This is a genomic window from Allobosea sp. OK403 (assembly GCF_900113835.1).
Classification (GTDB): Bacteria; Pseudomonadota; Alphaproteobacteria; order Rhizobiales; family Beijerinckiaceae; genus Allobosea.
Genome location: NZ_FOQV01000002.1, coordinates 224229 through 278756, shown reverse-complemented (window position 1 = coordinate 278756; position 54528 = coordinate 224229). Strand labels below are relative to the sequence as shown.

Below are 54528 nucleotides of genomic sequence, written 5' to 3'. Positions count from 1 at the left end.
CGCTTCCGCATGCACAATCCGCTCGGGCTCGCCGGCAAGAAGGTCAAGCACCACTACGATATCCCGACCGAGTTCTATAAGCTCTGGCTCGACGAGACGATGACCTATTCCTGCGGGTATTGGCACAGTCCCGAGGTCGGGCTGGAAGCTGCGCAGAAGGCCAAGCTCCGCCATCTCGCGGCCAAGCTGAAGATCGAGCCGGGCATGACCGTGCTCGATATCGGCTCGGGCTGGGGCGAGCTCGCGATCTACCTCGCCAAGGCCTGCGGCGCGAAAGTGACTGGGCTCAACGTCTCACCCGACCAGATGGCCGCCGCGCAGAAGCGTGCCGAGGCAGCGGGCGTCGGCGACGCCGTCACCTTCATCAACAAGGATTATCGCGAGCTCAAGGGCAGCTTCGACCGTGTCGTCTCGGTCGGCATGATGGAGCATGTCGGCGTCGCGCATTACCTCGAATATTTCGAGGCCATTCGTGACTTGCTGACGCCGGACGGCATCGCGCTGGTGCACTGCATCGGCCGCGTCGGGCCGCCCGGCTTCACCGGGCCGTTCTTCGACAAATACATCTTCCCGGGCGGCTACGCGCCGGCGATGTCGGAGGTCTTCGCCGCGGTCGAGCAGACTGGCCTGTGGTCGTCGGATTGCGAGTTCTGGCGGCGGCACTACCACTGGACGCTCCATGCCTGGCGCGAGCGCTTCATGGCGCATCGGCCGGAGGTCGTGGCGATGATGGGCGAGCGCTTCGCGCGGATGTGGGAGTTCTACCTCTCGGCCTGCGAGATCTCCTTCGATATCGGTGGCGACATGGTCTTCCAGCTCCTGCTCGGCCCGCATAAGAGCGCCGTGCCGGTGGTGCGCGACTACATCACGGATGCCGAGAAGGCGCTGGAAGCGCGGGGATTCTGAAGAAGCTGATGTCTGGGCGCATCGACCCATCCTGGCTCGTCTTCGACAGTGTCGAGAACGTCGAGCATGATCGTTGCGTCGATTGCTTCTCGCTGCCGGACGGCAGCTTCGGCTTCGAGGAATTCCGGCGCGACGTTGAGGATGGCGGCGCCTGGACGCTAGAGCCGGATGACTTCAGGTGGAGTCACAAAGTGACTCCACCTGAAGTCTGAATCCGTCTCCCATCAAGGAGTTAGAGCAGGATTGCTGCGAAAAACCGGTTCCCACTTTTTCGCATCCTGCTCTAGTGCAGCACTATTCCGGCCTGCGCTACAAGACGAAGGACGAGGCCCTGATCGCGGGGCGCAAGGCCGTGATCTGGCTTGCCGAAGCGCTGGAGCGTCGATCGCGCTGATCGAAGTGATGGCCGCGTTCCTCAGCCGCGTTCGGCCTCCGAAAAATCCAGCGCCAGCAGCGCCTCGTCGAAAAACGCGCCGTCGATGCGCAGTGCCTTCGATTCGATGCCATAGGGCCTGAAGCCGAGGCGTTCATAGAGCCGCAGCGCGACGCTGTTGGTCGTCACAGCGCGCGCCTGCAGCACCAGCACATGCTGCGCCGCATGTTGAACCACCGCCTCGACCAGCGCACGGGCGACGCCGCGTCCGCGCCAGGCTGGCGCGAGATAGACGCCCCAGAGCGTGCCGCGATGCCGGCTCTTCTCGGAGATCCCAGTGAGGAAACCCGCCACGCCGACCAGCTCCGTATCTGCGAAGGCCCCGAAGACCAGGCTCGGCGGAGCAGGCGTGATGCGCTCAATGAAGGCTGCGAGCGGGCGCGCCGCTTCCTCGGCATAGCTCGCGCCAAAGGCCTCGGGCGCCTGAAGCAGCGCCTGGAGGCGCAAGGCCCGATAGGCTTGTGCATCGGCGGCGTCGAGCGGCCTGATCGCGACGTTGTCTTCGATCTCAGCCATGGGCAGCGACCTCCTGGGCCAGCGCCGCGAGCTTCGTCAGCGTCGTCCAGTTTCGGGCGGTGCCCTGCACGCCGAGATGCCTTTCGATCACGGCATTGGTCAGCTTCGAGCGGCCGATGCCCTCGCTGTAGTGTAGATAGAGGTCACGCCCGCGCAGGCCGATCTCCTCGGGCCCCTTATGCCAGGCGCGCAGACGGTCGATTGCGCCATCAGTTGGGACCGCGTCGAGCGGCATCACCAGAAGCCAATTCGGTTGGCGCTCGGCGGCCGGCAGCGGAGAATGCGTCAGGATATCCTGCAGCTCTACCTGGCTGCGGGCAATCACGCGCGGGCGCATCGGATGCGTGGCAGCGATCGCCTCTTCCAGCTTCAGGGCGATTGTCTCGCGCGCTTCGCTGTCATGGGAGGCGACGAGATTGCCGCTCTGCAGCAGGGTCGCGGCATGGCGAAGGCCCAGCGGCGGGCAGAGCGCGCGCAGGGCCTCCATCTTGATGGTGCTGGCGCCACCGACATTGACGGCGCGCAGGAGGAAGATCGTCACAGGCATGGCCGGCCAGTATCGCAGCCCCGCCGCCGGGTTGGAAGTGCTGCGTCAGCGCTTCAGATTGACGATGACGACGCCGCCCAGCGCCATCGTGCCGCCGAGGATGCCGAGGAGGCTCGGCACCTCGCCGAGCCAGAGATAGCTGATCAGGAGCGAGACCGGCGGGGCGGCATAGAGCAGGTTCGAGGCGCGGCCCGCCGGCAGGCGCGAGAGCAGCGTCGTCCAGGTCGCATAGGTGATCAGGCTCGGCACGATGGCGAGATAGAACATGGCGTAGAGGCTGGCGGTCGCGGCTGTCTGCGCCTGGGCGATGCCGCTCGGCAGGAAGGGCGAGAGCAGGAGGCCACCGACCACCATGTTCCAGGCCGTGACCGTCAGCGGCTTGTGCTGGGCAAAAAGAGGCTTCTGTACAATGGTAGTGAGCGAGTTGCACAAGGCCGCGCCGAGCACCAGCAGCACGCCGATGCCGAGGTCGAGCGCCGCGCCGTTCTGCCCGAAGGCGATCACCCCGACGCCGGCGAGCGAGATCGCGCTGCCGAGCCATTGGCTGCCGGTGAAACGCTCGCCCAGCACCAGCATGGCGAGCGCTGCCGTGATGATTGGGTTGATGTTGATGATGAAGCTTGCCGCACCGGCCGAGACCGTCTGCTGGCCGAGATTGAGCAGCACGGTATAGCCCGCGACGAAGACGAGCCCGCCGAAGCCGAAGCGCCAGGCGTCGCGCCATTCCGGCAGCTTTGGCCGGGTGACGGCAAGGAACAGCGCGGCCGGCACGGCGGCGATGGCGAAGCGCACCGCGCCGAGTTCGAGCGCGCCGAAGCCGCCGAGCGCGGCGCGGATCGCGGGGAAGGCCGAGGCCCAGGCGATGATGGTGAAGATCGCCAGCCCCAGCGTCGTCGAGTCGAAGGCGGACTTGGTGGGGATTGGCGCTGCGGCACTGGCGGCGGTCATGGCGAACCTCATCGGGGAGAGAGCATGACCCGCCATAGATACCTGCCCCAGCTGATTGACAAACGATGAATTCGAGGGTGAGCTGTGAGAATGGATCACAGCTCGAACCTTCCGCCGCTCGACACATTGCGTGCTTTCGAAACGGCGGCGCGCACCGGCAGCTTCTCAGCCGCGGCCGAGGCGCTGAACCTGACCCATGGTGCGGTCAGCCGGCAAGTGGCGAAGCTCGAGCATTGGCTGGGCCTGCGCGTCTTCGAGCGGCAGGCGCGCGGCGTGGCGCTGACGCCGGAGGGCCAGCGCCTGCTCCAGCGCACGCAGGAGGCGTTTTCGCTGATTGCCGATACCTCGGACCGCTGGACCGAGGCGCGGGGCGCAGCCGTGGTGCGCTTCAGCGCGACGCCTTCCGTCTGCAGCCTCTGGCTGATGCCGCGCATGCACCAGCTCGAAAGCGGCAATCCTGCCCTGCGCATCGTGCTGCAGGTCGACCACCGTCGCGTGGATCTCGATGACGAGGGCATCGACCTCGCCATTCGCTGCGGGCGCGGCGGCGCGCCCGGTCGCATCTCGGTGCAGCTCTTCGAGGAATGGTGCTATCCGATCGCCTCGCCGGAGCTCGCTCGGGCGATCGGGCAGGGCCGGCCGGAACGCCTGCTGGCATATCCGCTGATCCATGATTCGGATGCCGCGGGCTGGCGTGCCTGGTTCGCGAGCCATGGGCTGGATTATCGCCCACGCCCGCAGGATCGAAGGTTCGAGGACTATAATCTCGTGCTCGACGCTGCCGCCTGCGGGCTTGGGCTGGCTCTCGCGCGCCCGCCTCTGGCGCATGCCCAGGTCGAGATGGGCCGGGTCGCGATGGTCGACCCTCGCACCGCGCTGAATCCGGTCTCCTACTGGCTCGACCGCCCACTCGGCCAGCTGCGCCCAGCCGCGCTGGCACTGGCGCTGCGGATTGCGAAGGAGGCGGAGCTGCCTGCCGGCAAGCTCGCAGGGTTCTTGAAGATCGAGGCGAAAGCGGCGTGAGAGACTGTTCGATGATAGCAAAGGCCTCATCCCGAGAGGCTGGCCGGAAAAGCATGCGGCGGCATCAAAGGTTTGGAGATTTCAACCAAAACACCGTCAGTCACCGAAGAGACGAGATCCCAAGGAAAACGCAATGTCCTTGAGCTGTATCAGTGGCGGTGGAGCAGTGATGTCAGCGGGCTTGTCCGCTTGGCTTCCCGCGCTGACGAGGCGCGCTATCCAGATCTCGCCATCGGAATAATAGGGATCCCCTTCACCATTTCGACCGGTCAGTGTTGGGCCAAGGCCGTTCATCTGATCAATGCTGGTCACCATGCGGGCGCTGTTCAGGCCCTCGATCAGCCTGTTGCGCTCTTCATCGACATTGGGCGCGATGCGGTGCGTAACCTGTCCGGTGTCGCGGCTGAGCGTTACCCCGCTGTCAAATGTTGCGGAGCCGAGCCAGACAGGGCGGGCATCGGCTCCGTTCGCAATCACCTGCCAAAGCCGCACATGCTCCCGGCGATTTGCGCTGATGCCTACCGGCTTCTCAAACGCGAAGTCCTCGCGCCTGCCTTCGAAGAAGAGGGGGCTCACCGGCGCGTTTCTATAGGGCCTGTTGAGCAAGACGCTCCCGATGATCTCCAGGCTTGTTCGCAGGGTAACCGGGTCGGCGGGGTACCAGCCGGCAGCATTGAATGCCCGAACGACATCGTCACGTTCTCCAATCAGGCCGATATTGATTGGATCGCCAGCAATACCCTGTGCGTTCGCAGTCACCATTGTCCGCTTCGAAAGCCCCGCCTCGCGCTCGATGCGGGTCCAGATCGCTGGGAGAATGAGATAGCTGACGGCAAGATAAAGCATGAGGATCGCGGCAAGCAGCTTTGCAGCTTGCCGCTTCCTCCCTGTCTGGCTCGTGCCAACTGGGCCAGTCCTGGGGATCACCCGGATCACCTTCGGCTATGGGCTTTGTGCGTATCGTCCAATGATTCATGAGCGGAGGAAAGAGCGATCTCCCGAGGCCCAGATATCGATCGCTGATCTGCGTTTCCATCCCAAGGCGACCGCAGGCTTGGGGAGTGGCGTCCGGTTTCGAATGCCGCCAATCGTCGGGAGTGCCGCCGCCATCACGCAATTTCCGCTTCGATTTCTCTAGCTGCCGGAGGCGGCGTGTCATGCCCGCGCTCCAAGGTCTCGGTCAGCTCCTCAGCATAGCCGAAGAAGCGCTCGCGCACGGCCCGCGCATGCGGGTTGGCGCGTTCGATCGCGAGGAAGACGCCGGGCGCGTCATGGCGCACCATCTCGGTCGCCTGCATCAACAGCTCGAAGCTCTTCGTCGTCATGCGGCGCGGCATCGGCTCCATCCGGACGAGGATCTTTGCCACGAGATGGGTCAGCCCCTGCACCATTGCCATGTCGCGGTCATGCGCATCCGGCGTGGTCAGGATGACGTCGAGCTTCAGGACATGGCGCAGGAAGGCCGCGATCCGGCGAAAGCTGTCGCCGCGGATCGGGCTGAGCGCGATCTTCAGGCCTGCAATGCCGTTGCGCGCGCTCTGCGGCCCGAAGAGCGGGTGGGTGCCGATGATCTCGACATCGTCGGGCAGTTCGGCGAGCAGCAGGCGTGCCGGCTCGATCTTCACCGAGCCGACATCGAGCACGATCGCCCCGGTGCGCAGATGCGGGCGCAGGCTCGCTATGGCTTCCGGCAGCCGGTCGACCGGGACGGCGAGAATGACGATGTCGCAGGCGGCGACCTGCACGATGTCGCCGGGAGCAAGGCCCTTGCCGGAGCCGTCGGCCTCGGGCGCGTGCGCCGGATCGAAGACGACAAGTGGCAGATGCGGCTGGAGGTGCCGCGCTATCAGCCGGCCGAAGGCGCCAAAGCCCATCAGGCCGATCGAGGAGAATGAATGTCGCTGGGTAGGCATCGTCTGGTCCTCTCGGGGGCCGCGATGCCGGGTGACTGCTTCTAGTTCATCCGCCAAACGCAGCGGTTGAACATGAAAATGCGCCCGCTCTTATGAAAAGAGCGCGTAATACTGCTGGGTGCGGAGCAGGGCGGGGCTGGTCATGCGCCGCTTAGATCCCGCGCCGACGGGACTGTCAACCAGCAAACGGCTGGCCTCAGCTCGACAGACCCCGGCTGAGCGCGAAGTCGACGCAGCCCCAGATATGGGCGGACAGGATCTCCTGCGCCCTGGCGGCTTGGCGTTTCAAGGCTGCATCCAGCAAGGCCCGGTGCTCGTCGGCGGCGATTTCTCCGCGGAAGATGACGAAAACCATCTGATAGCGCAGATAACGGTCATAGACGCCCGAATGCAGGGCCAGCAGCGCGCGCGAGCCGCAGGCCGAGACCAGCGCCTGGTGAAACTCCCAGTCATAACGTTTCCAGGGCTCGGCATTGGAGCGGTCGCCGGCGAGCAACTGGGCCTCCATCCGGGCGAGCTTGTGATGGGCGGCGACGACGCGGCCTTCCCATTCCATGTCGCCGGCCTGGAAGGATTGCTCCATCGCGTGGCGTTCGAGCAGGAGGCGCAGCGCGGCGATCTCCTTGAGGTCAGCCGCCGAACAGGGCGCGACCTGGAAACCGCGCTGTCCCTCGGCGACGACCAGGCCTTCCGGCACCAGGCGGTTGAGAATTTCGCGCAAGGTGCTGATGCCGACGCCGTAATCCAGCCGCAGCCGCTCCAGCTTGAGCCGCTGCCCGGGCTGCAGGCGCCCGAAGACGATGTCGGCGCGCAACCGGTCATAGGCTTGCTCGCCGGCTGTTCCGGCGTCGGTCTCATCGCGCAGGATATGGGCGGAAAGATCGTTCATTCACAGTGCTCGCATTCGCAGGCTCGACCCTGGGCCTACCGCACTCCGGCTTAGACCGAGGCTGGAAAGGAGGCCGGCCGGGACGCAACGGCCGATATTGGATCGTTATATCTGATGTTTTGCAGTTCATCAGTTGAAATTAATTTCTGCAGATGAAAGATTGATGCCTGAGCTACCCGCGGCAAGCGGGAGCGAGAGCCGATCACGGCCGCAAAGTGCCGTGCGACCTGTAACCCTGGGGAGGGAACACCGATGTCTAGACCGAAATTTCTGCGACGCGACATTCTGCTGGGAGGCGCTGCGCTTCTTGCCGCGCCGGCAATTGCGACGCGGCCGGCGCTGGCGATCACCCCGGCCGAGATCAAGAGCCGGGGCAAGCTGGTGGTCGGGATTCAAGGCGACAACCCGCCCTGGGGCTTCGTCAACAGCGCCGGCAAGCAGGAGGGGCTGGATGCCGATATCGCCGAGCTCTTCGGCAAGGAGCTTGGCGTTTCCGTCGAGTTCGTGGCGCTGGAGGTCAATAACCGCATCCCGGCGCTGACGACCGGGCGCGTCGACCTGCTCTTCGCCACGATGGCGATGCTGCCGGAGCGGGCCAAGGCCGTGCAGTTCAGCAAGCCTTATGTCGCCAACACCATCGTCCTGATCGGCCCGAAGGCGGAAAGCATCAAGACCAATGCGGATATGGGCCGCTACACCATCGGCGTGGCGAAGGGCGCGGCCCAGGACACGCAAGTGACCAAGAATGCTCCGGCCAACACCACGATCCGCCGCTATGACGGCGATGCGCCCAGTATCCAGGCGCTGGTCTCGGGCCAGGTCCAGGCGCTGGGCGGCAACATCTTCTACCTCCAGCGGATCGAGCAGGCGCGGCCTGGCATCTTCGAGAACAAGCTCGAATTCCAGAACCTTTACAACGGCGCCTGCACGCGGTTGGGAGAGAAGGAGATCAACGCCGCGATCAATGTCTTCATCGACAAGATCAAGGCCAATGGCGAGCTTCAGAAGGTCTACGACAAGTGGATGAAGGTGCCGGTGCATAAGTTTCCGGACAGCATCGAGAACATCCCCTTCACCGTCAGCTGATCGTGGCCTGCCGCGCCGCCATCCCGGTGGCGCGGCAGGCTAGCCAGTTAGCGGCGGTTGCTACGGAGCCTGTCCATGAAGAAGCCGATCTATGTCCTGAACGGACCCAATCTGAACCGCCTTGGCCGCCGCCAGCCCGAGATCTACGGTCATACCACGCTGGCCGAGGTCGAGGCGCTCTGCCGAGCTGCGGTCCCAGAGCGCGAGATCGTCTTCCGCCAGACCAACCGGGAATACGAACTGATCGAATGGATCCACGAGGCGATCGACGAGGGTGCCGGCATCGTCATCAACCCGGCCGGTTTCACCTTCACCTCCGTCGCGATCATGGACGCGCTCAAGATGTTCGAGGGGCCGATCATCGAGTTCCATATCTCGAACGTCCACAAGCGCGAGGCGGTCTATCATAAATCCCTGATCTCGCCGGTCGCGACAGCGGTGATGGCCGGCCTCGGCGCGCGCGGCTACGCTACCGCGCTGGTCGCGATGCGGGACCTGTTGAGCCAGAGCTAACGGCTTTTGCTCAGACAGAAATCATCATCCGGGACGCCTTTCGGGCGCTGGGGATGATGGAGAGGTTCTGAGCGTAAGCCGCGGATTTTGGAAGATCGAATAGCGTTCGCGGCTGGCGCCAGGCTCCCGCAAGCAAGCCTCTCAGCCGGACCGAGGCTTTCATGTGGCGGCGGCCCCCCGTCGGCGTCGTCCAATGCGGGCTCGGTGCCTGCGTTCAAGCGGAAATCGCGCCGGTTGGCGAATAATCCGTCAGCGTCATGATTCGGTCCTCGATCGTGCCGACGAGATTGCCGTATTCGATCGAGGTGACGCGCTTGATCTCGATCCATTCCGGGTCGGCCAGGAAGGTTGTCCAGCGCGCTGTCCGGGTCTCGTTGTCGGGCCAGGCGAGGATATAGGCGAATTCGGTGCGGCCGGCGCTCGCGGTCTCCCACATCGCCACAATCTGGAAGCCGTGCCGCGCCATGATCCGCATCGCGTGATCGCGGAAGCGGGCGTGGAAGGCGGCCTTGTTGCGCTCGAAGATCTCGTAGATGCGCAGTTGGTGGATCATGCCCGGCTCCTTTGTCGATAGTCGCAGCCCTCATCCTGAGGGGCCGCGAAAGCGGCGCCTCACGGGATGGTTGAGAGCGTGCTGGAGCATCCTTCGAGACGCGGGCTTCGTCCACTCCTCGGGACGAGGACTGGATGCCGCGCTCAGGCCGCTGTCTTCAGGCCGCCGTCTTGGCCTTTTCCGCCGCCATCATCTCGACGAAGCGGGCGAACAGGTAGTGGCTGTCCTGCGGGCCCGGCGAGGCCTCGGGGTGGTGCTGCACGCTGAAGGCCGGGCGGTCGGTGAGCGCGATGCCGCTGTTGGAGCCGTCGAAGAGCGAGACATGGGTCTCGACCGCATGCGCCGGCAAAGAGGCTGGATCGACCGCGAAGCCGTGATTCATCGAGACGATCTCGACCTTGCCCGTGGTCTTGTCCTGCACAGGGTGGTTGGCGCCGTGGTGGCCCTGCTTCATCTTCATGGTCTGGCCACCGATGGCGAGCGCCATCATCTGGTGGCCGAGGCAGATGCCGAAGGTCGGGATCTTCTTGTCGAGCAGCGCCTTGATCACCGGCACGGCATATTCGCCGGTGGCGGCCGGGTCGCCTGGTCCGTTCGAGAGGAAGATGCCATCGGGCTGCAGCGCCAGGATGTCCTCGGCGCTGGCGGTCGAGGGCACGACCGTGACCTCGCAGCCGGCCTTGGAGAGCAAGCGCAGGATGTTGCGCTTCACGCCGTAGTCGATCGCGACGACCTTGTGGACAACGCTCTCGCGCTTGCCATAGCCAGCGGGCCAGATCCAGGGCGTCTCGTCCCAGCTATAGCGCTGGGCGGCGGTGACCAGTGGCACAAGGTCGAGTCCGGCCATGTCGGGCAGCGCCGCGGCTTCACGCTTGAGCCGCTCGATGTCGAAGACGCCGTCGGGGCTGTGGGCGATGATTGCGTTGGGCATGCCATTGTCGCGGATCAGGGCGGTCAGCGCGCGGGTGTCGACGCCGCTGATGCCGACGATGTTGCGGGCTTTCAGCCAGGCGTCGAAATGCCGGTTGGCGCGCCAGTTCGAGGGCTCGGTGATCGCGGCATGCAGCACGAGGCCGCGCACGCCCGAGGAGGCGGCGGCGTTGACCGTCTCGACGTCGTCCTCGTTGACGCCGACATTGCCGATATGGGGGAAGGTGAAGGTGATGATCTGCCCGGCATAGGACGGGTCGGTCAGGATCTCCTGATAGCCGGTCATCGCCGTGTTGAAGCAGAGTTCGCCGGGCGCCTGGCCGGTCGCGCCCAGGCCGAAGCCCTCGAGCACCATGCCGTTGGCCAGTACCAGCAGCGCGGTCGCGCGCGGTTCAATCCAGCCGCCGGCGGCGGGGTTTCCTTCGGGAGCGGTCATGTCTATGTCTCGATCCAGGCCGCGAAAGCGCGGCGATGTTTCAGGCGGGACAGCGGTTCTGCGCTTGCGCCCATGTCTGGAGCGCGAGCCTTAAAGGCGCGGTTCCGCCTCGTCAATCGAAGCAGGCGCAAGCCTGCAGCACAAAAAGGGAATACCCACATGACAAGCCTGCGCGAGCGCTTCACGGCCGATCTCAAGGAGGCGATGAAGGCCGGCGAGAAGGGCAAGGTCTCGACCATCCGCCTGATCACCTCGGCGCTGAAGGACAAGGACATCGAGGCGCGCGGCCTGGGCAAGCCTGAGACGACGCCCGACGAAATCCTCGCCTTGCTGCAGAAGATGATCAAGCAGCGCCAGGAATCGATCGCGATCTACGACGCCAATGGCCGCCCTGAGCTCGCTGCAGGCGAGCGCGCCGAGGTCGAGGTCATCAACGCCTATCTGCCCAAGCAGATGTCGGAAGACGAGGTCAAGGCCGTGATCGCGGCGGCCGTGACCGAGAGCGGCGCAGCGTCCGTCAAGGACATGGGCAAGGTCATCGCGATCCTGCGCGCGAAATTCGCCGGCCAGATGGACTTCGCCAAAGCGAGCGGGCTGGTGAAGGCGGCGCTGGGCGGGTGAATAGGGGGCGGGCGCTTTACGCTCGCTCGATATCAGTCAGCGAAAAATCTTCGCCCTTGAACAGCAGCGGCCAGCCGCGCGCTTTGGCGAGCGCGTAGGCGGCGCAATCGCCCATGTTGAGGCGGGCTGCGTGCCGGCCCTTGCCGAAGCGCCGGTACGCGTCGAAGGCGAGGCGCCCCATGTCCTCGTCGAGCGCAACGACTTCTATGTCCCATTTCGTGAGAAGGTCTTCGAGGCGGTCGGCCTCTATTCCTCTGCCGAAGGTGATCACAAGGCGCGCTTCGAGCAGGTTGAGCGCGCTGACGCAGCGGCGCGACGTTGCGGCGAGGCTGTCCAGCAGGGTTTCGGCGTCGTCCTCGCCGCAGATGATGGCCACGAGTGCGGATGCATCGATGGCCAGCATCAAAGCAGGCCGTTTTCATCATAGCCGATGATGTCGTCCATCTCCTGCTTGCTCATGGAGCGGACGGGTCGCTCGACTTCGTATTTCTGGTAGAAATCCGCGAGCCAACGCCGTCCTTCGGCTATCCGCCGTGCTTTCTCCTGCTCCGGCAAGCCGTCGCTCTCGAGTTCGCTTTTTACAGCCTGACGCACCGCTTCCGTCAGGCTGACGCCGCGTCTGCGTGCAAGGGTGCGCACGAAGCGCTCCGTCTCTGGATCCTTGATGTTGAGGGCCATGGTGTCTTCCTTTTGGCGAGTTTTCTTTATCATGGCGCTGTGGATAGTGCCAATAAATCGGACAGCCATGCTGGCTGCGATTGGCTTTCGACAGGGTTGAGCCCACATAGGAAAGCATGAAATTCCCGCCCTCCATCCTGGAAGAGATCAAGGCGCGGCTGCCGGTGTCGGCAGTCGTGGGCAAGCGCGTGCGCCTGGCTAAATCAGGCCGCGAATGGAAGGGCCTGTCGCCCTTCAACGCCGAGAAGACGCCCTCGTTCTTCGTCAACGACCAGAAGGGCTCGTTCTTCGATTTCTCCTCGGGCAAGAACGGCGACATCTTCAAATTCGTGATGGAGACGGAAGGGCTTTCCTTCCCGGAAGCCGTCGAGAAGCTCGCTTCCGAAGCCGGCGTGACACTGCCGAAGATCACGCATGAGGCGCAGGTCCAGGAAGAGAAGCGCAAGGGCCTGCACGAGGTCGTCGAGCTCGCGGCGCGTTTCTTCGAGGCCGAGCTCATGGGCGATCGCGGCTCAGGCGCGCGGCGCTATCTCTCGGGTCGGGGCCTGGAGGGCGAGGCGCGCAAGCTCTTCCGCATCGGCTATGGCCCGCCGGACCGCTTCGCCTTGCGCGATCATCTTGCAGCCAAGGGCGTCGACGCCGCGCTGATGATGGAGACGGGGTTGCTCGTGCATGGCGACGAGATCGCCGTGCCCTATGACCGTTTCCGCGACCGCATCATGTTCCCGATCCATGACGCGCGCGGCCGGGTGATCGCTTTCGGCGGGCGGGCGATGAGCGCCGAGGTCTCGGCGAAATATCTGAACTCGCCGGAGACGCCGCTCTTCCACAAGGGCTCGCTGCTGTTCAACCACCACAATGCTCGCAAGGGCGCGCATGACACCGGCCAGGTGATCGTCGTCGAGGGCTATGTCGACGTGATCGCGATGACGCTGGCGGGCTTTCCGCAGACGGTCGCACCGCTGGGCACGGCGCTGACCGAGGATCAGCTCGGCCTGCTCTGGCGCATGGCCGACGAGCCGGTGATCTGCCTCGACGGCGACAAGGCCGGGCGCAAGGCGGCGAGCCGCGCGATCGACCTCGCGCTACCCATGCTGGAGCCGGGCAAGTCGCTCGCCTTCGCGACTTTGCCCGACGGGCAGGATCCCGACGATCTGGCGCGGTCGGGCGGCAAGATGGCTGTCGCCGAGGTGCTGCAGGCGGCGCGCCCGCTGGTCGACATGCTCTGGACGCGCGAGGTCGAGGCCGGTCCTCTCGACACGCCCGAGCGTCGCGCCGCCTTCGAGCGCCGGCTGAAGGAGCCGCTTGGCCAGATCAAGGACGAGGCGACGCGCCGGCATTACCGCCGCGAGATGGATGAGCGCCTGACCCAGCTTTTCGCCAGCGCGGCCCCCGCGCGGGCCGAGCGTGGCCGCGACGGCGGCTTTCAGCGCGGCCGCCCTCAGGGCGGCGGCGGCGGGCGCGGCGGGTTCCGTCAGGCCGTGGCGCCCTGGGCCGTTGGCCCGCTCAAGGCGAGCAGCCAGTTGACGCAGTCGCGGATGATGGCGGGCCGTCGCGGCGAGGATGTGCGCGAGGCCTTCATTTTGCTGGCGCTGGCGAGCCATCCCGATCTGATCTTGCGCTGCGCCGACGAGATTGCCGAGCTCGCGCTCGATGGTCCCGCCGCCGAGCGCTTCCGCCAGGTGCTGCTCGAGGCGGCCATGGATGACAGCCTCGACGAGAATGCGCTTGCCGATCGCCTGGTCCAACCGCGTGTGCAGGAGGCCCAAAGCGCGCTATTGGCGATCACCGGGCCGGCCGAGCGCCAAAAATTGACGCAAGCGGCTGATCCAGAATCGGTTTTCGACTCAATTCGACAGGCTATCGTCTTGCATCATCGCGCGCGGACGTTACATAGCGAGCTGAAGGCAGCCGAGCGCGCATTGGCTGACGAAGCGACCGAAGCCAATTTTGCCTGGATCAAGGACGTCAAGGCCCGCCTCGAGACGATCGAGGGTACGGAGGCCATGTCTGGAGATTGAGGATACGCTGCTCCGGCTTCCGCGGTCATGCTGTGCGTGCCGATTGCAGGTGGTTTACGATTCATCAACGATGATCGGCGCCATCTGGCCGAAGTGATTTGGGTGGGGTGAGCGCGCCGGACCAGCGGCCGCGCCGCCCTTTTATGCGTCTGCATGTGGCTTGTTCCGAGCCGTGGCGACGCGCGAGTGCGGAGCGCTGATTGATGGCGACAAAAGCGAGCGAACGGGAAAAGACCGACCAGGTCGCGCCGGAAGCCCCCCCGACGTCCGATGGACCGTTGCTCGATCTGACCGATCAGGCCGTAAGGCGGATGATCAAGCTCGCTAAGAAGCGCGGCTATGTCACCTATGACGAACTGAACGAAGTCCTGCCCTCGGAGGAGTTCTCCTCCGAGCAGATCGAGGATGTGCTCGGCCAGCTCAGCGAGCAGGGCATCAACGTTGTCGACAATGAGGACCCCGAAGCCTCGGGCGAGGAGCGCGCGGCTGCGCGCACCGGCACGAATGGCGACGAGGAGGAGAGCGAGGGCGAGCTCGTCGAGACGCAGCGCTCGGCGCTGCCTGTCGAGGTCAAGCGCAATCTCGAGCCGACCGAGCGCACCGACGATCCGGTGCGGATGTATCTGCGCGAGATGGGCTCGGTCGAACTGCTCTCCCGCGAGGGCGAAATCGCCATCGCCAAGCGCATCGAGGCCGGCCGCGAGGCGATGATCGCAGGCCTCTGCGAGAGCCCGCTGACTTTCCAGGCCATCATCATCTGGCGCGACGAGCTCGTCGAAGGCAAGGTGCTGCTGCGCGACATCATCGATCTGGAAGCGACCTATGCCGGCCCCGACGGCAAGAACCCGTCGCAACTGCCCGGCGAAGGCGAGGAGGGCGAGCCCGGCGAAGCTCCCGCGCCCGCCGGCGAGGTGCCGGAAGGCGAATTGCCGTCCGACATGGACGATGACGACATCGAGAACAACGTCTCGCTCTCGGCCATGGAAGCCGAGCTCAAGCCGCGCGTGCTCGAGACCTTCGATTCGATCGCCGACAACTACAAGAAGCTGCGCCGCCTGCAGGACCAGGACATTGCCAACCGGCTGGAGAACACCAAACTCTCGCCGTCGCAGGACCGCAAATACAAGAAGCTGAAAGACGACATCATCACCGCGGTGAAGTCGCTCTCGCTCAACAACAACCGCATCGAGGCGCTGGTCGAGCAGCTCTACGACATCAACAAGCGGCTGATTTCGCACGAGACGCGCCTGCTGCGCCTGGCTGAGAGCTATGGCGTCGGCCGCGAGGACTTCCTCAAGCAGCATGTCGGCGGCGAACTCGACCCGAAATGGGTTCTGCGCGTTTCCAAGCTGGGCTCGCGTGGCTGGCGTGAATTCGTCGGCGCGGAATTGGAGCGGATCAAGCAGCTGCGCGAGGAGATCCATACGCTGGCCTCCGAGACCGGCCTGGAGATCCAGGAGTTCCGCAAGATCGTGCTGATGGTCCAGAAGGGCGAGCGCGAGGCGCGGCAGGCGAAGAAGGAGATGATCGAGGCCAATCTTCGCCTCGTGATCTCGATCGCCAAGAAGTACACGAACCGCGGCCTGCAATTCCTGGATCTGATCCAGGAAGGCAATATCGGCCTGATGAAGGCTGTCGATAAGTTCGAGTACCGCCGCGGCTACAAGTTCTCGACCTACGCGACATGGTGGATCCGCCAGGCGATCACGCGTTCGATCGCCGACCAGGCTCGCACCATCCGCATCCCGGTGCACATGATCGAGACGATCAACAAGATCGTCCGCACCTCGCGCCAGATGCTGCACGAGATCGGCCGCGAGCCGACCCCGGAGGAGCTGGCCGAGAAGCTCGCCATGCCGCTGGAGAAGGTGCGCAAGGTCCTCAAGATCGCCAAGGAGCCGATCTCGCTCGAAACCCCGATCGGCGACGAGGAAGATAGCCATCTCGGCGATTTCATCGAGGACAAGAATGCGATCCTGCCGATCGACGCAGCGATCCAGAGCAATCTGCGCGAGACCACGACCCGCGTCCTGGCCTCGCTGACGCCGCGCGAGGAGCGCGTGCTGCGCATGCGCTTCGGCATCGGCATGAACACCGACCATACGCTGGAAGAGGTCGGCCAGCAGTTCAGCGTCACGCGCGAACGTATCCGCCAGATCGAGGCGAAGGCGCTCAGGAAGTTGAAGCATCCGAGCCGGAGCCGGAAGCTCAGGAGCTTCCTGGACAATTGAGGTGATTGCAAAGGCGGGTCGAGAGACCCGCCTTTTTTCTTGGCTGGGACGGTGCCAAGATGGCGGTTTCAGAGGGGGCAGTTATGACCGACAAGCCTGATCTGGCGGAGATCGAAGCGGCGGTGCAGGCCGCCCAAGCGCAGGCCGACGCGCAGAGGAAACAGCCCGCCGCGGCGAGCGATGCGAGCAGCACGGCCACCGATGGCGTTGGCGACGTCGTCAGCGCCGTCCTCGACGGCACGCTCGACCTTGCAGGCAGCGTGCTCTCCGGCGCCGGAGAGATCGCGGCTTCGGTGATCGGCGGCATCTTCGAAGGTCTGGGCTCTTGATCTGATCTGCCGCTCGCGCGTTTGGACGCTTGGCGCCGTGCCGCATCCGAGCCGGCCACAGCAGCTGTAGAGCTTCCTCGACAGCTGAACCTCAAATAGGTCCGCTGTAAGGGAAGGGCGCGATGGTACGCTTTTTTGCGCGGCGTGAACTATCCTCCGGCACTCTGCGCCGGGTCGATCGGTGCGGTCACGCCGGAGCCCCCATGGTTTCGACAGGCTGGCGATTGATCGCGGCGATCGCGCTGTCGCTCCTCCTTGCGATACCGCTGTTGACGCTGGTGTCGTCCATGGTGATGGCGGCTGACCTCATGCGCAGGCCGCGCGGCGGGGGGCTTGCCGCTTTCGCCTGCGCGCTTGGTCTCGCTGCGTGGGCGAATACCGCCGCTGCGCAGGAGAGCGTCAGTTTCCGTTCGCTCGATAATGAGACCACGCTGACGGCCTATCTCGATCGCCCGGCGACGGAGGAGGCGCGGCCAGCCATCGTCATGATGCATGGCTGCTCGGGGCTGCTCGATCGCAATGGCCGCATCCTGCCGATCTACCATGCCTGGGCGCGCATGCTCGTCGCCAAGGGCTATGTCGTGCTCGTCGTCGACAGCGCGAAATCGCGCGGCTTCGGGCAGAGCTGCACGGCCGGACTGCCGCGGCGCACCATGCTGCGCGACAGGCCGAAGGATGCCTATGCCGCGCTGCAATACCTCCAGGCGCAGCGCTTCGTGCGGGCCGACCGCATCGCGCTGATGGGCTGGTCGCAGGGCGGTGCAACCGTGCTGCTCACCATCAACGAGAAGAGCATCGGGCGGCCGCAGCCGCTTGCCCAGGATTTCAATTCCGCGATCGCGTTTTATCCCGGCTCCTGCAGCGAGACCTTTCAGACCAGGCCCTATACGCAAGTCGAGCCCGGGCGCTGGACGACGCAGACGCCGCTGCTCGTGCTGTTCGGCGAGGCCGATGTCTGGACCCCGTTTGCGCCCTGCGAAGCCTTCGTCAACGCAGCGAAGGCGCGCGGCAATCCGCTCGAACTCAAGAGCTATCCGCGCGCCGTCCACGCCTTCGACGCCCCCAACGCTGACAGGCGTGAGCTGCCGGCCTATCGCAATGGCGATGGCCCGATCCCGCTCATCGGCACGGATGACGAGGCGCGCGCCGACGCGCTGCTGCGAGTCCTGGCCTTTCTGGAACGGCATTTCGCGCAATAGACGTGGCTGTCGCCGGCTTGCGTGAAGCGCGCGCGCCGCTAACTTGCCGCGAATGTCTGTTCAGCCGGAGCCAACGATGTCCCCCGAATTCCTCCTCACTTCGTTGATCATCGTCGCTTCGCCCGGCACGGGCGCGATCTACACCATCGCGGCGGGTCTCACGCGCGGCTCCCGCGCCAGCGTGTTGGCGGCCTTTGCCTGCACGCTCGGCATCGTGCCGCATCTCATCGCCGCGATGATGGGGCTGGCGGCGCTGCTGCATGCGAGCGCGCTGGCCTTCGAGATCGTGAAATATGCCGGCGTCGCCTATCTGCTCTGGATGGCCTGGCAGACCTTGCGCGAGCAAGGCGCGCTCAAGGTCGAGACCAAGGCCGATCCGCGCTCTGGGCTGCGCGTGCTGACCGACGGCATCGCGATCAATGTGCTCAATCCGAAGCTGTCGATCTTCTTCGTCGCCTTCCTGCCGCAGTTCATCGCCGCCAATGAGGCCGCGCCGCTCACGCGTATGCTGGAGCTCTCCGGCGTGTTCATGGCGATGACCTTCGTGGTCTTCGCGCTCTACGGGCTTTTCGCCGCGGCGATGCGCGACAAGGTCGTCAGCCGCCCAGCCGTGATGGCCTGGCTGCGGCGGAGCTTCGCCGCAGCCTTTGTCGCGCTGGGCGCCAAGCTCGCCCTGACCGAGCGCTGAAGGCCCCGGCGGGAATGAGCTCGCAATCGGTCCTCGCCATCGAGACCCAAGGTGCCGGGCTCTATGAGTTCACCGATCGCGTCACGGCCTTCGTCCGCTCTGCCGGCGTCGAAAGCGGGCTGCTGACGCTGTTCCTGCGCCATACCTCCTGCTCGCTGCTGATCCAGGAAAATGCCGATCCCGATGTGCGGCGCGATCTCGACGCGTTCTTCCGTCGTTTGGTGCCACAAGCCGATGATCCGGCGATGGCCTATCTGACGCATCGGGCGGAGGGGCCCGACGACATGCCGGCTCATATCAAGGCGGCATTGACGCCGGTCTCTCTCTCGATCCCAGTCATGGACGGACGCTTGGCGCTGGGAACCTGGCAAGGCATCTATCTGTTCGAGCACCGCCGTCGGCCGCATCGGCGCGAGGTCGTGCTGCATCTGGGCGGGTAGAGGTTGTTAGGGGCTCTGCCCTCAAGCAGGTGGTGCCACGATCAGCGCCATGATCCGCCGCACCAATGGCAGGACCAGAAGCAGCGTCGGGAAGGCGACCAGCCAGGACAGGCCCCAGGAGACAGGCCAAGTGGAGAGGAAGTCCGGGGAGGGGCCGAGCGCCCGCAGCGTCGCTATGGCCGAGACGACGAAGGTCATCACGATCGACAGCAGGAAGGGCAGCACGACAGTGCCGTAGCGCGCCGGAAGCCGGCGCCGGGAAGACAGGTTGGACATGGGACGATAGGCTTTCGTAAGCGGGCGGTGCCGTGGGGCATTGCAAGGCATCTTGGCAAAACATCTTGGCAAGGCATCCTGACGGCGACAGCCGGGTTGGATGCGTTGTCTGACGTGAGACGCTTACGACCGGCCTGGCGGGCCGATGCCGCAATTTAGCGGCTTGCCGAGCCTGTCGCCAAGCCCTTGATTGCGCCAAGCCCCGACGCGCCAAGCCCTTGGTTCAGGCGCCTGTGCCCGTTCATTCGCGCCCGGCGAAGATGTCGGGCTTCGGAACCGGCTCCCAGGCCTCGCCGGCTGCGACGAAGCAGCTCATGCCTTGCGGTGTGGTGGCGATGAGGGTCCAGGAGCCGGACTGGCCGGCGAGGATCTCGAAGAGGAAACCGCCATTGGCGAGGCCGCGGCCGATAACCAGCTCCCCGAAGGTGTTGTGCAATTGCGCGATCAACTGGGTGCGATCGACGCAAGGTGGGCCGCGCGGCGCCTGGGGCTGCGCGGCGCTGGACAGGCTGAGCGCGATCAGGCCGAGCCCCGCGAACGACAGAGATCTTGCGACCGACAGCGATCTGATGAGTCTCATGACCACCTCCCTATTCAGAGGTGGCCGCGGAAGCGGGTTGGGCGTAAAGGGGCCATGCGGTCGCCCTGAACACCACGAATCTGGGGATTCTGCCGCTGTTTTTCAAGTCTTGCGGGTGTTTCCGAGCTCGGGCATCTCGATCGTGGACGAGTGCAAACTGGGCTCCCCTTGGCGTCGATCCTGCCCTATATCAAGTCGCAATGAATGCGGAGGCTCCATGTCGTTTCTGAAATCCCTGTTCGGGCTGGGCGGTAAGGCTAGCGAGACGCCGGCCGGTCCGCTCAAGAGCATCGAGCATAATGGCTTCACCATCCATGCGACGCCCTATCAGGAGGGTGGGCAGCACCAGCTCTGCGGCGTGGTTGAGAAGGAGATCGACGGGGAGCTGCGCCAGCATCGCTTCGTGCGGGCCGACCGCTTTCCCGGCGCCGAGGACGCCGCCGATTTCGCGCTGGTGAAGGGCAAGCAGCTTGTCGATGAGCAGGGCGACGCCCTCTTCAAATAAACCGGCCGCGGCGCTGCTGCTGGGTGACGTGGATTACGTTAAGGCATATCGGCATATTGCTCTGCGGCGCAGAAGATAAATTCTGGATCGTTTCTTGAGTTTTCCAGATTTTCATTTTTTATTGATATCCTTGCTTCATCTTGCAGAGTGAGAGGCAGTCCCGCCGAAGCGGCCCGCTTGGCTGCTGCTTTAAGCATTTGTTGTGATCTCTACGGCTTCTATCGAAAGCGCAGAGTTTCAAGAATGTTCAGCGGATTGCCCCGATGTCCAAGGCTGTCACCAGCCCCGACGTAACTGCCTATCGCCGGTTCTCCGCCGATCGTCAGATCGCGTCGGGCTTCGCGGCGCTGAGGGAAGGTGGTGTCGATCTCTCCCAGATAGCGCCGGCGGCGTCGAAAAACGATAGGCCGACCCACCGCGACGCCTGGTTCGAGGGCGTGCTCGAGCAACTGCCGATTTGCGTCTACATGACCGATGCCGAGGGGCGGATCACCTATGCCAACCGTGCCGCCGGCGCCTTTGTCGGGCGCGAGCCGCGCATCGGCGCGGATCGCTGGTGCATCACGCACAAGCTCTTCACCATTGAGGGAGCGCCGCTCGCACCCCAGGACGACCCGATGGCCGCCGCGCTGCGCGAAAGCCGGCCGGTACGCGGCGTCGAGGCCATGCTCGAACGCCCGGACGGGACGCGGACCCCGATCCTGACCTATCCGACACCGTTGTTCGGGGATGACGGGGCGCTGATCGGCGGCTTCAACCTGCTGGTCGACATCAGCAAGCGCAAGCAGGCCGAGCAGAAGCTGGCGGACACGCTGCGTCATGACAGGCTGACCGGGCTGCACAACCGCCCGGCGCTGAGCGCCCATCTCGACCGGAGGCTGACGCAGGCGCGGCTCGCCGGCGAGGGGCTAGTCGTGATGCGCATGGACCTCGACGGCTTCAAGGCGCTGAACGACGAGCATGGCCATGCCGTGGGCGACGCCATTCTGATCGAGGCGGCTCAGCGTCTGCGGGCCAGCGCCGGTGACGCCTTCCTGGCGCGGATCGGCGGCGACGAGTTCATGCTGGTCTCGGGCGCGCTGCAGACCGAAGGTGAGGCGCGGGCGCAGGCCGAGCGCGTACGCTGTGCCTTCGCGGACGAATTCTTCACGGGCGGCCATTCCTTCAAGGTCAGCGTCAGCGCCGGTTGTGCGCGCTTTCCGGGGGATGGCGAGGATCAGATCCGCCTGATCGCTGCCGCCAACGCCGCCTTGAACCTCGCCAAATCCGAGGGGCCGGGCGCGATGCGCATGTTCGATCTCGCCGAGCAGGCGCGCGAGCAGGAGCGCCTCACCTTCAGCCGGCATCTGCGCCAGGCGATCGAGCGCAACGAGATCCATCCGCATTACCAGCCGCTGTTCCGGGCCGATGGCTCGATCGCAGGCTTCGAGGCGCTGGCACGCTGGAAGGACCCGGTGCGCGGCATCGTCGCACCGGCGAGCTTCATTCCGGCGGCGGAGGAGGGCGGCCTCATCGCCAAGCTCGATGCCTATGTGCTGCGCAGCGCCTGCATCGAGGCGGCGCGCTGGACACAGCCCTTGCGGATTTCCGTCAACATCTCGGCGCTGGAGTTCCAGTCCGGCGACCTGCCCGGCCGTGTCGCGGCAGTGCTGGCCGAGACCGGCCTCGACCCCGAGCGGCTCGAACTCGAGATCACCGAGGGCGTCATGGTCACCGATGCCGACCGCGCCATGGCGACCTTCGGCAAATTGCGCGCGCTCGGCGTGCGCATCGCGCTCGATGATTTCGGCACCGGCTATTCCTCGCTCTCCTATCTGCATCGCTTCCCGCTGACGACGTTGAAGATCGACCGCAGCTTCGTCGCCAAGCTCGGGGTGACGCTGGAATCGGTCGCGATCACGCGCGCCGTCATCCAGCTCGGCCATGCGCTCGGTATCGAGGTGGTGGCCGAGGGTGTCGAGACGCCCGAGCAGCTCGACTTCCTGATCCAGGAAGGCTGCGACCTGACGCAAGGCTTCCTGCTCGGCCGCCCGCTGGACGCCAGCGCCTATGCGCATGTGACGGGCGCCTGAGGGGCTCTGCTCGAAGTCCAGTACGTGCGGGGAGCCCTCTCCCCACCCCAAGTCGGATGTTTCCGACTTGGGCCACTCTAGCTGCCAATCTCGGGCAAGCCCGAGGTTGGTGGGAGAGGGCAGGGTGAGGGGTCGGCCGTTTGACGCTGTGGCCGTAACCTCACCGCTGCTTCGCTGTGGCGTTTCCACTCAACTGGTCCAGGGGCCTACACCTCACCTCTGCCCCTCTCACTGATCTCGGGCCTGCCCGAGATTAGCACTCAAAGTGTCGAAGTCGGGTAGACCCGACTTCGATGCAGGAGAGGGGTTCCCCGCGCCCTTTCCGTCATGGCCAGGTACAACGCCTCCTCCGCCAACGCCGCTCCGCCCTGCGGGGCCTGCGCTTGTCGCGCGTGGCGGCGGCGCCTAATCCTCGCTCCTGGAGCATTTTCGAGCGAAGTGGATATCCGGTTCGCGTGAAGAAAATGCGTTAAAACAAAGATCTAGAGCAATCTCCGATCCGATCGGATCGGAGATTGCTCTAGATAAAGTCGTTCTCTGAAAACGACGGCGCGAGGAAACATGGCTGCCCTGGATGCGCGTTATGCGCCGGATTCCTCCTATGCCTGGCTCAGGCTGGGGATGTCGCTGCTGCTCGGCACGGTCGCCTGCGTCGGCACCTGGTCGGTCGTGGTCGTGCTGCCTTCGGTGCAGGCCGAGTTCGGCACGCTCAGGGCAGGCGCTGCGTTGCCCTATACCTGCGTGATGATCGGCTTCGGCTTCGGCAACATCGCCATGGGCCGCATCGCCGATCGCTACGGCATCGTCGTGCCGGTCGTGATGGGGGCGCTCCTGCTCGGCAGCGGCTACATGCTGGCGGCGCTGGCGCAATCGCTCTGGCAGTTCGCGCTCGTCCATCTCGTCCTGATCGGCATTGGCGGCGGGGCCGGCTTCTCCCCGCTGATCGCCGATCTGTCGCATTGGTTCCGCAAGCATCGCGGGCTTGCCGTGGTGTTCGGCGCATCGGGGAGCTATCTCGCCGGGGTGATCTGGCCGCAGCTCATCACCTGGGGCGTGGCGCATCATGGCTGGCGGGCGACGCATATCGGCATCGGGCTGACGGCGCTCATCATCATGCTGCCGATGTCGCTGTTCTTCCGGCGCCGTCCCTCGGTCGAGCACATGGCGGCCGACGATGCGGCGAGCACCAGCGCGCGCGGCGATCTGGGCCTCTCGGCGAACCAATTGCAATGGCTGCTCGCGGTTGCGGGGTTCTGCTGCTGCGTCGCCATGGCGATGCCCCAGGTCCATATCGTCGCCTATTGCGGCGATCTCGGTTACGGCGTCGCGCGCGGCGCGGAAATGCTCTCGCTGATGCTGCTGCTCGGCATCATCAGCCGCATCGGCTCGGGCTTCGTCGCCGACCGCATCGGCGGAACGGCGACGCTGGCCTTGGGCTCGGCGATGCAGGGCGCGGCGCTGTTCCTCTATCTCTGGTTCGACGGGTTGACCTCACTCTACATCGTCACCGGCATTTTCGGCCTGTTCCAGGGCGGCATCGTGCCGATGTATGCGGTCATCATCCGCGAATACCTGCCGGCCAAGGAGGCGGGCGTGCGCATCGGCATCGTGATGTCGGCGACGGTCTTAGGCATGGCCTTCGGCGGCTATGTCTCGGGCGCGATCTTCGACTATTTCGCCTCCTATCGCGTCGCCTTCCTCAACGGGCTGGCCTGGAACCTCGTCAATCTCGGGTTGGTGTGCTGGCTGATGATGCGGGCGCGGCCGCGGAATTCGCTTGGCAACTCTACGCCGGCGGCCGCCTGACGCGGCTTTCTGCGCGTCCTGTGCTCACGGGCGAAAACTCCGTTCCGGTCCGGCTATGGGGTGAGGAGTTGCGGCCTTATCACAACCGCGCCGTCTTTCCGGACAAGCGGCGAAGCCGCGCCGATCCGGAATCCATCGAAGGGTCAATCCTTTGACGGGTCCGACTCTACGATGGATTCCGGGCCTCCGCTTCGCTGCGCCCGGAATGACGGTGAGGGTATGACGCTGGTTTGCGCTTCAAGCCGGCTTGTCGCCCGGCCGGTACGTCCCAAAGCACCAGATATGCCCTTCCGGATCCTTGCAGATGAAGTCGCGGCTGCCATAGGGCTGGTCGGTCGGTTCCATGCAGATTTCGGCTCCGGCTGCGCGGGCGCGCTCGCAGCGGGCGTCGATGTCGTCGGTGGCGAATATAGGGCGAGGCGGTGGTGCCGCCGAGTTCGGCGGGTCTTGCAACGAGCTTGCCGAATTCATTGTTCTCGGCCGAGCCCAGCATGACGAAGCTCTCGCCCATGCGCAGTTCGCCATGCAGCAAGGTTTTGCCATCCGGCGCGTAGTAGGCGGCGTGTTTCTCGAAGCCCAGGGCGTCGATCAACCAGTCGTATATTTTCGGTGCATCGGCATAGCGCAGCGAGACGCAGATCATGGCGGGGGCTGTGGTCATGGCGTTCCTCCCAGAGCATTTTCGAGCGAAGTGGACACCGGTTCGCGTGAAGAAAATGCGATAAAACAAGGAGCTAGAGCACTTCCGCGTTTCGGAGAAACGCGGAAGTGCTCTAGATATCGTCCACGGTCTTCGCTGCGCGTGATGCAGCATGCCGCGTGTCGAATGTCGGCTCAACCGGCAAGGCTTGCGGCAAGGCGTGAAGGGAGCGGCGATGAAGGGCCTGACGCAGTTCGAGCACCGCAGGCAGAAGCTCATCCCCGTGCGCCGCTTCGCGCTGCGGCTGGGCCGCGCCATCCTGCTCTGGCTGGGAATGGCCATCATCGGCATGGCGATCGGCATGGCCGGCTATATGTCGACCGAGGGGATGAGCGCCATCGACGGCTTCGTCAATGCGGCGATGATCCTGTCGGGCATGGGCCCCGTCGACCAGCTCAAGACCGACGGCGGCAAGCTCTTCGCCGGCGCCTATGCCTTGTTCTCGGGATTATTCGTGGTGATCGCGACCGGTTTCGTACTGGCGCCGGTGCTGCATCGTGTGCTCCATTCCTTCCATGTCGAAGAGGGGAAGAGCAACGATGATTGAGCCGGGCCTGACGCAAGATGAAGCACCGCGCGGCAGTCTCACCGTGCGCATCAACGCCATGCCGGCCGACACCAACGCCAATGGCGACATCTTCGGCGGCTGGGTGATGTCGCGGATGGACGCCGCCGGCGGCATCGCCGGGGTGGACCGGGCGCAAGGGCGCGTCGTCACGATCGCGGTCGATGCGATGACCTTCTTCAGGCCGGTCAAGGTCGGCGACGTGCTCAGCGTCTATACCGAGGTCGAGTCGGTCGGGCGGACCTCGATGAAGATCCATGTCGAGGCCTGGGCGCGCCGCTTCCGCACGACGCTGCACGAGAAGGTCACCGACGCGACCTTCACCTTCGTGGCGATCGACGAGGAGGGCCGGCCAAGACCGGTGCCAAAGCCGCAGGAGGCGTGAGGCTAAGCCTCGCGCCCGCCGCCTCGCTTCCGCCGCACAACCTAACAAATGCTGAAGCGCGGGTGCAGGCAAGTGATTCAGAAGAATCCGCCCGCTTAAACGTTCCTTAAGTGCATCTCCGCGATCTTGATCTTCGGAAGGCCTTGTCCTGCCTTCTGAAATCGGGGCCGTGCACGCATGCGCGATCGTCGCGAGGTTCTCGCTCTACGCGAACCTGCGGCAGGTTGCCGGCGGTGCGGTCTGCCGCTTTCTGTCCTTATTTCCTGATTCTTTCCACGCGTTGCGTCAGCATTTCGGAGAGCAATTCATGACCAAGGCTACGAAGCCCGCGCGCCTGCGCACGCCGCTTCGCATCGGCATCGCTGCGCGCATCTATGCGGCGCTCGGCCTGCTCACGGTGCTGACGATCGTGGCCTCGCTGGTGGCATGGTTCTCCTATGATCGCGTCAACCAGACCGTCACCGCGACGGTCGAGCGCAAGATGCCGACCGTGGAGCTTTCGCTCGAGCTTTCGCAGGCGGCGACGCAATCGACGGCGCTGGCGCCCCGTTTCATGGATGTCACCACGGTGCAGCAGCGCGCGAAGCTGACCGGCGAGCTCGATACAATCGAGGCGCGCCAGTTCGACCTCATCCGCCGCATCGCCGAGCTCGACGCCATCGACATGAAGCCGATCCAGACCGGCGTCGATGAATTGTCGCGCCAGATCAACGACATCAACGACCTGACCGGAGAGCGGCTGCGCAATGCGGCGGCGATGCACGCCTCGCTCGAACAATTGTCGAAGGCGCGCGGCGTTTTCGTCGGGGTGGTCGGGGCCGAGGCAGATGAGGCCCGGTTCAACATCCTGATGGGGATGGAAAGCGTCAAAGGCCTGAGCGGAGACGATCTCAATGCCTCGATCCAGGGGCTGATCGAGCGTGATTTCCAGGCCTTCGACCTGGCGCGGAAGCTGGAGGCGCAGGTCAATGAATTGATCGGCCTGCTGCGTGAGATCGCCCAGATCGACGACAAGGCAAAGCTGAGCGCGGCCCGCGACCGCTTCACCGCCATCGTGGCGCGCATCCGCAAGGATTTGTCGGCGATCGAGAAGGTGGTCCCCAACAAGGTGCGCGTCGGCGCCATCAACACGGTGATCGATGTCGGCGAGGGCAGCGAAGGCGTCCTCAGCGTGCGCCAGCGCGACCTCTCCACGCAGGAGGGGATCAATGCGAGCCTGCGCGGCGTCGGCGATGCGGCCGGGGCGCTGCGTGCGCAGGTCGACAAGCTCGTCAAGAGCGCGCGCGGCGAGGCTCTCGCCTCCAGCGTTTCGACCCGCACGCTGATCGAGCAGAGCAAGCTCTGGCTTGGCGCGGTCGGCATCGGCTCGCTCCTCGTCGCGCTGGCTTTGTCGCTGCTCTATGTCCGCCCGATGATCGTCGGCCGTCTGAACCGGCTCTGGGCCGCGACGCGCGCGATCGCCGACGGCCAGCTCGAGACGGTCGTGCAGACCAAGGGCAATGACGAGATCGCCGACATCTCCAAGAGCGTGCTGCTGTTCCGCGACAATGCGGTCGCGTTGCGCGCGGCGGAAGCGGCGAAGATCGAGGACGAGGCAAAGGCCCAGCAGCAGCGCCGCGAGATGATGGCCGAGCTCGGCGCAGCCTTCGGCGAGGTCGTCGCCGCTGCCGCCGCCGGCGATTTCAACCCGCGTGTCGCCGCGACCTTCGCCGATGCCGAGCTCAACGCACTGGCCGATTCGGTCAATGCGCTGCTCGAGACCGTCCAGACCGGCCTGTCGGAAACCTGCGGCGTGCTGGCCGAGCTCTCGGTCGGTCATCTCTCGACCCGCGTCGAGGGGCGCTATCAGGGCGCCTTCGCCGAACTCAAGAACGGCACCAACAGCCTGGCGGAAGAGTTCGAGAGCACGCTGGCGCGGCTCTCCAACACGGTTGCGGCCGTGCGCAGCGCCACCAGTGAGATCCTCGACGGCGTGACCGACCTCGCCGAGCGCACCAGCGAGGAGAGCAACGCCGTCTCGATGGCGACGAACCAGCTCACCGCCTTCGCCGGCACCGTCAAGAAGACGGCAGCCGAAGCCGCCCAGGCGACCGGCATGGCCGAGGGCGCCGAAAGCCAGGCCCAGCAGGGCGAGAAGGTCGTGGCCTCCGCGCTGGAGGCGATGCACCGCATCCGCTCCTCCTCGAACAAGATCTCCGAGGTCATCGCGATGATCGACGAGATTGCCTTCCAGACCAATCTGCTGGCGCTCAATGCGGCGGTGGAGGCAGCTCGCGCCGGCGATAGCGGGCGCGGCTTCGCCGTCGTCGCGACCGAGGTGCGCAGCCTGGCCAAGCGCTCGGCCGACGCCTCCAACGACGTCAAGAAGCTGGTCGAGGCCGCCCATGGCGACGTCAAGGTCGGCGTCGGCCTGGTCGAGGAGACCTCGGCGATGTTCGAGGCCATCGTCGCCTCGGTCAACGATCTGACCGGGCTGATGAACGGCATCTCGCAGACCGCCAGGAGCCAGGCCACCGATGTCTCTGCGATCAACCACGAGATCGACGGCATCGGCACCATGGCTCATCAGAACGCGGCGCTGGTCGAGGAAACCAATGCGGCGCTGGCCCTGACCGACGAGCAGACCCGCGCGCTGACCGAGCATATCGGCCGCTTCAAGTTCCGCGAGGGCCATATCGCCGACCATGGCGAGGACCTCCGGATCGCGGAAGCCGCCTGAGACCAGCCATCGACCCCCAAGGCGACGCTCTTCACGCCCCGCTGCCGCAAGGCGGCGGGGCATTCGTTTTGCGCTGGAACTTGCGTTTTGTGCTGGAGCGTGACGACCTGATTTTGAACCACCGCCGTCATTCCGGGGCGATCCGAAGGATCGAGCCCGGAACCCAGAGCCGATGTCGGTCCTCCATAATGCGCTCACATGGTGAGCTTCACTGATCGAGCTCATCGGTTCTGGGTTCCGGGCTCAGGCCTGCGGCCTGCCCCGGAATGACGGAGTGGTTCCCGCTTAAATCATCAGACGCCAATCCTTTTGCGCATGTCTTCAAACTGGTCATTGCGCTCAGACCGGCCTTGCTCGAAGCGCAGCTGCGATGTTACGCGGGGTGTGGGCCGGTAGCTCAATGGTTAGAGCTCGCTGCTCATAACAGCGCCGGTGCCGGTTCGAGTCCGGCCCGGCCCACCATCTCCAGCAAGCGCTGCTGATTTTATTGCGTTTTTGCCTGATTTTTCCCACTGCCTGCCATCCTCACGATTCAGGTGCGCCTGACGGGCTTCGCTCCGGAGGCGCCCACGCTGATGGGCGCCATGAACTTCGCGGCGCTCAACATCGCCAACGCCATCGACGCCTGGGCGGGCAACGTGACGATTACGGTCGGCTACGGCCTGCTGTCCGCGGTATGGGCGGGCTTTGGGCTGACGCTCTTGGGCCTTCTCGTCTTCTGGGCCTTCTCGTCTTCGCGCTCACCTTGCCGAAGGCGCCGCAGTTCGCGCCCGCGTGATTGCGGTCAAGCTCCTCATCTGGTCGGATGCTGTCGCGCACGAGAAGTGGCATAGGCCCGATAGGGAGGTCACCCCATGGCAATCGGCGAGGCTCGGCGAGAGCAGATTTTTCCGACACTGTCGGCCCTTCAGATCGCGATGGCGCGTCGCTTCGCGAGCGCTGCACCGCGCCGCTTCGGCCCACGTGAGATCGTCTATGAGATCGGCGCCCGCGACGCCCCCTCTTGGCTGTTTCTCGATGGCTCGGCTGACGCGATCCGACGCGGCGCAGCCGGCCGGTCGTCGCTGGTCACGACCTACGGTCCCGGCCAGTTCACCGGCGAGACCAATCAGCTCTCGGGCCGTCCATCCCTGATGTCGGTCGTGGCGGGTGACGCTGGTGCGGTCGCGATCCCCTTTGATGCGCCGCATCTCCGCGCGCTCGTCATCGGATCGGCGGATGTCGGTGAAACGATCATGCGCGCCTTCATCCTCCGGCGCGTCATGCTGATCGAGGAAGGGCAGACCGGCGGCGCAGGATCGATCCTGGTCGGGCGCCGGGATGATCCGGACATCGTCCGGTTGTCGGGATTCCTGACCCGCAACGGCTACCCCCACACCGTCATTGCTGCGTGCGAGCCGGAGGGGCGCGAACTGGTCGAGCGGCTCGGCGTCGCCCCCGAAGATCTGCCGCTGATGATCTGCCCGAACGGCACAGTGCTCAGAAGCCCGAGCAATGCGGATGCCGCGTCCTGTCTCGGCATCACACCGGATCTCGATCCGAAGACCATCCATGACGTGGCGGTCATCGGGGCCGGGCCGGCCGGGCTTGCCACTGCCGTCTATGGCGCATCCGAAGGGTTGTCCGTCCTGGTCCTGGACAGCCGCGCCTTCGGCGGCCAGGCGGGCGCATCCGCCCGGATCGAAAACTACCTCGGCTTTCCCACAGGCATCTCCGGACAAGCCCTCGCGGGTCGGGCCTTCAATCAGGCGGCGAAGTTCGGCGCCGAGCTCGCCATTCCGCTGACCGTCGAATTACTCCGCTGTCACGGAGCGGATGCGGAAGCCCCGTTCACCCTCGAGCTCAGCAACGGTGGCACTGCACGGTCGCGCACCATCGTGATCGCCTCGGGAGCGCGCTACCGACAGCCCGACATTCCCAACATCGAAGCGCTGGAAGGGGCCGGCGTTTCCTACTGGGCCTCGCCCGTCGAGGCGCGGCTTTGTGCCGGCGAGGATGTCGTCCTGGTCGGCGGAGGCAACTCGGCGGGCCAGGCGGTTGCCTATCTCGCACCGCAGGTCAGGCATCTGCACCTGGTGGTGCGCCGCCCCCTCGAGCAGACCATGTCCCGGTACCTGATCGATCGGATCGCGGCCTTGCCCAATGTCGAACTGCATGTGGACAGCGAGATCGTCGATTTGCACGGCGACCGGGCGACAGGCCTGACCGGGACGAGGTTTCGGGACCGCCGGACGGGTGCGATCCGGGAGTGCACGTCGCGCCACCTCTTCCTGTTCATCGGCGCCGATCCCAATACGCACTGGCTCGACGGCTGCGTGGCGCTCGACGCGACGGGCTTCGTCCTCACCGGGGAGCGCGCCGGTGACGGCGAGCGGCTGCCGCTCGAAACCAGTTGCCCAGGCATCTTTGCCGTTGGGGATGTGCGCGCCGGCTCGACAAAGCGGGTCGCCGCCGCTGTCGGCGAAGGTGCCGCCGTCATCTCACAGATTCATTCCGTCCTGGCACGGGACGTCGGACGCGCATTGAATGCGGTGCGGCAAGCATGAGGAACCTGGCCTCTGCATCGCGTCGGGACCAGCTGCGTTGAGGTGCATGCCCGGTCCAGAGGAGTCATAAAAGCCGCCGAGTGGCGGGATTGAATTGTTCTCGGCGAAGCTCCTCTCGGCATTGCACAGGAGCAATACGCGCAGCGGCTCGCAACCTTGGACGCTTGGGCGGAGGTTTCAAGGCACGCGCAGGGCCGAGGGTGCCATCGCAGTTCATCCAGTCTTCGAAGCCAGTCAATTCAGGCGCGTTGGCGCAGGGCATCCACCACGAGCGAGAATGCCGGCGAGGGTTGGCGGCGGCTCGGATAGTATAGGTGATAGCCCGGTCGTGGTGGGCACCAATCGGCGAGAACGCGTACCAGCCGGCCCTCCTGAATGGCCGTGTCCACCAGGTCTTCCGGCAGATAGGCGAGGCCCAGCCCCTCAAGTGCGGCATGTCGGATCATCGCCACGGCGTTGAAGACGAGCCGCCCCTGGACGCGGACCCTGAGCTCTCGGTCGTCCTTCCTGAAATCCCAAAGGTAGAATCCGCCATGGGTCGGCAGGCGTAGATTGATGCAGGAATGCTCGGTCAGATCCTGCGGCGCAAGGGGCTGTGGCCGAGTCTCGAAGTAGGACGGCGCTGCCACGACCGCCACGCGGAAATCAGGCGCTATGCGCACCGCGATCATATTCTTGTCGACATCGCCGCCGAGCCGCACGCCTGCATCATAGCGCTCGGCTGCGATGTCGATCAGGCTGTAGTCATTGATGATCTCGACGTTGATGTCGGGATATTCCGGCAGGAGCCTTGCCATTGCGGGCCAGAGAATCGTCTCCGCCGCATGCTCGACTGTCGTGATGCGGACCGTTCCCGCCGGCTTGTCGCGCAATGCGTTGAGCGCTGAAATCTCGCTTTCGATCTCGTCGAAGTGCGGCCCGATGCTGTGGAGAAGCCGCTCTCCCGCCTCCGTCAAGGAGACGCTGCGGGTCGTTCGGGTCAACAGCCGAAGGCCTAGCCGCGTCTCCAGGGTGCGGATGGTATAGCTCAGCGCGGACTGGGACACGCCAAGCTTGGCGGCTGCTTTGGTGAAGCTCCGTTCGCGCGCCACCGCGATGAAGCCGAGGAGGTCGTTCACGTTCTCCCGGCGCATTCAGAAAATCCACTTCTAAGCCTATGCGGATTATCCCATCTAATCCGGTGCGGCCGGAAGAGCTAGTTTCGTCCTCATCGAAGCGGGCGTCACGCAAACGCCAAGCCCGGCAGCAGCAAGGCGCGCAAACCGCCAATCAGGCGCCGAGGGGCGAGCAGGTCATCTGATCGCCCGCAGTTTCGACACGACCTGCCATGCCTGGGCGATAACGCGGCACAACCTACGGAGAACCGGCCAGCCATGATTGCGCTCACCATCAACGGCCGTGAGCACGCGGTCGACGCCGACCCCGCCACGCCGATCCTTTGGGCCCTGCGCGACACGCTGGGCATGACCGGCACCAAGTTCGGCTGCGGTGCTGCGCTATGCGGCGCGTGCACGGTGCATCTCGACGGCGAGGCCATCCGCTCCTGCAGCACGCCGATTTCCGAGGCCGTGGGCAAGGCGATCACTACGATCGAGGCCGTGACATCAGGCACCGATCGTGTCGGCGCGGCCGTGCACGCGGCCTGGGTCAAGCATGACGTTGCCCAGTGCGGCTACTGCCAGAGCGGCCAGATCATGAGCGCGACCGCGTTCCTCAAATCGTTGCCTCGCGGCAAGCAACCGAGCCCCGCCGAGATCGACGAGGCCATGACGGGCAATATCTGCCGTTGCGGTACCTATGCCCGCATCCGCGCCGCTGTGGCGGATGCCTCCCGCGCCCTCGTCTGAAGGAGCCGTCATGCTGCACAATATCGACTACAGCGAATTGCCCCGCGTCCTGCAGCGCCTGATCGAGCGGGACCAACCTGCTCCCGCGACATTGCCGCGCCGCAGCTTCCTGAAGCTTGCCGGGGCCAGCGGGCTGGCGCTCGGCGCCTTCCCGCATGTCGCGCTGAGCCAGCCGGTCGGCGCGGCCGCGAGCGCCCTGAAGCCGACGCAGTTGCCTTCCGCCTTCGTGCAGATCGCCGGGAATGGCGAGGTCACGGTCACCATCAACCGGCTGGAATTCGGCCAGGGCGTCAATACCGGCCTGCCGATGATCCTGGCCGAGGAGCTCGACGCCGACTGGAGCCTGGTGCGCAGCCGGCACGGCACCAACGACATGGCCTATGCCGACCCGCTCTTCGGCATCCACCTCACCGGCGGTTCGCACACGATCAAGAACAGCTTCACGCAATATCGCGAGCTCGGCGCGCGGGCCCGCGCCATGCTGCTGAACGCGGCAGCAATGCGCTGGAAGGTCGATGTCGCGACCTTGCGCACCCAGGCTGGCACGGTGCTCGGGCCGGGTGGCCGCAAGGCCGGCTATGGCGAGTTGGCGGAGGCGGCCATGGCGCTGCCGGTGCCCGAGGCGGTCACGCTGAAGAACCCGAAGGATTTCCGCATCATCGGCCGCCCGACGCAGCGCCTGGATGCGCAGGCAAAGACCAGCGGCAAGCAGGATTTCGGCATCGACATGCGGCTGCCCGGTCAATTGACCGCCGTGGTGGCGCGCCCGCCGGTGTTCTGTGGCCGCCTCGCATCGGTCGACGACAGCGCCGCGCGCGCCGTCAAGGGCGTCAAGGCCGTGCTGCGCGTAGCTTTGGACGGCGGCGCTGAGGGCGTGGCCGTGGTGGCTGATGGTTACTGGCAGGCGACCCAGGGCCGCGATGCCCTGAAACTGGAATGGGACACCTCCAAAGTCGAGAAGGTCGACAGCGAAAGGCAGCTCGCCCAGTACCGCGAGCTCGCCGACCAGCCCGGTCCGCGCAAGATGGAGGCCGACATGGCCCCGCTTGCCACCGCGCCCCGTCGGATCGAGGCCGAATTCGTCTTCCCCTATCTCGCTCATGCCGCGATGGAGCCGCTCAACTGCACGGTCCGGCTTTCCGATGATCGCGCCGAGATCTGGATGGGCAGCCAATGCGCCGGGCTCGATGCCGGCGCGGCAGCCAAGGCGCTCGGCCTCAAGCCGGAGCAGGTCGTGGTCAATGTGCAGATGGCGGGCGGCGGCTTCGGCCGGCGCTTCTCCAGCACCAGCGACGTCGCGGTCGAGGCCTGCATGATCGCCAGGGCGGCGCGCGCGGCGGGGCTCAATGCGCCGATACGCACGGTCTGGAGCCGCGAGGACGACATGAAGGGCGGCTTCTATCGCCCCATGCATCTGCACCGCGCCCGCATCGGCTTCGACGACAAGGGCAAGGTGTTGGCCTGGGACCATGTGATCGTCGGCCAGTCGATCACCACCGGGACCGTGTTCGGCGCCTTCCAGGTCAAGGACGGCATCGACGCCACGGCGACGGAAGGCATGCGCGAGCCCTATCCGCTGCCGATGCGCCTGACCGTGCACCACCCCAAGCTCAACGTGCCGGTGCTGTGGTGGCGCAGCGTGGGCTCGACCCACACCGCCTTCGTGATGGAGACGCTGCTCGACGAGATCGCCCGCGCCACCAGGCAGGATCCGGTCGCCTATCGCATGCAGCTCTTCGGCGACAAGCATCCGCGCCACCGCGCGGCGCTGCAACTCGCGGTCGACAAGAGCGGCTATGGCAAGACGAAGCTCGCGCCCGGGCGGGCCTGGGGCGTCGCCGTGCATGAATCCTTCGATTCCGTCGTCGCCTATGTGGTCGAGGCCTCGGTCAAGGACGGCCAGCCGGTGCTGCACAAGGTCACCTCCGGCGTGCACTGCAATCTTGCGGTGAACCCGCGCAGCGTCGAGGCGCAGGTCCAGGGCGCTGCCGTCATGGGGCTGTCGATGTGCCTGCCGGGCTCCGCCATCACGCTCAAGGACGGCGTCGTCGAGCAGAGCAATTTTGGCGACTACACGGTGGCGCGCATCACCGACGCGCCCGAATTTGCGGTCCATATCGTGCCCAGCGCCGACCCGCCAACCGGCATGGGCGAGCCCGGCCTGCCGCCTCTGGCTCCCGCCTTTGCCAATGCCATCGCGCAGCTGACCGGCAAGCCGCTGCGCCAATTGCCCTTCAACCTCGCCTGACACGGCACAAAGACAAAGGCAGGTCGGGCGCGCCCGACCTGCGACAGGAGTTCGACATGAGCAAAACCTGGTTCATCACCGGGGCGGGTAGCGGTATCGGTGCCGCAACCGCAAGAGCGGCGGTCAAAGTCGGCGACCGCGTCGTCGCGACGGGGCGCAATCTCGACAAGGTCCGCAAGGCGCTCAGTGATGTCGGGAGCGAGAGCATCGCCTTCGTCGCGCTGGATGTCACCAGCGAGGCGCAGGCGAAGGCGGCGGTCGAAGAGGCGGTCAAGGCGTTCGGGCGCATCGACGTGCTCGTCAACAATGCCGGCTACAGCCTGCTCGGCAATTTCGAGGAGTTGAGCACGGCCGAGATCGAAAGCCTGATGGCGACGAATTTCTACGGTGTGATGTTCGTCCTGCGCGCGGTCCTGCCGGTCATGCGCAGGCAGAACTCGGGCCGCATCATCAACATCAGCTCGCTCGCCGGCGTCGTCGGCTTCAAGCATTGCAGCGCCTATAGCGCGACGAAATTCGCGGTCGAGGGCCTGTCGCTGGCGGTGGCGCAGGAGGTCGAGCCCTTCGGCATCAAGATCACGACGGTCGCGCCGGGCTTCTTCCGCACGGATCTTCTCGATGCCGGCAATGCGAACTACGCCACGAGTTCGATCGCCGACTACGCCACTGAGGGCAGCGCCGAGGCGATGTGGTCGGGCTATGACGGCCAGCAGCAGGGCGATCCGGCCAAGCTCGGCGATGTCCTCGTGACGATCGCCGGGATGGAGAACCCGCCGAAGCAGTTCCTTGCCGGCAGCGATGCCCTTGCGGCAGCGATGCCCGCCCTTGAGGGGCGGATCGCGGAAGTGCACGCCCATGAGGCGCTGTCCACATCCACGGATGGTTCTTTCTGAGCACTGCGGCCGGGCCGCTGGCTCGTCGGAAGGGGGCAGGGCCGCGCCAACAACGCCAATTCGACCCTGCCCAGCAGCCCCGGCCCGACGAGCCGAGGCTGCTTTGCTGCGAGAGATCAGCCCTTGATGAAGGCGAGCAGGTCCGGATTGATGATGTCCGGATGGGTCGTGCACATGCCGTGCGGCAGGCCTTCATAGATCTTGAGCGTGCCGTGCTTCACCAGCTTGGCCGCGAGCAGCGCCGAATCCGCGATCGGGACGATCTGGTCGTCATCGCCGTGCAGGATCAGGACCGGCACGTCGATCGCCTTCAGATCCTCGGTGAAATCGGTCTCCGAGAAGGCCTTGATGCAATCGTAATGGGCCTTGGCGCCGCCCATCATGCCCTGCCGCCACCAGTTGTCGATGGCGCCCTGGGAAACCGTCGCGCCTGCCCGGTTGAAGCCGTAGAACGGGCCGGCGGGCACATCGATGTAGAACTGCGCGCGGTTGGCCACGAGCGCGGCGCGGAAGCCGTCGAAGACCTCGATCGGCAGGCCACCGGGGTTCTTCTCCGACTTGACCATCACCGGGGGCACCGCGCCGATCAGCACCGCCTTGGCGACGCGGCCGGGCTTGGCGCGGGCGACATAATGGGCGACCTCGCCGCCGCCGGTGGAGTGGCCGATATGGACGGCGTTCCTGAGATCGAGCGCCTCGGCAAGCTCGGCGACGTCGGCGGCATAGGTGTCCATCTCATTGCCGGTCGCGGTCTGTGTCGAGCGGCCATGGCCGCGGCGATCATGCGCGATCACCCGGTAGCCCTGTTCGAGGAAGAACAGCATCTGGTTGTCCCAGTCATCGGCGCTGAGCGGCCAGCCATGGTGGAAGACGATCGGCTGCGCCTCCTTGGAACCCCAATCCTTGTAGTAGATTTCCGTGCCGTCACGGGTGGTGATCGTGCTCATCATCTGGTCCCTTCGATTTGCCGGGGCGGTGGGATCGCCGCCCGCGATGTGGACGGTATAGCCGCGCCGTTGCATGCTGCCGCTTGGCGGAACCGACATTCTGCGAGGCGAAACTGACAGCATGACGACTGCTCCGAGGATCAAAGCCGAAATCGGGCTCGTGCTCTATCCCGATGTGCAATTGGCGGCCGTCCATGGCCTGACCGACCTGTTCCGCATCGCCAGCGAGATGAGCGCGGCGCATGGCGAACCGCAGGCACCTGCGATCCGCGTGAGCCATTGGAGGCTGGTGGCGCAAGACGATGGGGCAGTCGAATGCGTCTTCGACAGCCATCCGGGGTCGGCGCACAGGCCCGGCCATCTGATCGCCCCGCCGAGCCTGGTGATGCCGGGGAAGATGCAATCGATGGCGGGCTTCGCCGCCTGGCTGACCAAGCGCCATGGTGAGGGGGCGACGCTGTGCTCGGTCTGCGCCGGCGCCTTCCTGCTCGGCGAGACCGGATTGCTCGCGGGCCGTGAGGCGACGACGCATTGGGCCTTCGCAGAGGCGCTGGCGGCGCGCTTCCCGGCGATCCGCGTCGATAGCGATCGCATGGTGATCGACGAGGGCGACATCATCACCGCCGGCGGCATCCTGGCCTGGACCGATCTCGGCCTGACCCTGGTCGAGCGCCTGCTGGGACCAGGCGTGATGCTGGAGACTGCGCGCTTCCTGCTGATCGATCCGCCGGGGCGGGCGCAGCAGCCCTTTGGCCGCTTCGTGCCGCGCCTCGACCATGGCGATGCGGCGGTGCTGAAGGTGCAGCACTGGCTTCAGGCGACGGGCGCCAGGGACCATGCCGTGCCGGCGCTGGCGGCGCGCGCCGGGCTGGAGGAGCGGACCTTCCTGCGCCGCTTCCGCAAGGCGACCGGCCTGCGCCCGACGGAATATGCCCAGCACATCAGGATCGCGAGGGCGCGCGAGGCGCTCGAACGCAGCCGCCGCCCCGTCGCGCAGATCGCCTGGGAGGTGGGCTATGGCGATGCCTCGGCCTTCCGCAAGCTGTTCCAGCGCGTCACCGGGCTCGCGCCAGCGGATTATCGCCGTCGCTTCGGCGTTGCGGCCTGAGCTGGAGGGATCAGGGTTGCCCCCGGCCAGGCCTCGGTTCCGCAGAGACCGGTCAGCAGGCTCTCGATTTCCGCGCCGAGCTGGCGCGCTAGCGGCTCGGCGAGCGTGCTCTGCCGCATGATCAGCGCCAGCGTCGCGAGGATCGGCGGGTTGTCGATGGCGCGGCGGCTGAGCTCGCCGCGCGCGACCTCGGCCTGGACGGAGGCATGGGTCAGGATCGTATAGCCTTGCCCGACGCGGACCATGGCCTTGGTCAGCGCGACGCTGTCGACCTCGGAGCGGATGGCGAGCCGGACCTCATGGCGCGCCGCCGCCTGTTCGAGCACCCGGCGGTTGTTGTGCGGCAGGCTCGGCATGATCAAGGGCAGCCCGGCGATGTCCTTGATGCGGATCTCCGGCGTCTCGCCGATCCTGCGCGTATCGTCGGGCGGGCCGACGAGCACCATGCGCTCGCGCAGCAGCGGCACGATCCGGAAGCCGTCGACCGGCATCGCATTGTAGACGAGGCCGACATCGATGCGTTTTTCCGCCAGCCATTCATGGATCAGGGAGCTCACGCCCTCGCGCAGATTGAGGACGATCTCGGGATAGGCCTGTGCCATATGCGCGGCCAAAGGCGGTGCGAGCAGCAGGCCTGCTGCCGGTGGCAGGCCGAGCGAGACCGTGCCGCGCAGGGCAGGGCGGTCCTGGCGGGCATCGGTCTTGATCTGGGCCAGCAGATGTTCGATCTCCTCGGCCCGTTGCAGCACGCTTGCGCCCAGCGCCGTCAGGCGGACGCCGCGGCCATGGCGGACGAGGAGCGGCTGGCCGAGTTCGTCCTCGAGCTCGCGGATGCGCCGGCTGAGCGCGGGCTGCGCGATCCGCAATTCCTCGGCGGCGCGGCTGAAGCTGCCGGCGCGCGCGACGCTGGCGAAATATCCGAGCTTGCGGGAATCCAAGCGCTCTCTCCGAATTGCCGCGGGAGCATAAGAGATCCAAACCATGCCGTCACGGCATGGCTGGCCATTCCAACATGGTTTTGGCGTCGCTGCGCCTCTCCTGCCAGAGTCGGGGCCTCGATGGGGCCGCCGGAAGAGCGGCAACGACCATTCCTGGGGGGAGGGACGATGATGCAGGCGAGATTTTGCGGCTGGCTTGTGATGGCCGGTATGCTGCTGGCCCAGGCGGCTACTGCGCAGACCTTTCCGAGCAAGCCGATCAGGCTCGTGGTGCCCTTCGCCGCCGGGGGACCTGCCGATACGATCGCGCGGGCCGTCGCCGAGAGGATGCAGGCGATCGTCAAGCAATCGGTCGTCATCGACAACCGCGCCGGGGCAGGCGGGGCGGTGGGCACCAAGGCGGTCGCGCTGGCGGAGCCTGACGGCTACACGATCGGGATCAGCACGGCGGGCGCGCTCGCGATCAGCGTCAGCATGCAAGAGGCGATCGGCTATGACCCACGCAAGGACCTGCGAGCGCTGACATTGGCGGCAAGCGTCCCGGAACTGCTGGTCGTTGGCTCCAAGGTGCCGGTCACGACCCTGCCCGAATTGCTGGCGCTGGCGAAGGCCAAGCCCGGCACGTTGAATTTCGCCTCGTCCGGCGCCGGCAGCATGCCGCATCTTGCTGGCGAACTGCTCAAGCAATATGGCCAGGTCGACATGGCGCATGTGCCCTATCGCGGTGCGGCGCCGGCCGTGACCGATCTGATCGCCGGGCAGGTCGATTTGATGTTCATGGATATCGCGGTGCTGCTGCCGCATGTCCAGGCCGGCACGATCAAGGCGATCGCGATCGGCAGCGCCACGCGCTCGCCGAGCCTGCCCGATCTGCCGACAACGGCGGAGCTCGGCCTGCCCAAGGTCGTCGCCGACAACTGGTATGGCATCGTGGCGCCGCGCGCGACGCCGCAGCCGATCGTCGACAAGCTCCATGCCGCTTTGGTCGAGGCGCTGCGCTCGCCCGAGGTCAAGGACAAGCTCGCTCTGCAAGGCGCGATCGTCGTCGCCAACACGCCCGAGGAATTCGCCGCCTATATCGCGGGCGAGATCGACAAATGGGCGGCCGTGGTCAAGGCGGCGAACATCAAGACCAATTGAGGCGTGGCTCTCATGTCTGTCGCATCGCTTGGCTCCTGCGAGCTTCGCTACGAGATCAGCGGAGAGGGGCCGGATTTGGTGCTGATCCACGAGCTCGGCGGGGCTCTGGAGAGCTTCGACGGGCTGCTGCCCCTGCTGACCCGGCATTTCCGCGTGCTGCGCTACGACCAGCGCGGCGCCGGCGGGTCGAGCCGCAAGCCCGCGGCATTGTCGATCGAGGATCACGCGATCGACCTCGCGGGGCTTGTCGCGGTGACCGGTTTCGGTCCGCGCTGCCTGCTTGTCGGCGTTGCGGCCGGGGCTGCGATCGCGGTGGCCTACGCGGCGCGCGACGAGGCCGTCGTTGCAGCACTGGCCCTGTGTGCGCCGGCGCTTTCGGTTCCGCCGGAGCGCAAGGCCTATCTCGACCGGCGCGCCAGGCTCGCGCGCTGCAACGGCATGGCCGCGATCGTCGAGGCAAGCCTGGACCGCTCCTATCCGGAAGCGCTGCGCGCCGACAGGGCTGCATTCGAGACCTATCGCGAGCGCTTCCTCGCCAATGATCCCGAGAGCTATGCGATGGCCAATGCCGCCTTGGCCGGGACGCGGGTGGCGGAAGCTCTGCCGTCGCTGACGATGCCTTGCCTTGTCCTTGCCGGCCGGCACGACCTCTTGCGCCCGCCCGCCGAGGTCGAGACGATGGCGCGCGCGATCCCGCACGCTGCCTTCGCGACGATCGAGAGCGGGCATCTGATGCCGGTCCAGGCCGCGCCGGCGATGGCGTCGCAGCTCGTGCCGTTCCTGACGCGGCATGCCGACGGTCTCAAGCCGGTCTCGGAGAACGCCCATGTCTAAGGGCCTGCTGCTCGTCGCCATGGAGCCCCCCGCCGCATTCGAGGAGGAGTTCAACGACTGGTATGACAGCGAGCATTTTCCGCAGCGGCGCGGCCTGCCCGGCTTCGAGAGCGCCTCGCGCTGGGTCTGCCTGTCGGGCTGGCCGCGCTGGCTTGCGATCTACGATCTGAGTTCCGTCGAGGCGCTCGCGACGCCCGAATACGCCGCCGTCTCGGGAGGGAATTCCACGCCCTGGAGCAAGCGCCTGCTGCCGCGCACCATCGGGCGGCGACGGGTCGTCGCCGAGCAGCTTCATCCCGGAGACGCGCTGGCTCCGCCCGTGGGCGAGGTCGCGCGCCTCTGCGTCGCGCAGTATCCCGGGGCGGATGAGGGGAGCGTCGAGGCGCTGCTTCAGGCCGGCGCCGGGCTCGATGGCTTGAGCCGGTTGCGCCTGTTCCGCGATACGGCCGGCGCCTTGTGGTTGCTTGCCGCCTTCTCGCGTCCTGTCGGTTTCGAGCGGGTCGAGGCTGCGTTCGCCATAGCAGGCAGGCACGGCGCAAAACTGCTCAATCTCTATGCTCCCTATCGGCGTGACTGAGGCAAACGCATGCGTATCAAGGATTTCACGCCAGACGAGATGAACGAGGCGCAGCGACGCGTCGCGGATGAGGCGGCCTCGGGCAAGCGCGGGCGCGTTCCGGCGCCGCTGCGGGCCTGGCTGCATAGCCCGGAGTTCGGCGCCCGGGCCCAGCGGCTCGGCGAGTTCCTGCGCTATGATACGAGCCTCGGCCCGCTGCTTTCGGAGCTTGCCATCCTGGTGACGGCGCGGCGCTGGACCTCGCATTACGAATGGTTCGTCCACAAGCGCGAGGGCTTGAAGGCGGGCCTCGACCCGGCAGTCGTGGCCGCGATCGCCAGGCGGGAGACGCCGGATTTCGCGGCCCCGGCCCAGCAGGCCGTCTATGACTACGCGATGGCGCTGCACGAGACGCACACGGTCCCCGCAGCCGTGCATGCGGCGGCGGTGCGCGAGCTCGGCGAGGCCGGCGTGGTCGAGCTCGTCGGCGTGCTCGGCTACTACACGCTGGTCTCGATGACGCTGAATGCCTTCGAGATCGGCCTACCCGAAGGTGAAGCGCCGGAGCTGGAACCGTGACGGTGCGGGCGGGGCGTCTTGCCGGCAAGGTCGCGCTGATCACGGGGGCGGGCTGCGTCGGGCCGGGCTGGGGCAATGGCCGCGCTGCGGCGGTGCTGTTCGCACGCGAAGGGGCGAAGGTTTTTGCGCTCGACCTCACGGCCGAGACCATGGCCGAGACGGTCGCGCGGGCTGAAGAGGCCGGCGGCACGATCGCGACCCATCTCTGCGACGCGACAGATAGCGCGCAGCTCGAAAAGGCCGTGCAGGCCTGCCGCGAGGCCTTCGGGACGATCGATATCCTCGTCAACAATGTCGGGGGCTCGGCGCCAGGCGGGGCGGTGGCGCTGTCGGAAGAAAACTGGCGCCGCCAGCTCGACTTCAACCTGTCGAGCGTCTTCCTCGCCTGCAAGCATGTCATCCCGGTGATGGAGGCGAATGGCGGTGGCGCGATCGTCAACACCGCCTCGACCTCGGGCTTGCGCTGGACCGGCGCGGCGCAGGTCGGCTACGCCTCGGCCAAGGCTGCGATCATCCAGTTCTCGCGGGTCACGGCGGTCGAATACGCGCCCAAGCGTATCCGGGTGAACACGGTCGTGCCGGGCCAGATGCACACGCCGATGGTCGAGGCGCGGCTGGCCGGCCAACGCGCCGATGGCGATGTCGCGGCGCTGCTTGCAGCCCGCGTCGCCCGCATTCCGCTCGGCTTCATGGGGGACGGGCGCGACACCGCCCATGCGGCGCTGTTCCTGGCCTCCGACGAGGCGCGTTTCATCACCGGAACCGAGATTGTCGTCGATGGCGGCATGACCGCGCGTTGCGACTAGAGCGATGTTCGATCCGATTGGATCGAACATCGCTCTATCCTTTGTTTTGACGCGTTTTCTTCACGCGAACCGGAACCCACTTCGCTCGAAAACGCTATGAGGACCTGACAATGACGACCCCGAAGCCGGACGGCCCGCCGCCGAACCCCAACCCGCGCAAGCCGACCCTCGCGCTGCCGGTCGGCGCCTGCGACGCGCATTGCCATATCTACGGCCCCTTCGACCGTTTCCCACTGCCGCCCGAGCGCAGCTTCACCCCCAATGCCGCGCCCGAGACGGCGCTGCGGCGACTGCACGACCATCTCGGCATTGCGCGTGCCGTGATTGTCCAGAGCCAGGGGCATGGCCTCGATCATCGCCCGCTGCTCGCCGCGCTGGCCGAGGGTGCCGGGCGCTATCGCGGCGTCGCGCTGCTGAAGCCGGATTGCACGGAGAGTGAGATCGCGGCGTTGGACACCGCCGGCATTTGCGGCGTCCGCTTCAACTTCCTGACGCATCTGGGCGGCCAGCCCGATCTCGCGGCGATGCGGACGATCATCGCCAAGGTCGCGCCGTTCGGCTGGCATGTCGCGATCCATGTCGCCGGCCATGACATCGTCACGCAGGAGGGTTTCATCGGTTCGATCGCGGCGCCTGTGGTGGTCGACCATATGGCGCGGCCGCCCCTGGCGGAGGGGCCGGGCGGGCCGAGCATCGCGGCGCTGAAGCGCCTCATCGATACGGGCCATGTCTGGCTCAAGCTCAGCGGTGCAGACCGGCTGTCAGTTGCGGGGTCGCCTTATCGCGACGCCATGCCGATCGCGACGAGCCTTGCCCGGCATGCGCCCGAGCGCATGCTCTGGGGCAGCGACTGGCCGCATGTGAACCTGCATGGGCCGATGCCGGATGATGGCGACCTCGTCGATCTGCTGACGGAGATCGCGCCCGGCTCGCGCGAGCGCCAGTTGATGCTGGTCGACAATCCCCAGGCGCTGTTCAACTTCGCCTGAACAGCGCGCTAAAGCAGGATGCGAAAAACCGGTTCCCGCTTTTTCGCATCCTGCTCTAGACCTTAGTTTTAACGCGTTTTCTTCACGCGAACCGGTATCCACTTCGCTCGAAAGCGCTCTCGGCGCGGCCGCGTTCAGGCCAGCCCCTTGGAGATCAGCCGGGTCAGGCGGTCGGAGAAGGCCTTGGCGTCGGTCGGCCGCTCGCCATCGAGGATACGCGCCTCGTCGAGCAGCAGGTGGGCGATATCGCTGCGCAGCGGCTCATCCTGCGATCCGGCGAGGCGGATGATCAGCTCATGCTGCGGATTGACCTCGAGGACCGGCTTGGCGGCGCTGTCGAGGCGGCCGGCGGCGGAGAGCAGCCGTTCGAACTGCCGGTCGGGGCCCTTATCGGTCGCGACGAGGCAGACTGCGCTGTCGGTCAAGCGGTCGGAGGCGCGCACATCCTCGACCTCAGCCGCCAGCGTCTGCTTCATCGCGCCAAGCAGCGCTGTGACCTCGGCGCTGGTTTCGAGCTGCGGCTTCGCCTCGCCGTCGAGCAGCGGGATCAGGCCGAGATCGGCCGCGCCCTGCGTCACGGATTTGAACGGCTTGCCGTCATGGTCGGGCGCGTTCGAGACCCAGAAGCTGTCGACCGGGTCGCTCAGCAGCAGAACCTCGATGCCGCGGGCGCGGAAGCCCTCGAGCTGGGGCGAGGCGGCAATGCGCGCGGGATCGTCGCCGGCGATGTAGTAGATCGCCGTCTGGTTCTCCTTCAGCGCCGCGACATAGTCCTTGAGGCTGCGCCACGTGTCGCCGGAGGTGGTCGTCTTGAAGCGCGCGAGGCCGAGCAACTGTTCGCGCCGCTCGAAATCCTCATAGAGGCCTTCCTTGATGACGGGGCCGAAATTCTCCCAGATCTTGGTGAAGGCCTCGCCATCCTGCTCCGCGAGCTTGCCGAGATCGGTAAGGATGCGGTTGGTCACGCCCTTCTTGATCGCGCTCAGCAGCGGGCTGTCCTGGATCATCTCGCGGGAGACGTTGAGCGGCAGGTCGGCGGTGTCGACGAGGCCGCGCACGAAGCGCAGATAGCGCGGCAGGAGCTCGGCTTCATCCGTGATGAAGACGCGCTTCACATAGAGCTTCATCCGGCCCTTGCGGTCGGCGTCGAAGAGATCGAAAGGCTTGCCGCCCGGCACGAAGGCGAGCGCGGTGTATTCGTGACGTCCCTCAGCGCGGAAATGGATCGTCGCGGCGGGCTCATCGTATTGGCCCGCCACGCTGCGATAGAAGTCGGCGTATTCCTCGGGCTTGATCTCGCTTTTCGGCCGGGTCCAGAGCGCGGCGCCGTCGGCGAGCGAGGTCGCCTCGGCGCCTGGCTTGTCGACGAGGGAGATCTGCACCGGGACATGGCCCGACTGCGCCTTGACGATGCGCTCCAGCGTCCAGCGCTCGGCATAGCTCTTGGCGTCGTCGAGCAGCGAGAGGGTGACACGCGTGCCGCGGGCAGGGGCCTCCTCCAGCGCGACTGGGGCGACGGAGAACTCGCCCTTGCCGTCGGAGGACCAGCGCCAGGCCTCCTCGCCGCCGGCGCGGCGGCTGACGACCTCGACCTGGCCCGCCACCATGAAGGCGGAATAGAAGCCGACGCCGAACTGGCCGATGAGCTGCGCGCCCTCCTTGCCCTGGGCTGCCTCGACGCGATCCATGAAGGCGCGGGTGCCGGAGCGGGCGATGGTGCCGAGCGCCTCGATCATCTCGTCGCGGGTCATGCCGATGCCGTTATCGGCGATCGAGAGCGTGCCGGCCTCGGCATCGGCGGCGATCGTGATCGCGAGCTTTGGATCGTCGCCGATCAGCTCCGGCCTGGCGATCGCTTCGTAGCGCAGCTTCTCGCAGGCGTCGGCGGCGTTGGAGATCAATTCGCGCAGGAAGACGTCCCGGTCCGAATAGACCGAATGCACCATCATATGGAGAAGGCGGGAGACGTCGGCTTCGAAACTGCGGTTCTCGGTGGTGGTGGCGGTCATGCTGAAAAGCTCTTTGAACGGATCATCGTCGCAGCGAGCGATTTGGCCGCAAAGCTGCACGGTTTCAAGGTGCGTCGGGCCTTTTGCGGCGAGCTGTTCATACTCGGAACCACCGCGTCATCCTGGACAAGCCGCGAAGCGGCGCAGCTCCGGGATCCATCGTAGAGCGCGGTTCCCTACGATGGATCCCTGTGTCGAAGCTTCGCTTCGCCCAGGATGACGGTGTGGTTCCGAGCAAAGACGGGGACGCCCTCAACGCCCACCTTGGCGCGCCGGGCGGCGTTGGCATCGGTCGCTCGGGTCAAATTCCGGCGAACTGCCTCCTGACCCAGACGATGGTCTCGGCCGGTGCAAGGCCGCCGACAGCCGGCCGGAGTGACGCGTCGATCCTGATTGAGCGACTTCACTTGCGCGCCGAAATATTTCAAGCTTAAAATATATTCGACCTGCCAGGGAGGGTTTGGCGATGTTTCGGATCGATCGAAGGACTGTTCTCGTGGGTCTATCGAGCACGCTTTCCGCTAGGGCGCTGGGGCAGAACATGCCGGTGGTCGAGACCGCGAGTGGCAAACTGCAGGGCCTGATGCAAGAAAGCGCCACCGCCTTCTTCGGCATCCCCTACGCCGCCGCCCCCGTCGGACCGCTACGCTATCGCGCGCCGCAGCCGGCCGCGCCCTGGGCTGGTGTACGCGACGCGGGCAAGCCGGGCGCAGCTTCGATCCAGAACTTGGCGGGCGCGGCTGCCTGGCTCTACGACGGCGCCGACCCGCAATCGGAAGACTGCCTTTTCCTCAACGTCTGGACGCCCTCTACTCAAGGCAAGCGGCCGGTGATGGTCTGGCTCCATGGCGGCGCCTGGCGCACCGGCCATGGCCTCGTCGCCGGCACGAACGGCGCGGCACTGGCCGCGCGCGGCGACGTCGTCGTGGTGACGGTGAATTACCGGCTCGGCGTCCTGGGCTGGCTGGCACATCCGGAGCTCAAGGACGAGCGCTCGGGCACCTTCGCGAATTGGGGGCATCAGGACCAGATCGCGGCGCTGCGCTGGGTGAAGGACAACATCGCCGCGTTCGGCGGCGATCCGACGCGGGTGACTCTCTTCGGCCAGTCGGCCGGCGGGCAGAGCGTCGCGACGATCGCCCAGAACCCCGCCAATGCCGGACTGTTCGACAAGGTCATTATCCAGAGCGGCTCGCTGCACGGCGCCCCCGGATTTCCTGAGCCCGACACCGCGGCTGCCTATGCGGAGGCGCTGGCGAAGCGGCTCGGGACCAGCATCGCCGGCCTGCGTGAGCTTCCCGCCCGACAGCTCCACGACGCCGAGCTTCAGCTGGCGCGCGATCCAGCCATGGTGCGCTCGCTCGGGCGCCCGCCAATCCTGCCTGTGCTCGATGGCAAGGTATTGATGGCCTGGCCACGTGACGGGCAATTGCCGGCCGTCCCCGCGCTGATCGGCACGACCCGCGACGAAGGCGTGTTCTGGTACGATCTGGTCAATCCCGACGGCACGGCTGTGGGCGGGCTGAAGTCGCCGCAGACTGAGGCCGAGTTGCAGGCGATGATCCGCGATCTGGTCGCGATCTATCGCCCGGAGGCAGCGCATCTGCCGGTGGCTGAGATCGTCGAGGCCTATCGGTCCAGCGCGACGCCGGTCGGGAGCGGTGATCCGAAAAGTCTCGGGATTGCCGCGTATGGCGACATCGTCTTCCGCCTGCGCGCGCTCGAGGCCGCCAGGCGCCATGCGCGGGCCGGGCAGCCTGCCTATCTCTACGAATTCGATCAACCCCTCGCGCCACCGGCGCGAGGGGTGCCGCACACGGCGGAGATCCCGTTCGTCTTCGGCACCTATCGCCACCCGTTCTTCAGCGCCAAGGTGGGAGCTGGCCAGGCCGAAGCCAGGCTGTCCGAGTTGATGCTGGCAAGCTGGGCCCGTTTCGCACATACCGGCGCGCCCGCTTCCGATATCTCGGGCGCCTGGCGGCCCGTCTCACCGGACGGCAAGGGCATCAATATCCTCGGCGGCGAAAGCGGCTATCAGCTTGCCGACGCCGTCCAGCCGGGACGCACCGCGGCTTGGAAGATCTGAGGCGCCTTATCGCATTGCCGCCCTGATCCTTTTTTGAGACGCGTTAGCGACGCCCGGCGAGGGACACAGGTCCCAACTGCCGGATCTTGTCCGGCCTCTCCGTCGTGAGGAGAGCGGCGAAGCTCACACGGTCAAGGCAGGCGACAGCGTCGTCCTGCGCGCCGGCTTCAAGGGGGCCTGGGACGTCATCGAGACGACCCGCAAGGACTATGTGATCCGGGCTTGAGGCAGCACGGCGGGCGGCGACCGGCGCCACCCTTCGTTCGAGGTCTCAGATCTTGGCCTTGCTGGCCCCGTAGCGGGCCTTGTTCTCGGCGTTGGGCGGATAGAGTCCCGGCAGAGCGGCACCGGCCTCGACCTCCTGCATGATCCAGGCTTCCAGACGCTCCTGTTCGGGCGCGGCTTCGAGCACGGCGTCGATCAGGGCGGCGGGGATCAGGACCGCGCCATCGTCATCGACCACGATGATGTCGTCGGGGTAAATGGCGACGCCGCCGCAGGCGATCGGCTCCTGCCAGTTGACGAAGGTCAGTCCCGCGACGGAGGGGGGAGCCGCCGCGCCCTGGCACCAGACGGGCAGGCCGGTGGCGAGCACGCCGGCGACATCGCGCACCACGCCGTCGGAAATCAGCGCCGCCACGCCCTTCTTCGCCATGCGGGCGCAGAGGATGTCGCCGAAGATGCCGGCATCGGTGACGCCCATGGCGTCGACCACAGCGATGCAGCCATCCGGCATCGCCTCGATCGCGGCGCGGGTCGATTTCGGCGAGGACCAGGATTCCGGCGTAGCGAGATCCTCACGGGCCGGCACGAAGCGCAAGGTGAAGGCGCGCCCGACGAGGCGCGGCTGGCCGGGCCGCAGCGGCTTGGTGCCGCGGATCCAGACGTTGCGGAGCCCCTTCTTGAGCAGGATCGTGGTGAGGGTGGCGGTCGTCACCTTCGACAGGATTTCGATGATCTGGGCATTGGTGGCCATGCTAAAAGTCGCTTTCATGGGTGGGGGTTGGACATAGCGGTTCGCCCGGCGCGCAAGCGTCGACGCAGCCGTCGATCAGATTGAGCCCGAGCAGCGCCATCGCGGTGGGTCAGCTGGATCGCCTGCGCGGCAGCGGCATCGTTGGGGCTTAAGACTGTCGCTGCGAACGGCTTTGATTCATCGTGCTCACGGTCCCTTCCTGCCCCTCGTGGTCCGATTGGCGCATCGTTGCGTCAGCCCGTCCAATCTAGCATCGGGATCGACCGCCATAAGCCGCACTTACAGAAGCGCTGGCGGGCCGCGATATGCCAGCAAGGGTTTGAGAAATATCGTAAAAATTCCAGGACGCCCTAGTGGTGCACCGGTCTGAACGGCAGGTGGGAGCGGCCTAGTTTGACGGCCCCGTACCAAAATGAAAGATGTGTTCTCTCGCTTTCGGTTTTAAGAGAATCTGCAAATGGAGACACGTTTCCTCCAGACCCTGTTGACGGTGGTGGAGACGGGATCGCTGACGCAGACCGCGCGCCTGCTGAACGTGACGCCATCGGCGGTCGTCCAGCGGATCAAGGCGCTGGAGGATGAGATCGGCTCGCCGCTGATCCAGCGCTCCGGCAATGCGATGGGACCGACCGCGGCCTGCGCCGCGATCCTCGCCGATGCGCGCCTGGTCGTCAGCGCGGCCGGCGACATCAAGGCGGCGGCGTCCGGCCCGCTCGATGTCGGCCTGCTCAGGATCGGGGTGATTCATACGGTGCTGAGCGGCCTGCTGCCCGACATCCTGCTGGCGCTGAAGCGCGACCGGCCCAGGATCGAACTCTATATCCTGCCCGGCACCTCGACGGATCTCTATCCGCGGGTGCTCGATGGCACGCTCGATGCCGTGATCGCCATCAAGCCGAACTTCAACCTCCCGAAAACGCTCGATTGGCTGCTGCTGCGGCAGGAGCCGCTCCTGGTCATCGCGCCGAGATGGACCACGGAGCACGATCCGGTCGTCATCCTGAAGAACGAGCCCTTCATCCGTTACGACCGGAACCATTGGGGCGGGCGCACGGTCGATCAGTTCCTGCGCGCGCAGCGCATCCGCCCGCGCGAGCAATATGAGCTGGATTCGCTCGAGGCGATCACGGTGCTGGTCGACCGGGGGCTTGGGGTCTCCCTGATCCCCGACTGGCTGCCGCCCTGGCCCCAGGGTGTTGCCGTCCGCAAGATCGCCATCGCGGACGCGCCTTTCCGCTCTATCGGATTGCTCTGGCCGAAGGTGTCGCGGCGTTTGCCATTGATCCGGGCCTTTGCCGAGGAGGTCGCCATCGCTGCGACCACGAAGAACCAAGCGATGCTCCGCGCTCCCGCGGCAAAGGGCCGGCCGGCGCGGGCGATCTGAGCCGGTGGGCGATCCCGGTCAGGCGCCAGGCTGGACCCCGAACTGACGCGCGACCTCCTGGGCGAACTCGGCTAGGCCGGGCCAAGCCCCCATCAATGCCAGCGGAAGGCGGCCGTGAAGACGAGGTCTGGCACGATGAGCGAGGTCTGGACGATGCGGAGGCGTCCCTCCATCCGCTTCTTTTGAAGGCCTCCGGAGCTCCACGATGGATGCCGGGGCCGCAGCTCTGCTCGCGCGGGATGACGGCGCGTAGGAAATTGAGACAGCGCCATCGCTTGATGCGCGTTTTGCGCCTTTTTCCGGTCAAATCACGAATTCGCGCGCGTGTTTGTCCTAGTTTGTAATTATTATAAGGAAAAAACATAGAAATTGACAGCTTCCGGCTGCGGGAATCTAAGCCTCGATACTTGGTCCGCCTCCCCTGAAGGACCGGAGTTGCAGAGGTTGTCATGACATTGATGCCGTCTTCCCTGATGCGCGCCGCCGTGCTCGCCTTGATCCTGTCCGGTGCGTCGCACGCGGCACGCGCTGCCGATGAGGGCATTACGGTCTATAATGCGCAGCATGAAAGCCTGACCAAGGCCTGGGCCGACGGTTTCACCAAGGAAACCGGTATCCAGGTGACGATCCGCAAGGGCGGCGACACCGAACTCGCCAACCAGATCGTCCAGGAAGGTGCGGCTTCGCCCGCCGACGTCTTCGTCACTGAGAATTCGCCCGCGATGGTGCTGGTCGAGAAGGCCGGGCTGTTCGAAGCCTTGCCCAAGGACGTGCTGGCGCAGGTGCCGGCGAATTTCCAGCCGGCGAGCGGGCGCTGGGTCGGCGTCGCCGCGCGCAGCACCGTCTTCGCCTATGACACGCGCAAGCTGAAGGAGGCCGACCTGCCGAAGTCGCTGCTCGATCTCGCGGACGCGAAGTGGAAGGGTCATTGGGCCGCTTCGCCCTCGGGCGCCGACTTCCAGGCGATCGTCGGAGCGCTGCTCGAGCTCAAGGGCGAGAAGGTCACGACTGAGTGGCTCAAGGCGATGAAGGCGAACTCCACCGCCTATCGCGGTAACAGCGTTGCCATGAAGGCGGTCAATGCCGGCGAAGTCGATGGCGCGGTGATCTACCATTATTATTATTTCGGCGATCAGGCGAAGACGGGCGAGAACAGCAGCAATGTCCGGCTGCACTATTTCCGCAATGGGGATCCGGGCGCCTTCCTCAGCACGTCCGGCGCCGGCGTGCTGGCTTCGAGCAAGCATAAGGAGCAGGCCGAGGCCTTCGTGAAATGGATGACCGGCAAGCGCGGCCAGGCCGTGCTGCGGGACGGCGACAGCTTCGAATACGCCATCGCCACGGGTGCTGAATCGAACCCGAAGCTGGAGCCGATCGCACAATTGCAGGCGCCGAAGGTCGAGCCTTCCAAGCTCGACAGCAAGAAGGTCTCCGAATTGATGACGGCGGCGGGGCTGCTTTGAGGTCTCGGTTATAAGGGGCGATGGCGTGACTCGTGTCGCGCCGTCGCCCCGCTTCTTCTTTTAGCTGGTTCGATAGCGTTCATGTCTGTGCAGGCGCAGCCCTTGCGAGCCTATCCCGTCATCGCGACGCAGCCCTTGCCGCTGCGCCGCGTTCGGCAACTCGCGGCCAAATCCCTGTTCGGGCTGGCGGCGCTGGTTTCGCTCGTCGCGCTGCTGCCGCTCGGTTTCATCCTCTGGATCACGGCCCAGACCGGCTGGGAGACGGCGTCGGCCCTGATCTTCCGTGCGCGCGTCGGCGAATTGCTGGTCAATACCGCGCTGCTCGAAGTGCTGACCCTGCCGCCCTGCATCGTGCTGGCGGTGGCGCTCGCCTGGCTGACTGAACGCAGCGACGTGCCGGGCGCGCGGCTCTGGTCCTGGCTCGCGGTCGCGCCGCTGGCAATCCCGGCCTTCGTGCAGTCCTATGCCTGGGTCGGCGTCGCGCCGGGGATGCACGGGCTTTTTGCCGCGGTTTTCGTCTCGGTTCTGGCCTATCTGCCGTTTCTCTATCTGCCGGTCGCGGCCCAATTGCGCCGCCTCGACCCGGCGATGGACGATGCCGCCGCTTCGCTGGGGCTCACGCCCTGGCGGGTGTTCCTGCGTGTCGTGCTGCCGCAATTGCGGATCGCGCTTTGCGGCGGCTCCTTACTGATCGGCCTGCATCTGCTCGCCGAATACGGCCTCTACGCGATGATCCGCTTCGACACCTTCACCACCGCGATCGTCGACCAGTTCCAGTCGAGCTATAATGGGCCGGCCGCGAACATGCTGGCGGGCGTGCTCGTGCTCTCCTGCCTCGGCTTGCTCGGGCTCGAGCTGCTGATCCGGGGCGATGCGCGCTATGCCCGGGTCGGGTCGGGCGCGCCGCGCCCGACCTCGCGCCGCCGTCTTGGCCGGGCGCGCTGGGTTTCCATGCTCCTGCCGCTCGCGCTGAGCGGGCTTGCGCTCGGCGTCCCAGTCTATGCGCTCGGCCGCTGGCTCATCGCCGGCGGCAGCGAGATCTGGCAGGCGCGGGAGCTGGCCTCGGCCTTCGGCGAGACCTTGCTCTATGCCGCCGGCGGAGCGCTGGCGACGACGCTTGCGGCGATCCCGATGGCCTGGCTTTCGGTGCGCGCGCCGGGCCGGCTGCAGAGGGTTCTGGAAGGCTGCCATTACTATGTCGGCGCCTTGCCCGGCGTCGTGGTCGCACTCGCCTTGGTCACGATCACGGTCAGGGTCGCCTTGCCGCTTTACCAGACGGTCGCGACCGTGCTGCTCGCCTATGGTTTGATGTTCCTGCCGCGCGCGCTGGTAGGCCTGCGCGCAGGCATCGCGCAGGTGCCAGTCGAGCTGGAGCGCGCCGCGATCGCGCTCGGACGCAGGCCGATAGGCGCGATCTTCTCGGTGACGATGCGGCTTGCGGCACCGGGCGTGGCCGCCTGCATGGCGCTCGTCGCCATGGGGGTCACCACCGAATTGACGGCGACACTGATGCTCGCGCCTAATGGCACGCGCACGCTCGCGACCGAGTTCTGGGCGCTGACGAATGAGCTCGACTATGCGGCAGCCGCGCCTTATGCGGCGCTGATGATCGCATTGTCCCTGCCTCTGACGGCGCTCCTGCACGCGCAATCGCGACGGGTAGCCGGACAGTGAGCCTTCTCGACGTTACCGGCCTGAGCAAGCGCTACGGTCCACAGATCGCGCTGGATGGCGTTGATCTCACCGTGCCGGCGCGTAGCCGTACGGCGATCGTCGGCCCTTCCGGCTCCGGCAAGACCACGCTGCTGCGCATCATCGCCGGTTTCGACGCGCCCGATGCCGGCCGCGTGACACTGAACGGCCAGGTGCTGGCGGACGGACCATTGATCGCGCCGGCGCATCTGCGCGGCATCGGCTATGTGCCGCAGGACGGGGCGCTGTTCCCGCATCTGAGCGTGGCCGAAAATATCGGCTTCGGGATCGAGGCCGGTGACCCGGAGCGCGACCAGCGCATCAACGAGTTGATGGAGATGGTCGAGCTCGATCGTGTCATGCTGCACCGGCGCCCCCATGAACTTTCCGGCGGCCAGCAGCAGCGCGTGGCGTTGGCCCGGGCGCTGGCGCGCCGCCCGGCACTGATGCTGCTCGACGAGCCGTTCTCGGCGCTGGATACGGGTTTGCGCGAGGCGGTGCGTAAATCGGTGATGCGGGTGCTGCGCCAGGCCGGCACCACCGCGATCATGGTGACGCATGATCAGGCCGAGGCATTGTCCTTCGCCGATCAGGTCGCGGTGCTGCGGGGAGGGCGGCTGATGCAGGTCGGTGCGCCGGGCGCACTCTACTGGCAGCCGAAGGACCGCGAGACCGCGCTCTTCCTTGGCGATGCGACCATGCTGCAGGCGCAATTGGGCGAGGGCTTCGTCGATTGCGTGCTCGGGCGCATTCCGGCCGAGACCGGCGAGCGGCGCGGCCCCGGCGAGATCATGCTGCGGCCGGAGCAGATCAGCCTCTCGCCAGCCGCGACCGGCCCCGAGGAGACTGCCGCCTGTCATGGCGAGGTCGAGGAGGTCGAGTTCGGCGGGGCGCTCTGCGCCATCACCGTAGGGGTCGGATTCGAGGAGGCGCGGATACGCGTCCTCGTCCGCTCGCCGGGCCGCGATCTGCCTCTGCC

General features: G+C 66.0%; 53 protein-coding genes, 1 tRNA gene and 2 pseudogenes (2 of these 56 running past the window's edge). 37 read left to right on the top strand and 19 right to left on the bottom strand.

What is annotated here, in order from left to right:
* Together BMZ97_RS07170 and BMZ97_RS07165 are read left to right on the top strand one after the other, a co-directional pair.
* Positions 1 to 906: the 3' portion of an SAM-dependent methyltransferase gene (locus tag BMZ97_RS07170; RefSeq protein ID WP_092168687.1), read on the top strand. The gene continues 351 nt to the left of window position 1, outside the view; 906 of the gene's 1257 nt are visible here — the last part of the coding sequence; its start codon lies beyond the left edge, outside the window; its stop codon occupies positions 904 to 906.
* Between the two features lie 8 nt (positions 907 to 914).
* On the top strand, positions 915 to 1118 hold the full coding sequence (locus BMZ97_RS07165; protein WP_092167097.1) for a hypothetical protein: 204 nt from the start codon (positions 915 to 917) through the stop codon (positions 1116 to 1118).
* A 203-nt stretch (positions 1119 to 1321) separates the two neighbouring features.
* On the opposite strand, the gene BMZ97_RS07160 is transcribed toward BMZ97_RS07165, so the two are convergent.
* Genes BMZ97_RS07160 through BMZ97_RS07150 form a run of 3 tightly spaced genes read right to left on the bottom strand, consistent with a single transcriptional unit; the run spans position 1322 to position 3350 of the window.
* Positions 1322 to 1855, bottom strand: coding sequence for a GNAT family N-acetyltransferase (locus tag BMZ97_RS07160; protein WP_092167095.1), 534 nt, complete (start codon positions 1853 to 1855; stop codon positions 1322 to 1324).
* On the bottom strand, positions 1848 to 2402 hold the full coding sequence (locus tag BMZ97_RS07155) for a DUF1697 domain-containing protein (RefSeq protein ID WP_092167094.1): 555 nt from the start codon (positions 2400 to 2402) through the stop codon (positions 1848 to 1850). Before BMZ97_RS07155 ends, BMZ97_RS07160 begins: the two co-directional genes overlap by 8 nt.
* 45 nt (positions 2403 to 2447) lie before the next feature.
* A complete protein-coding gene (locus BMZ97_RS07150) occupies positions 2448 to 3350 on the bottom strand; it encodes a DMT family transporter (protein WP_092167092.1) in 903 nt (300 codons plus the stop codon).
* Between the two features lie 90 nt (positions 3351 to 3440).
* On the opposite strand from BMZ97_RS07150, the gene BMZ97_RS07145 reads away from it, so the two are divergent.
* Positions 3441 to 4373: a LysR family transcriptional regulator gene (locus BMZ97_RS07145; protein WP_092167090.1), complete on the top strand. Its 933-nt coding sequence runs from the start codon at positions 3441 to 3443 to the stop codon at positions 4371 to 4373.
* Between the two features lie 96 nt (positions 4374 to 4469).
* Here the strand turns inward: BMZ97_RS07145 and BMZ97_RS07140 are convergent, their stop codons facing one another.
* From BMZ97_RS07140 to BMZ97_RS07130, 3 genes are all read right to left on the bottom strand, one after another.
* Entirely contained in the window at positions 4470 to 5219 is a 750-nt protein-coding gene (locus tag BMZ97_RS07140; protein WP_092168684.1) for an LssY C-terminal domain-containing protein, read from the bottom strand.
* 263 nt (positions 5220 to 5482) lie between these two features.
* Complete coding sequence (locus tag BMZ97_RS07135; protein WP_092167089.1) at positions 5483 to 6286, bottom strand: prephenate dehydrogenase; 804 nt, start codon at positions 6284 to 6286, stop codon at positions 5483 to 5485.
* A gap of 196 nt (positions 6287 to 6482) precedes the next feature.
* Positions 6483 to 7175, bottom strand: a complete 693-nt coding sequence (locus BMZ97_RS07130) for a GntR family transcriptional regulator (protein ID WP_092167087.1) — start codon at positions 7173 to 7175, stop codon at positions 6483 to 6485.
* 252 nt (positions 7176 to 7427) lie between these two features.
* Between BMZ97_RS07130 and BMZ97_RS07125 the strand changes: the two genes are divergently transcribed.
* Positions 7428 to 8261: a transporter substrate-binding domain-containing protein gene (locus BMZ97_RS07125; protein WP_092167085.1), complete on the top strand. Its 834-nt coding sequence runs from the start codon at positions 7428 to 7430 to the stop codon at positions 8259 to 8261.
* A 75-nt stretch (positions 8262 to 8336) separates the two neighbouring features.
* Complete coding sequence (locus BMZ97_RS07120) at positions 8337 to 8774, top strand: type II 3-dehydroquinate dehydratase (protein WP_092167083.1); 438 nt, start codon at positions 8337 to 8339, stop codon at positions 8772 to 8774.
* A gap of 214 nt (positions 8775 to 8988) precedes the next feature.
* Here the strand turns inward: BMZ97_RS07120 and BMZ97_RS07115 are convergent, their stop codons facing one another.
* Together BMZ97_RS07115 and carA are read right to left on the bottom strand one after the other, a co-directional pair.
* A complete protein-coding gene (locus BMZ97_RS07115) occupies positions 8989 to 9327 on the bottom strand; it encodes an NIPSNAP family protein (protein ID WP_092167082.1) in 339 nt (112 codons plus the stop codon).
* Between the two features lie 157 nt (positions 9328 to 9484).
* On the bottom strand, positions 9485 to 10693 hold the full coding sequence (gene carA / locus BMZ97_RS07110; RefSeq protein WP_092167080.1) for a glutamine-hydrolyzing carbamoyl-phosphate synthase small subunit: 1209 nt from the start codon (positions 10691 to 10693) through the stop codon (positions 9485 to 9487).
* 159 nt (positions 10694 to 10852) lie between these two features.
* On the opposite strand from carA, the gene BMZ97_RS07105 reads away from it, so the two are divergent.
* The gene (locus BMZ97_RS07105) at positions 10853 to 11314 is read left to right on the top strand and encodes a GatB/YqeY domain-containing protein (protein WP_092167078.1); all 462 of its coding nucleotides are present in this window, start codon (positions 10853 to 10855) and stop codon (positions 11312 to 11314) included.
* Positions 11315 to 11330: 16 nt separating this feature from the next.
* Here BMZ97_RS07105 and BMZ97_RS07100 read toward each other — a convergent pair whose 3' ends face one another.
* Together BMZ97_RS07100 and BMZ97_RS07095 are read right to left on the bottom strand one after the other, a co-directional pair.
* The gene (locus tag BMZ97_RS07100) at positions 11331 to 11717 is read right to left on the bottom strand and encodes a type II toxin-antitoxin system VapC family toxin (protein WP_092167076.1); all 387 of its coding nucleotides are present in this window, start codon (positions 11715 to 11717) and stop codon (positions 11331 to 11333) included.
* Positions 11717 to 11992, bottom strand: coding sequence for a type II toxin-antitoxin system VapB family antitoxin (locus tag BMZ97_RS07095; protein WP_092168680.1), 276 nt, complete (start codon positions 11990 to 11992; stop codon positions 11717 to 11719). The genes BMZ97_RS07100 and BMZ97_RS07095 overlap by 1 nt, the downstream gene beginning before the upstream one ends.
* 116 nt (positions 11993 to 12108) lie before the next feature.
* Between BMZ97_RS07095 and dnaG the strand changes: the two genes are divergently transcribed.
* From dnaG to BMZ97_RS07065, 6 genes are all read left to right on the top strand, one after another.
* Positions 12109 to 14013, top strand: coding sequence for a DNA primase (gene dnaG, locus BMZ97_RS07090; RefSeq protein WP_092167075.1), 1905 nt, complete (start codon positions 12109 to 12111; stop codon positions 14011 to 14013).
* Between the two features lie 203 nt (positions 14014 to 14216).
* On the top strand, positions 14217 to 16244 hold the full coding sequence (gene rpoD, locus BMZ97_RS07085; protein WP_092167073.1) for an RNA polymerase sigma factor RpoD: 2028 nt from the start codon (positions 14217 to 14219) through the stop codon (positions 16242 to 16244).
* 83 nt (positions 16245 to 16327) lie between these two features.
* On the top strand, positions 16328 to 16573 hold the full coding sequence (locus BMZ97_RS07080) for a hypothetical protein (protein WP_092167071.1): 246 nt from the start codon (positions 16328 to 16330) through the stop codon (positions 16571 to 16573).
* Positions 16574 to 16776: 203 nt separating this feature from the next.
* Positions 16777 to 17772, top strand: coding sequence for a dienelactone hydrolase family protein (locus BMZ97_RS07075; RefSeq protein WP_175525461.1), 996 nt, complete (start codon positions 16777 to 16779; stop codon positions 17770 to 17772).
* 76 nt (positions 17773 to 17848) lie between these two features.
* The gene (locus tag BMZ97_RS07070) at positions 17849 to 18460 is read left to right on the top strand and encodes a LysE family translocator (RefSeq protein ID WP_092167067.1); all 612 of its coding nucleotides are present in this window, start codon (positions 17849 to 17851) and stop codon (positions 18458 to 18460) included.
* Between the two features lie 14 nt (positions 18461 to 18474).
* Positions 18475 to 18900 (top strand): secondary thiamine-phosphate synthase enzyme YjbQ, encoded by a 426-nt coding sequence (locus BMZ97_RS07065; protein ID WP_092167066.1) that lies wholly within the window; start codon positions 18475 to 18477, stop codon positions 18898 to 18900.
* Positions 18901 to 18921: 21 nt separating this feature from the next.
* On the opposite strand, the gene BMZ97_RS07060 is transcribed toward BMZ97_RS07065, so the two are convergent.
* A complete protein-coding gene (locus tag BMZ97_RS07060) occupies positions 18922 to 19176 on the bottom strand; it encodes a DUF2798 domain-containing protein (protein ID WP_092167064.1) in 255 nt (84 codons plus the stop codon).
* 241 nt (positions 19177 to 19417) lie between these two features.
* Positions 19418 to 19756 carry a hypothetical protein gene (locus BMZ97_RS07055; protein WP_092167062.1) on the bottom strand — a complete coding sequence of 113 codons (339 nt, stop codon included), beginning with the start codon at positions 19754 to 19756 and terminating at the stop codon, positions 19418 to 19420.
* Between the two features lie 217 nt (positions 19757 to 19973).
* On the opposite strand from BMZ97_RS07055, the gene BMZ97_RS07050 reads away from it, so the two are divergent.
* The gene (locus tag BMZ97_RS07050) at positions 19974 to 20261 is read left to right on the top strand and encodes an HlyU family transcriptional regulator (RefSeq protein ID WP_092167060.1); all 288 of its coding nucleotides are present in this window, start codon (positions 19974 to 19976) and stop codon (positions 20259 to 20261) included.
* Positions 20262 to 20299: 38 nt separating this feature from the next.
* Here the strand turns inward: BMZ97_RS07050 and BMZ97_RS31175 are convergent, their stop codons facing one another.
* A complete protein-coding gene (locus tag BMZ97_RS31175; protein WP_175525460.1) occupies positions 20300 to 20458 on the bottom strand; it encodes a hypothetical protein in 159 nt (52 codons plus the stop codon).
* A gap of 66 nt (positions 20459 to 20524) precedes the next feature.
* Here BMZ97_RS31175 and BMZ97_RS07045 point away from each other — a divergent pair, with 66 nt between their 5' ends.
* The gene (locus BMZ97_RS07045) at positions 20525 to 22333 is read left to right on the top strand and encodes a putative bifunctional diguanylate cyclase/phosphodiesterase (protein ID WP_092167059.1); all 1809 of its coding nucleotides are present in this window, start codon (positions 20525 to 20527) and stop codon (positions 22331 to 22333) included.
* Between the two features lie 561 nt (positions 22334 to 22894).
* On the top strand, positions 22895 to 24139 hold the full coding sequence (locus tag BMZ97_RS07040; RefSeq protein ID WP_092167057.1) for an MFS transporter: 1245 nt from the start codon (positions 22895 to 22897) through the stop codon (positions 24137 to 24139).
* A 237-nt stretch (positions 24140 to 24376) separates the two neighbouring features.
* On the opposite strand, the gene BMZ97_RS31540 is transcribed toward BMZ97_RS07040, so the two are convergent.
* Positions 24377 to 24610: a VOC family protein gene (locus BMZ97_RS31540; RefSeq protein ID WP_244546288.1), complete on the bottom strand. Its 234-nt coding sequence runs from the start codon at positions 24608 to 24610 to the stop codon at positions 24377 to 24379.
* A 341-nt stretch (positions 24611 to 24951) separates the two neighbouring features.
* Here BMZ97_RS31540 and BMZ97_RS07030 point away from each other — a divergent pair, with 341 nt between their 5' ends.
* The 6 genes and pseudogenes from BMZ97_RS07030 (at position 24952) to BMZ97_RS07005 (ending at position 31054) form a co-directional block, all read left to right on the top strand.
* On the top strand, positions 24952 to 25386 hold the full coding sequence (locus BMZ97_RS07030; protein WP_244546287.1) for a hypothetical protein: 435 nt from the start codon (positions 24952 to 24954) through the stop codon (positions 25384 to 25386).
* Entirely contained in the window at positions 25379 to 25789 is a 411-nt protein-coding gene (locus BMZ97_RS07025; protein WP_092167052.1) for an acyl-CoA thioesterase, read from the top strand. Before BMZ97_RS07030 ends, BMZ97_RS07025 begins: the two co-directional genes overlap by 8 nt.
* Before the next feature lie 307 nt (positions 25790 to 26096).
* The gene (locus tag BMZ97_RS07020) at positions 26097 to 28508 is read left to right on the top strand and encodes a methyl-accepting chemotaxis protein (RefSeq protein WP_139221169.1); all 2412 of its coding nucleotides are present in this window, start codon (positions 26097 to 26099) and stop codon (positions 28506 to 28508) included.
* Positions 28509 to 28894: 386 nt separating this feature from the next.
* A tRNA-Ile gene (locus tag BMZ97_RS07015) sits at positions 28895 to 28970 on the top strand.
* A 50-nt stretch (positions 28971 to 29020) separates the two neighbouring features.
* Positions 29021 to 29227: pseudogene (locus BMZ97_RS07010) on the top strand (MFS transporter); the annotation flags it as partial.
* A gap of 135 nt (positions 29228 to 29362) precedes the next feature.
* On the top strand, positions 29363 to 31054 hold the full coding sequence (locus tag BMZ97_RS07005) for a cyclic nucleotide-binding domain-containing thioredoxin-disulfide reductase (RefSeq protein ID WP_092167049.1): 1692 nt from the start codon (positions 29363 to 29365) through the stop codon (positions 31052 to 31054).
* A 239-nt stretch (positions 31055 to 31293) separates the two neighbouring features.
* Here BMZ97_RS07005 and BMZ97_RS07000 read toward each other — a convergent pair whose 3' ends face one another.
* Positions 31294 to 32187 (bottom strand): LysR family transcriptional regulator, encoded by an 894-nt coding sequence (locus BMZ97_RS07000; RefSeq protein ID WP_092167047.1) that lies wholly within the window; start codon positions 32185 to 32187, stop codon positions 31294 to 31296.
* Positions 32188 to 32427: 240 nt separating this feature from the next.
* Between BMZ97_RS07000 and BMZ97_RS06995 the strand changes: the two genes are divergently transcribed.
* The 3 genes from BMZ97_RS06995 to BMZ97_RS06985 are packed head-to-tail and all read left to right on the top strand — an operon-like array spanning position 32428 to position 36042.
* Entirely contained in the window at positions 32428 to 32901 is a 474-nt protein-coding gene (locus BMZ97_RS06995; protein WP_092167045.1) for a (2Fe-2S)-binding protein, read from the top strand.
* A gap of 10 nt (positions 32902 to 32911) precedes the next feature.
* On the top strand, positions 32912 to 35149 hold the full coding sequence (locus BMZ97_RS06990) for a xanthine dehydrogenase family protein molybdopterin-binding subunit (RefSeq protein WP_092167044.1): 2238 nt from the start codon (positions 32912 to 32914) through the stop codon (positions 35147 to 35149).
* Between the two features lie 56 nt (positions 35150 to 35205).
* Positions 35206 to 36042 (top strand): SDR family oxidoreductase, encoded by an 837-nt coding sequence (locus BMZ97_RS06985; protein ID WP_092167042.1) that lies wholly within the window; start codon positions 35206 to 35208, stop codon positions 36040 to 36042.
* A 116-nt stretch (positions 36043 to 36158) separates the two neighbouring features.
* Here the strand turns inward: BMZ97_RS06985 and BMZ97_RS06980 are convergent, their stop codons facing one another.
* Entirely contained in the window at positions 36159 to 36989 is an 831-nt protein-coding gene (locus BMZ97_RS06980; protein ID WP_175525459.1) for an alpha/beta fold hydrolase, read from the bottom strand.
* A gap of 121 nt (positions 36990 to 37110) precedes the next feature.
* Between BMZ97_RS06980 and BMZ97_RS06975 the strand changes: the two genes are divergently transcribed.
* Positions 37111 to 38097, top strand: coding sequence for a GlxA family transcriptional regulator (locus BMZ97_RS06975; RefSeq protein WP_092167039.1), 987 nt, complete (start codon positions 37111 to 37113; stop codon positions 38095 to 38097).
* Here BMZ97_RS06975 and BMZ97_RS06970 read toward each other — a convergent pair.
* Positions 38067 to 39035 (bottom strand): LysR family transcriptional regulator, encoded by a 969-nt coding sequence (locus tag BMZ97_RS06970; RefSeq protein WP_175525458.1) that lies wholly within the window; start codon positions 39033 to 39035, stop codon positions 38067 to 38069. The genes BMZ97_RS06975 and BMZ97_RS06970 overlap by 31 nt on opposite strands.
* A 171-nt stretch (positions 39036 to 39206) precedes the next feature.
* On the opposite strand from BMZ97_RS06970, the gene BMZ97_RS06965 reads away from it, so the two are divergent.
* From BMZ97_RS06965 to BMZ97_RS06940, 6 genes are all read left to right on the top strand, one after another.
* Positions 39207 to 40175, top strand: coding sequence for a Bug family tripartite tricarboxylate transporter substrate binding protein (locus BMZ97_RS06965; RefSeq protein ID WP_092168676.1), 969 nt, complete (start codon positions 39207 to 39209; stop codon positions 40173 to 40175).
* Between the two features lie 12 nt (positions 40176 to 40187).
* Entirely contained in the window at positions 40188 to 41009 is an 822-nt protein-coding gene (locus tag BMZ97_RS06960; protein ID WP_092167035.1) for an alpha/beta fold hydrolase, read from the top strand.
* Positions 41002 to 41586, top strand: a complete 585-nt coding sequence (locus tag BMZ97_RS06955) for a hypothetical protein (protein WP_092167034.1) — start codon at positions 41002 to 41004, stop codon at positions 41584 to 41586. Before BMZ97_RS06960 ends, BMZ97_RS06955 begins: the two co-directional genes overlap by 8 nt.
* A gap of 9 nt (positions 41587 to 41595) precedes the next feature.
* The gene (locus BMZ97_RS06950) at positions 41596 to 42144 is read left to right on the top strand and encodes a carboxymuconolactone decarboxylase family protein (protein ID WP_092167032.1); all 549 of its coding nucleotides are present in this window, start codon (positions 41596 to 41598) and stop codon (positions 42142 to 42144) included.
* A gap of 2 nt (positions 42145 to 42146) precedes the next feature.
* On the top strand, positions 42147 to 42950 hold the full coding sequence (locus BMZ97_RS06945) for an SDR family NAD(P)-dependent oxidoreductase (protein ID WP_092167030.1): 804 nt from the start codon (positions 42147 to 42149) through the stop codon (positions 42948 to 42950).
* A gap of 110 nt (positions 42951 to 43060) precedes the next feature.
* Positions 43061 to 43939, top strand: a complete 879-nt coding sequence (locus tag BMZ97_RS06940; RefSeq protein ID WP_092167028.1) for an amidohydrolase family protein — start codon at positions 43061 to 43063, stop codon at positions 43937 to 43939.
* A gap of 134 nt (positions 43940 to 44073) precedes the next feature.
* Here BMZ97_RS06940 and htpG read toward each other — a convergent pair whose 3' ends face one another.
* Positions 44074 to 45948 (bottom strand): molecular chaperone HtpG, encoded by a 1875-nt coding sequence (gene htpG, locus BMZ97_RS06935; RefSeq protein WP_092168673.1) that lies wholly within the window; start codon positions 45946 to 45948, stop codon positions 44074 to 44076.
* 496 nt (positions 45949 to 46444) lie between these two features.
* Here htpG and BMZ97_RS06925 point away from each other — a divergent pair, with 496 nt between their 5' ends.
* Positions 46445 to 48034, top strand: a complete 1590-nt coding sequence (locus BMZ97_RS06925) for a carboxylesterase/lipase family protein (RefSeq protein ID WP_175525457.1) — start codon at positions 46445 to 46447, stop codon at positions 48032 to 48034.
* A gap of 77 nt (positions 48035 to 48111) precedes the next feature.
* Positions 48112 to 48260 (top strand): annotated as a pseudogene (locus BMZ97_RS06920) (cupin domain-containing protein); the annotation flags it as partial.
* Positions 48261 to 48305: 45 nt separating this feature from the next.
* Here BMZ97_RS06920 and BMZ97_RS06915 read toward each other — a convergent pair.
* On the bottom strand, positions 48306 to 49010 hold the full coding sequence (locus BMZ97_RS06915) for a ribonuclease activity regulator RraA (RefSeq protein WP_092167023.1): 705 nt from the start codon (positions 49008 to 49010) through the stop codon (positions 48306 to 48308).
* 457 nt (positions 49011 to 49467) lie between these two features.
* On the opposite strand from BMZ97_RS06915, the gene BMZ97_RS06910 reads away from it, so the two are divergent.
* The 4 genes from BMZ97_RS06910 to BMZ97_RS06895 all read left to right on the top strand — a co-directional run.
* Positions 49468 to 50394 carry a LysR family transcriptional regulator gene (locus BMZ97_RS06910; protein WP_092167022.1) on the top strand — a complete coding sequence of 309 codons (927 nt, stop codon included), beginning with the start codon at positions 49468 to 49470 and terminating at the stop codon, positions 50392 to 50394.
* 473 nt (positions 50395 to 50867) lie between these two features.
* Complete coding sequence (locus tag BMZ97_RS06905) at positions 50868 to 51857, top strand: iron ABC transporter substrate-binding protein (RefSeq protein WP_244546346.1); 990 nt, start codon at positions 50868 to 50870, stop codon at positions 51855 to 51857.
* An 81-nt stretch (positions 51858 to 51938) separates the two neighbouring features.
* Positions 51939 to 53531: an ABC transporter permease gene (locus BMZ97_RS06900; RefSeq protein ID WP_092167018.1), complete on the top strand. Its 1593-nt coding sequence runs from the start codon at positions 51939 to 51941 to the stop codon at positions 53529 to 53531.
* Positions 53528 to 54528, top strand: partial view of an ABC transporter ATP-binding protein gene (locus tag BMZ97_RS06895; protein WP_092167017.1) — the 5' portion only. It continues 55 nt past the right edge of the window; only the first 1001 of its 1056 coding nucleotides appear in the window; its start codon is at positions 53528 to 53530; its stop codon lies off the right edge, out of view. Before BMZ97_RS06900 ends, BMZ97_RS06895 begins: the two co-directional genes overlap by 4 nt.

Bases quoted from the DNA above. Each gene is read 5' to 3' on its own strand.
- BMZ97_RS07165 (WP_092167097.1), top strand. From the start codon at position 915: ATGTCTGGGCGCATCGACCCATCCTGGCTCGTCTTCGACAGTGTCGAG.
- BMZ97_RS07160 (WP_092167095.1), bottom strand. From the start codon at position 1,855: ATGGCTGAGATCGAAGACAACGTCGCGATCAGGCCGCTCGACGCCGCC.
- BMZ97_RS07155 (WP_092167094.1), bottom strand. From the start codon at position 2,402: ATGCCTGTGACGATCTTCCTCCTGCGCGCCGTCAATGTCGGTGGCGCC.
- BMZ97_RS07150 (WP_092167092.1), bottom strand. From the start codon at position 3,350: ATGACCGCCGCCAGTGCCGCAGCGCCAATCCCCACCAAGTCCGCCTTC.
- BMZ97_RS07145 (WP_092167090.1), top strand. From the start codon at position 3,441: ATGGATCACAGCTCGAACCTTCCGCCGCTCGACACATTGCGTGCTTTC.
- BMZ97_RS07140 (WP_092168684.1), bottom strand. From the start codon at position 5,219: ATGCTTTATCTTGCCGTCAGCTATCTCATTCTCCCAGCGATCTGGACC.
- BMZ97_RS07135 (WP_092167089.1), bottom strand. From the start codon at position 6,286: ATGCCTACCCAGCGACATTCATTCTCCTCGATCGGCCTGATGGGCTTT.
- BMZ97_RS07130 (WP_092167087.1), bottom strand. From the start codon at position 7,175: ATGAACGATCTTTCCGCCCATATCCTGCGCGATGAGACCGACGCCGGA.
- BMZ97_RS07125 (WP_092167085.1), top strand. From the start codon at position 7,428: ATGTCTAGACCGAAATTTCTGCGACGCGACATTCTGCTGGGAGGCGCT.
- BMZ97_RS07120 (WP_092167083.1), top strand. From the start codon at position 8,337: ATGAAGAAGCCGATCTATGTCCTGAACGGACCCAATCTGAACCGCCTT.
- BMZ97_RS07115 (WP_092167082.1), bottom strand. From the start codon at position 9,327: ATGATCCACCAACTGCGCATCTACGAGATCTTCGAGCGCAACAAGGCC.
- carA (WP_092167080.1), bottom strand. From the start codon at position 10,693: ATGACCGCTCCCGAAGGAAACCCCGCCGCCGGCGGCTGGATTGAACCG.
- BMZ97_RS07105 (WP_092167078.1), top strand. From the start codon at position 10,853: ATGACAAGCCTGCGCGAGCGCTTCACGGCCGATCTCAAGGAGGCGATG.
- BMZ97_RS07100 (WP_092167076.1), bottom strand. From the start codon at position 11,717: ATGCTGGCCATCGATGCATCCGCACTCGTGGCCATCATCTGCGGCGAG.
- BMZ97_RS07095 (WP_092168680.1), bottom strand. From the start codon at position 11,992: ATGGCCCTCAACATCAAGGATCCAGAGACGGAGCGCTTCGTGCGCACC.
- dnaG (WP_092167075.1), top strand. From the start codon at position 12,109: ATGAAATTCCCGCCCTCCATCCTGGAAGAGATCAAGGCGCGGCTGCCG.
- rpoD (WP_092167073.1), top strand. From the start codon at position 14,217: ATGGCGACAAAAGCGAGCGAACGGGAAAAGACCGACCAGGTCGCGCCG.
- BMZ97_RS07080 (WP_092167071.1), top strand. From the start codon at position 16,328: ATGACCGACAAGCCTGATCTGGCGGAGATCGAAGCGGCGGTGCAGGCC.
- BMZ97_RS07075 (WP_175525461.1), top strand. From the start codon at position 16,777: ATGGTTTCGACAGGCTGGCGATTGATCGCGGCGATCGCGCTGTCGCTC.
- BMZ97_RS07070 (WP_092167067.1), top strand. From the start codon at position 17,849: ATGTCCCCCGAATTCCTCCTCACTTCGTTGATCATCGTCGCTTCGCCC.
- BMZ97_RS07065 (WP_092167066.1), top strand. From the start codon at position 18,475: ATGAGCTCGCAATCGGTCCTCGCCATCGAGACCCAAGGTGCCGGGCTC.
- BMZ97_RS07060 (WP_092167064.1), bottom strand. From the start codon at position 19,176: ATGTCCAACCTGTCTTCCCGGCGCCGGCTTCCGGCGCGCTACGGCACT.
- BMZ97_RS07055 (WP_092167062.1), bottom strand. From the start codon at position 19,756: ATGAGACTCATCAGATCGCTGTCGGTCGCAAGATCTCTGTCGTTCGCG.
- BMZ97_RS07050 (WP_092167060.1), top strand. From the start codon at position 19,974: ATGTCGTTTCTGAAATCCCTGTTCGGGCTGGGCGGTAAGGCTAGCGAG.
- BMZ97_RS31175 (WP_175525460.1), bottom strand. From the start codon at position 20,458: ATGCTTAAAGCAGCAGCCAAGCGGGCCGCTTCGGCGGGACTGCCTCTC.
- BMZ97_RS07045 (WP_092167059.1), top strand. From the start codon at position 20,525: ATGTCCAAGGCTGTCACCAGCCCCGACGTAACTGCCTATCGCCGGTTC.
- BMZ97_RS07040 (WP_092167057.1), top strand. From the start codon at position 22,895: ATGGCTGCCCTGGATGCGCGTTATGCGCCGGATTCCTCCTATGCCTGG.
- BMZ97_RS31540 (WP_244546288.1), bottom strand. From the start codon at position 24,610: ATGAATTCGGCAAGCTCGTTGCAAGACCCGCCGAACTCGGCGGCACCA.
- BMZ97_RS07030 (WP_244546287.1), top strand. From the start codon at position 24,952: ATGCCGCGTGTCGAATGTCGGCTCAACCGGCAAGGCTTGCGGCAAGGC.
- BMZ97_RS07025 (WP_092167052.1), top strand. From the start codon at position 25,379: ATGATTGAGCCGGGCCTGACGCAAGATGAAGCACCGCGCGGCAGTCTC.
- BMZ97_RS07020 (WP_139221169.1), top strand. From the start codon at position 26,097: ATGACCAAGGCTACGAAGCCCGCGCGCCTGCGCACGCCGCTTCGCATC.
- BMZ97_RS07005 (WP_092167049.1), top strand. From the start codon at position 29,363: ATGGCAATCGGCGAGGCTCGGCGAGAGCAGATTTTTCCGACACTGTCG.
- BMZ97_RS07000 (WP_092167047.1), bottom strand. From the start codon at position 32,187: ATGCGCCGGGAGAACGTGAACGACCTCCTCGGCTTCATCGCGGTGGCG.
- BMZ97_RS06995 (WP_092167045.1), top strand. From the start codon at position 32,428: ATGATTGCGCTCACCATCAACGGCCGTGAGCACGCGGTCGACGCCGAC.
- BMZ97_RS06990 (WP_092167044.1), top strand. From the start codon at position 32,912: ATGCTGCACAATATCGACTACAGCGAATTGCCCCGCGTCCTGCAGCGC.
- BMZ97_RS06985 (WP_092167042.1), top strand. From the start codon at position 35,206: ATGAGCAAAACCTGGTTCATCACCGGGGCGGGTAGCGGTATCGGTGCC.
- BMZ97_RS06980 (WP_175525459.1), bottom strand. From the start codon at position 36,989: ATGAGCACGATCACCACCCGTGACGGCACGGAAATCTACTACAAGGAT.
- BMZ97_RS06975 (WP_092167039.1), top strand. From the start codon at position 37,111: ATGACGACTGCTCCGAGGATCAAAGCCGAAATCGGGCTCGTGCTCTAT.
- BMZ97_RS06965 (WP_092168676.1), top strand. From the start codon at position 39,207: ATGCAGGCGAGATTTTGCGGCTGGCTTGTGATGGCCGGTATGCTGCTG.
- BMZ97_RS06960 (WP_092167035.1), top strand. From the start codon at position 40,188: ATGTCTGTCGCATCGCTTGGCTCCTGCGAGCTTCGCTACGAGATCAGC.
- BMZ97_RS06955 (WP_092167034.1), top strand. From the start codon at position 41,002: ATGTCTAAGGGCCTGCTGCTCGTCGCCATGGAGCCCCCCGCCGCATTC.
- BMZ97_RS06950 (WP_092167032.1), top strand. From the start codon at position 41,596: ATGCGTATCAAGGATTTCACGCCAGACGAGATGAACGAGGCGCAGCGA.
- BMZ97_RS06940 (WP_092167028.1), top strand. From the start codon at position 43,061: ATGACGACCCCGAAGCCGGACGGCCCGCCGCCGAACCCCAACCCGCGC.
- htpG (WP_092168673.1), bottom strand. From the start codon at position 45,948: ATGACCGCCACCACCACCGAGAACCGCAGTTTCGAAGCCGACGTCTCC.
- BMZ97_RS06915 (WP_092167023.1), bottom strand. From the start codon at position 49,010: ATGGCCACCAATGCCCAGATCATCGAAATCCTGTCGAAGGTGACGACC.
- BMZ97_RS06910 (WP_092167022.1), top strand. From the start codon at position 49,468: ATGGAGACACGTTTCCTCCAGACCCTGTTGACGGTGGTGGAGACGGGA.
- BMZ97_RS06905 (WP_244546346.1), top strand. From the start codon at position 50,868: ATGCGCGCCGCCGTGCTCGCCTTGATCCTGTCCGGTGCGTCGCACGCG.
- BMZ97_RS06900 (WP_092167018.1), top strand. From the start codon at position 51,939: ATGTCTGTGCAGGCGCAGCCCTTGCGAGCCTATCCCGTCATCGCGACG.